Here is a 57,406-nt window from a genome sequence, read left to right on the forward strand (position 1 = left end):
GAACGGCAGGAAGAAGCGGGTGAAGCGGAGACGGCGGAGGCCGTTGACGAAGCGGATGCGGAGAAATAATGGTGCGAGAATGTGCGACCAGACCGTGAAAATGAACGGGACCGCGTTCTTCCGAAAATTCAATAGGTAGAAGCAAGGTGCAAATGAAAGCAATTGATATTGCAACCACAAATCATGTAACAGAAGAAGATATTCTTACTATTTGTAAAGACCTGGGAATAAGCTGTGCCGGGATGGATGCCGAGTTCTCCGAAAGGGACGTTTTCCTGGTGCAGAAAAAAATAGAAGTGATCAAGGAGCAGAGGGCGAAGGCTGCAAGGGAGCTTCTGGAGCGGAAGAACGAACGCAGCGAAAGACCGGGCGCGAAGATCAAACTGAAGCGCAAGGTGACCGTTTCGAAGGAACTCATCAAGGAGAAGCAGGAGAAGGACGAGGAAGCCGCGGCGGCCCCCCCTGCGGTCACGGAGCGGAAAGAAGAAGCCCCGAAAGCCGCTTCCACGCCTCCGCGCGAGGAAAGGCGCGCTCCGGCCGCGGGCAGACCCGCCGCTGGACGCTCAGATCAGCGGCCCGATTCGCGGCCCGCGCCGAGGAGCGATGCCGCCCGCAGGCCCGGCCCAGGCGCACCGGGGGCAAGGCCCTTTGGCGATCGCAGGCCCGGCCCAGGCGCACCGGGGGCAAGGCCCTTCGCCGCCCGCAGGCCCGGTCCCGGCGCACCGCCGCCCAAAGACGCCGGCGCGGCGGACAAGAAGGACGAGGCCATCTCGGCGAAGGAAAAGGAAAAGAGAAAGAAGGCCAAGGAAAAGGAAAAAGAGAAAGAAGGCAAGAAGAGTCTCTACAAGGACAAGGGCAAGAGGACCTTCGAGAAAAGTATATTTTCGCGAAGAAAGAAGGGCGGCCACCACGCCGGAACGCAGGAGCAGGAGCGCGTGGCGGTATCGCCGAAAAACATTGATATCACCGAGAGTGTATCCGTAGGAGATCTGGCGAAGAAGCTTAACGTAAAGGCGAGCGAGGTAATCTCCCGTCTGATGAAGCTCGGCATGATGGCCACGATAAACCAGGTGATCGACGCGGAAACCGCCGAGATCCTCGCCTCGGAGTTCGGCACGGTTGTGCGGGTGGTCTCTCTCTTCGAGGAGACGGTAATCCGCCAAGAGGAGGAGGACCGGGCCGAAGACCGCTCCAGGCGCCCGCCGATCGTTACCGTTATGGGTCATGTCGACCATGGGAAGACCAAACTCCTCGACGCCATCAGGAAGACCAATGTCGTCGACGGGGAGTACGGCGGGATCACCCAGCACATAGGTGCCTATACCGTCAAGGTGCGCGATCAGTTCGTCACCTTCCTCGACACCCCGGGCCACGAGGCCTTCACCACCATGCGCGCGCGGGGCGCGCGCGTTACGGACATCGTTATCCTGGTCGTCGCTGCCAATGACGGTGTGATGCCGCAGACGGTGGAAGCGATCAACCACGCAAAAGCAGCGCACGTTCCCATAATCGTGGCGATCAACAAGATCGATATTCCCGAAACGAACATCACGCGCATACGGCAGGACCTTTCGAATTACGACCTTGCGCCCGAGGAATGGGGGGGCACCACCCTTTATGCCGAAGTCAGCGCCAAGCAGATGATCAATATAGAGGAGCTCCTCGACCTGATTCTCATCCAGGCTGAAATGCTCGAGCTCGACGCCAATCCGGCGCTTTTAAGCCGCGGCGTGGTGATCGAATCGCGCCTCGACCCCGGACGGGGGCCGGTCGCGACCGCACTGGTACAGAACGGCACACTGCATGTGGGGGATCCCTTCGTTGTGGGAATCTATTCCGGCAAGGTGAGGGCGATGTTCAACGACCAGGGCCAGCCGGTGCAGGAGGCCGGCCCCTCCACACCGGTCGAGTTGGTGGGTCTTTCCGGTGTCCCCTCGGCTGGCGACCCGTTCCAGGTGGTCGAATCCGAGAAATATTCCAAACAGATATCGCAGAAGCGCATCGACCTCAGGCGGCTTGAGACCGCGAAAAAGGTCCGTAAGGTGACGCTGGAAGATCTTAACGAGATGATTCGCGAAGGCGAGGTGCAGGAGCTTCGCGTCGTTATAAAGGCCGACGTAGACGGTTCCGTTCAGGCGCTCAAGGAATCGCTGGAAAAGCTCTCCACCGGGGATGTGAGGGTCAAGGTGATCCACGCGGGGACCGGCGGCATCAACGAGTCGGACGTTATGCTTGCGTCCGCGTCAAACGCCATCATTATCGGCTACCACGTTCGGCCTACGGCCAGGGTATCGGAGCTGGCCGAGAAGGAAAGCGTATCCATAAAATTCTTCAACATCATTTTCGAAGTGACCGATTCAATCCGCGCCGCCATGGAGGGAATGCTCTCCCCCGAATACAGGGAAGAGGTCGTTGGAAGCGGCGAGGTGCGACAGATATTCAAAATATCGCGTCTGGGAACCGTCGCCGGCGCCATCGTACTTTCCGGGAAGGTCAACCGAAAAAACAGGGTGCGGATTATCCGCGATGGCGTGGTGGTTTTCGACGGCGAGCTCAAGTCGCTCAAGCGCTTCAAGGACGACGTCTCCGAGGTCGACTCGGGGCAGGAATGCGGTTTCGGCATGGTGAATTACAACGATCTCAAGGAAGGGGACACCTTCGAGGCCTACCGGACGATCGAGATCGCCAAGACGTTAGACGGTTAACCCATGGCAACGCACCGAAGGGAGCGGCTCGAGGAGCTCGTCAAGCGGGTCGTCGCGGATGCGCTGCTTTCCGAGATAAAAGACCCGCGAATCGGCTTTGTTTCGATTGTCCGCGTGAAGCTTGCAAAGGACTACAGCGTGGCCGATATATTCGTCTCGGTGCTCGGCGACGATACGCAGAAGAAAAAATCCATGGCGGGCCTCGAGTCCGCCCGCAACTATATACAGTTCCTCGTCGGCAAGGGAATTCAGCTTCGTTCCACACCGCGACTCGTTTTTCATCTTGACACCTCGGTTGAGGAGGGAGTGCGGCTTGTCGGTGTTATAGAGAAGCTTGACGCGGGCAGCGCCGCGCGCCGCGCTTCGGGGGCCGCCGACACGGACGATGAAAAGGGCGGAGAAAACGGCGGCTGAAAGTGGAGGGTTTCGAGGCGAGGGACGCCGTTCTTCTCCTTGACAAGGAGAAGGGCAGGACTTCCTTTTCGGCGATCGAAGAAGTGCGGAGGCTGTTCGGGGCCGGAAAGGCCGGACATTCCGGAACGATCGACAAGGCGGCGACGGGTCTCCTTGTGGTCTGCACGGGTGCGGTGACGAGGCTCACGCAGTATTTCCTCGAAGGGGACAAGCGGTACACGGGCGTCATTCGCCTGGGCGTTGAAACCGACACCTGCGACGCCGAGGGCGAGGTTACCGCGGTCGGGAGCATCGACGGGATTGATGAGAGCAGGGTACGCGCTATAACAGAGCGTTTCTCCGGTAAAATAAGCCAGATGCCGCCGCTGTATTCAGCCTTGAAAATCAAGGGAAAGAGAGCGTCCGACCTTGTCAGACAGGGGCGGTCGGTTGAACTGGCCGCGCGGAATGTCGTTATAAGAGAGTTGAATATACTCGAAGTGGATATGGGGCGGGGCATGCTGACTGTTGATGTGCTCTGTTCGAAAGGCACCTATATTCGCTCGCTCGCGCGAGATATTGGCGAGTTCCTGGGGACCGGGGCGCATCTTGCGGAGCTTCGGCGCACCGCCTCGGGGCATTTCTCCGTGAGCGATGCGGCGACGATCGGGGAAATGAGAGAATATCTTTCCGGCACGAGGTCCGATCGGCGCTTTCTGCTGACCCCGGAGCAAGCGCTTAAGGATTTCGGGCGGATGGTCGTCAGTGCGACCGCGGTAAAAAGGGTTAGTAATGGAGCATTTTTCGCCAGAGGCGATGTAATGAGCATGGAAGGGGAGTCGCCTTTCATTATACTGGACGGGCATAAAAATTGTATTGCCATTGCGAACGTCGATACTGATAATTGGTCAGTTGTGTACAGGAATGTATTTAGCAGGTAAAAACCCCGGTTAACCCGGACGGAAACACAGCGGCAACACCGGAAAAGCAAACACGATCAATCACATAAGGAATAAGGAGAAAAGCAGCATATGCGTCAGAAGAGCGAGGTCGTCAATCAGTATAAAAGGCATGAGAGCGATACCGGCTCACCGGATGTTCAGATTGCCCTGCTGACGGAAAGGATCAACCACCTGACGGAGCATTTCAAGGTGCATAAAAAGGATTTTCACTCCCGCAGGGGACTTCTGAAACTCGTCGGCCAGCGTCGCAGACTTCTGGATTATCTCAAGAGAATAGATCTCGAGAAGTACCGGAGCCTTATCGAATCGCTCGGCCTGAGAAGATAAGTATTCCTCAACGGTGGACGGCGAACGGCCCGCGCCTGCCGGATTGTGCGATTACGGGCATCAAGGTATTGAAGAGGTAGAATGATGAGTTTTGAATCAGGAGTTGGAATAGGCCGGGATGAGATACGGTTCAGTACGGGAGTTCTCGCGAAACAGGCGGACGGCGCCGTTGTGGTTTCAAGCGGCGAGTCGGTCGTCTTCGCGACCGCAGTCGTTTCGCGGAACGTGACCGAGGGACAGGATTTCTTTCCGCTTACCGTGGATTACAGGGAAAAGTTCTACTCCGCGGGCAAGATCCCGGGGGGGTATATCAAGCGTGAGGGGAGGCCAAGCGACAGGGAGACCCTTACCAGCCGCTTCGCCGACCGGCCGCTAAGGCCACTCTTCCCCGAGGATTTCGTCAACGAGGTGCAGATCATAATTTCTGTGCTCTCCACCGACCAGAAGACGCAGTCGGATGTTCTGGCCATCAACGCGGCTTCCGCCGCGCTTTCAGTTTCGGGGATCCCCTTTAATGGCCCCGCGGGGGCGGTACGTGTCGGCAGGATAAAGGGGGAGTTCATCGTAAATCCCACCTTCGAAGAATCGGGGGCAAGCGATATCGATCTCGTCGTTGCCGGCACCAAAAAGGCCGTCACCATGATAGAAGGCTCGGCGAAAAACGTGAGCGAGGAAGACATGATCAACGCCGTCCTCTTCGCGCACGAACAGATCGCCAGGCTTTGCGACACGCAGGAAGACCTGAAGCGGCAGGTCGCAAAGCCGCAGATGGCGTATACTCCAAGGAAGAGGGACGAAGCGCTCAGGGACGAGATGCGCAAGCGCTTCCACCAGGAGGTGGTCGACCTTGTCAAGTTCAAAGAGAAAAAAGACCGCGAGGACGCGCTCAGAGGCATCGTTGAGCGGGCGGTGGTGGAGCTTAAGGATTCCTTCCCGGATTCGATCGGTCAGGTTGGATCGATAATAGACGATCTCGACTACGAGGTGATGCGCGCGCGTATACTCGATGAGAAGCGGCGTGCGGACGGCAGGGGCCTGACGGAAATCAGGCCCATCGAAAGCATGATTGGCGTGCTGCCAAGGGCGCATGGTTCGGCGGTGTTCACCCGCGGCCAGACGCAGAGCCTCGGAGTAGTGACGCTCGGTACGGAGCGCGACTCCCAAAGGCTTGACGCGATCGAAGGAGAGAGCTTCCGCCGCTTCATGCTGCACTATAATTTCCCGCCCTTTTCGGTGGGAGAGGTCGGCAGATACGGCGGTACAGGGAGGCGCGAAATCGGTCACGGGATGTTAGCCGAGCGATCCCTGCAGTACATACTTCCCGAGGCCGAGCGCTTTCCGTATACCATACGGGTCGTCTCCGAAATACTTGAATCGAACGGCTCATCATCCATGGCGTCCGTCTGTTCCTGTTCGCTTGCGCTCTTCAACGCCGGGGTGCCGGTTAAAGCGGCCGTTGCGGGGATAGCCATGGGCCTCATCCTCGATGGCGATCGGTACGCTATCCTGAGCGACATCATGGGGCTCGAAGACCACCTGGGAGACATGGACTTTAAAGTGTCTGGTACGTCAGAGGGAATCACTGCGTTCCAGCTCGACATCAAGATCGAGGGAATAACGCCACAGATCATGCGCGAGGCGCTTGCGCAGGCGCGCGAGGGAAGGCTTCACATCCTGGGTAAAATGAATGAAGTCATTTCAGAGCCCGCGAAGGATCTATCTCCGAACGCACCGCGGATAATCATGATCAAAATTGACATCGACAAGATCGGCGGCCTGATCGGACCCGGTGGCAAGGTGGTCAAGGCCATCGTGGAAGAGACAGGCGCCGAGATCAATATCGAGGACGATGGAACGGTCACCGTGTCCGCGGTCGACAAGGAATCCATTGACAAGGCGCTGGCCAAGATAAGCGCGATAACCGAGGACGTCGAGATAGGCAGGATTTACAACGGGCGCGTAAAAAAGGTGATGGAGTACGGAGCGTTCGTCGAGATTGCGCCCGGCAGGGAGGGGCTTGTTCACATCTCAAAGCTCGACTTCGAAAAGGTGAATAAAGTAAGCGATATCCTCAAGGAGGGCGACGAAGTGGCGGTCAAGGTTGTAGGCATAGACCGGCAGGGAAGAGTCGACCTTAGCAGAAAGGATGCGCTGAAGCGATAGCGTTCTCGGCCCATGGTTTTTAAATATACACTCGATAACGGAATGATCGTCCTCCTCGAACCCATCGAGGGGGTGGCCTCCGTTTCGGCCGGCCTGTGGGTAAAGACGGGATCGCGAAACGAACAAAACGGCCAGATGGGTTACGCCCATTTTATCGAGCACATGCTCTTCAAGGGGACGTCAAACCATTCCGCGCGGGATATAGCACGCATGGTCGACCGGGTCGGCGGACAGCACAACGCCGCGACCAACCGGGAATATACCTGCTACTACATCAATGTCATCTCCGATTATCTCGAGCTTTCCGTGGATCTTCTCGCGGATATGTACTACCGCTCGCTTTTCGACGCCGACGAAATCTCCAAGGAGAAAAACGTCATCCTTGAGGAGATCAGGATGTACGAGGACACTCCGGACGAGTTGATCCACGATGTGTTTATGGAGTGCATGCTTTCGGACCATCCGCTGGGGCACCCGATCCTCGGAACTCTCGACAGTATAGACGGTATCGACCGAAACCGGCTCCTCGATTTCTTCGCCGGCAACTACTCCACGGAAAACTGCATTTTCGCGGTTGCGGGTAATTTCAACGTGGACGAAACGAAACGGCTTATCGAGCGGGCTTTTTCACCGTCCCTGCTCGCGGCGAACGCGGCGGCCGGCGACGGAAACGCTCTTCCCAGGCGGATATTCAGACGGCATATAACGCGCGACCTCGAGCAGATTCATTTCTGCCTGGGGACGGAAGGACTTGGCCGGAACGATGAAAACCGCTGGACGCTTTTTTCATTGAGCACCATATTGGGCGGCAGCATGTCGTCGAGACTTTTCCAGAACATCCGCGAGAGGGAGGGGCTCTGTTACGCGATTTATTCCTTTCATTCGGCGTATCGTGACAACGGCGTCTTCGGCGTTTACTGTGGGACCTCCCCCGACAATTATGCCCGGGCTCTCGGACTTATCGTGAAGGAGTGTGAATCGCTGCTGGATTATGGGGTTACCGACGAGGAGCTGTGCGACGCCAAAACCTTCATGAAGGGCAACCTGGCCTTGAGCATGGAGAGCACCGAGGTGCGCATGGGCCATCTCGCCAAGAACGAGATGATTTACGGCAGGCATTTCAGTTTCGATGAAATGATTGAAAAGATAGAAGCCATTTCCATGGACGATTTCAGCAGGGTGATTGATACCGTATTCAGAGGGAAGCAGCTTACCCTGGTTTCGATCGGCCGAATCCCCGGGAACACGGGCCCCGCCACGGCCGATCCCATCCTGCTTAACGGCGGCGAACGGCTTCGATACGAATTGCGGTAAAAACTTCTTGAAAATAAACGGAGCTTACCGGCATCATTAACGGATTTCGCCGGGGCGGGAGGCTTTCGCCTCTTCAGATCCGCTTCCGGTTGGGCGATAATTTTCATAGAGGAGACTCGGAATGGCAGGTAAGGGCGATGCTGTGAACAGCACGATCGGCGAAGGATCGATATTCGAGGGTAAGTTCTATATCAGCGGGTCGCTCCGGATAGACGGCAAGTTCGAGGGCGAGATCAAGACCGATGAAGAGCTGGTGGTGGGCGAAACCGGCAAGGTCAAGACGAACATCGACGCCAAGTCGGTCGTGGTGGCGGGAACAGTTATAGGGAATATAAAGGCCGACGAAGAAGTCAAGCTCCTCGAAACGGGAAGGGTGCTCGGAGATATCGTTGCGCCGGCGATCGTGATACAGCGCGGAGTGATCGTGCAGGGTCATGTTACGATTACCGCCGGCCAGCGGAAGGACGTAAAGAAGCTGATCGAAGAATCGTTCAGCAGCGGATCGGACAAGCAGTCCGAGAAGTCGTCCAGGTAGCGGATCGTTCAACTGGAGACGTTGCCGCGAATCCATGGCAATGAAAAGGTTTCGATCAAGAACATTCAGGCTGGGCTCTTACACGGTCACCACAACAATCGATAAAATTATTGTATTGAATGTGGGCGGAGGCCGGGTCCGGTCGTATATAGTTAAAAAGAACCCGTTTTCGGGAATGAAGCGACGTACAATGGCGGCCGTCTGCCTGCCGCTCGCGGCGGTGGTTGTCGTCCTCGTCCTCTCGCATGAACGGCCCGCCGGACGCGAAGGGCTGAGCGACGAGGAAAGGAAGAATATGCTGCTGCTTTCATCCAGTACTGATTTTTCGGTTCCCGTCGAGGAGTCGACCCTTCATATACGCACCCATCGCGTTAAAAGCGGCGAAACCCTCAGCAAGATCGCCCGGGAATACGGCGTGTCGATGGACACAATCTGCGGCAGCAACCGGCTCACTTCCTACGATATGCTGTCGGTCGGGTCCATTCTGAAAATTCCTTCAAGGGACGGCGTGCTTCATTCAATAAAAAAGGGCCAGGATATTCACGCCGTCGCCGCGTATTATCGTGTGCCGGTGGCGAAGATACTGGCCGAGAACCGTATCGGAAATTACGATTTCGTTCAGGAAGGTGCCGCGATCTTCATACCGGATGCCAAGCCGATGGATATGGTGCCTGGTTTTATCTGGCCGACGGTAAGCAGGGCGCTAAGTAGCGGATATGGCTGGAGGCGCGATCCCTTCACCTCCGAGCGCGACTTCCACAAGGGCCTTGATATCCGGGCCAGTTACGAATGGATAAAGGCGACCAAGTACGGAAAGGTCACCTATGCCGGATGGCTCGGCGGATACGGCCTGGCGGTGCTGATCGCTCACCCCGGCGGATACAAGTCGCTCTATGGGCATCTTTCGCGGATAACCGTGCGCGAGGGCCAGTATGTCAGGCAGGGGCAGGTGATCGCGAAGAGCGGGGATACCGGACGCTCGACGGGGCCGCACCTCCACTTCGAACTAATTAAATCGGGCGCCCATCTCAATCCACGCGGACATTTAAAGTAAGGGCCTATCAGTAAAAAGTTCTTGCCTCGCCGGTGGCGCCGCCTGTATCAATGACGAAAGCAATCAACTCTGATCCATCCTGGAGTGCAACATGCTTCAAAACGCAAACTTTCTCTGCGAAATAGGTACCGAGGAAATACCCGCCGCGTACCTGCCGCCCGCGATCGCCTTCATTAAAAAGTTTTTCGGCGAAAGGCTGAAAGACGAGCGCATCGGGTTTGAAGCAATGGTGGTTTATGCCACTCCCAGACGGCTCGCCATACTCGCATCAAACGTCGCCAATGCCCAGAGCGAAGAGGAGGTCGAGTTGAAAGGCCCATCGGTAAAGGCGGCCTATGATACGGAAGGCAAACCGACGAAGGCGCTCAATGGCTTTTTGAAAGGGAACGCAATCGAAGAGGGGCAGGTGATCAGGCGGTCGACCGACAAGGGGGAGTATCTTTTCGCGACAAAGACCCTCGTTTCGAATAAAAGCGGTGAAATACTTCCTGGGATCATTGAGGACATGGTAAAAAACCTTCCTTTCCCGAAGAAGATGAGGTGGAGCGATTTAAAGCTTTCCTTTCCGCGCCCGATCGCGTATTTCTGCGTTTTGTTCAATGATGTCGTGGTGCCGTTCGAGTTGTCAGGCATAGCGTCGTCCAACTTGGTCCGCGGGCACTATATACGATACAACCGAATGGTAGAGGTCAAGAGCATCGCAAGCTACCAGGATCTTTTACGTGAAAACGGCGTCCTTGTCGACCATAATGAGCGGCGGGAACTCATCCGCGATGAACTTGAAAAAACGGCGCGTTCCCTGGGAGGGGATCTGGTCTTCGACGAAGAGCTGCTCGAGACGGTGACCTTCCTCGCCGAAAGCCCGTTCGTACTGGTATGCGATTTCAGGCGCGAGTTCCTTTCCATCCCGGACATTGTGCTCATAACCGAGATGAAGGAGCACCAGAAGTATTTTGCGGTCCGCGGGGCCGACGGCGTTCTCCTGCCGAATTTCCTGGTAGTTTCAAACAACCCGCCTTCGGCATATGTAAAAGTCGGAAACGAGCGGGTGATAACCGCGCGCTTCAACGACGCCCGGTTCTTTTTCGACGAGGACCGGAAATCGAAGCTGGCCGACAAGGTCGACTCGCTGAAAAGCGTGCTCTTCCACAAGGACCTCGGCAGCATTTACGATAAGGTGGAGCGCATGCGCTTCATCTCGGCACACCTGGCCGTCGTCCTCGGGCTGGACGCCAAAACGGCCGAAAGAACAGACCGCGCGGCGTATCTCTGCAAGGCCGATCTCAACACGGCGATGGTCTTCGAGTTTACGTCGCTCCAGGGGAAGATGGGGCGGGTCTACGCGTTGCTCGACGGCGAGGAACAGGAGGTGGCCGATGCGATCGAGGATCATTACCGGCCGCGCTCCCAGGACGACCCGATGCCCAGGGGAGTGGTGAGCAGGGTGCTGTCGCTCGCCGAAAAGCTGGACAACATCCTGGGCTCGTACTCGGTCGGGAACATCCCCAAGGGCTCGCAGGATCCATACGCGCTACGCAGACAGGCCGGGGCCATAGTGGAAATGATGGTGGACGGAGCGATGTCGATCGATATGCGGGCCCTGCTCGAACACTGCGCTTCGAAATACCGCAACGGGGCCGGACTGGTCAAACCCATCCTCGCGTTCATCGGCGCCCGCGCGAACACGCTTTTCGCGGAGCGCGGTTTCCGCTATGACGAAATCGACGCGTGTCTCTCGATCGACTATCACAACTACCTGGAGCAGTTCCGCCGCGCTCACAGCCTGCACGAATTCAGGGGCAGGGAGGGCTTTTCCGAAATGCTTCTTTCGTTCAAGAGAATGAACAACATCGTCGCGGCATTCAGACAGAAGCAGCCCGACTACCGGCTTGCCTTCGACCCCTCGCTTGTAGGAGAGGAGGCCGAGCGGGGGCTCTTCGAGTTTTTCAATTCGCGCAGAGATACGATAAACGAGCTTATCCGCTCGGACAGTTACCGTGAACTGTTCGGGCTTCTCATCGAAGGCAAGGGCGTAATAGACATCTTTTTTGACAAGGTAATGGTGATGTCCGACGACACACGGGTCCGGGACAATCGCCTGGCACTTCTCGAAGCGATCCTGGAGCCGTTCAGGGGTCTCCTCGATTTTACCAAGATCTCGGAATAGGAGGGGCGATGAAACTCTGCGATGGCGTGTACGCCTACATCTGGAGAGGCGTCTTCGAGAACAACTGCAACATGTACTACTTCGGCGAACCGCTCAACCTGCTGTTCGACCCGGGCCTTGCGCGTCACCTCGATCTGAGATTTGAGAATATGCGCTCCGATGGATTGAAGCCCGAGGAAATTAAAAGCGTAATCGCGACGCACTCGCATCCGGACCACTTCGAGGGATGCGCTCATTTTATGAACGGGAAAGCCCCGGTCGGCATGCACAGGGATGAGATAGCCTTTCTGAACGATGTGGGGCCGCAGTTCTTCCAGATGATGGGAATGAAGTTTCCGACTTTCTCGTTCGGCATGGAGCTTGAAGAGGGGCCGCTTGCCATCAACGGCGTGGAGTTAGAGGTCTTTCTGACGCCGGGGCATTCTCCCGGATCGGTCTGCGTGTACTGGAAGGATAAGAAGACGCTCGTCTGTGGCGACCTCATATTCAGGGAGAGCGTCGGGCGCACCGATTTCCCCGGCGGTGATTCGGCGAAGCTCCGGGAGAGTGTAGAGCGCATGGCCGGGCTGGACATAGAATTTCTGCTGCCCGGCCACATGGACTATGTAAGCGGCGGGATCCAGGTAAAGAAGAACTTCGACGTTATACGGCGCTATATTTTCCCCATGCTGTAGGCGCGCCCGTCAGGACCGTTCGGGCATGCGGGCGTCGCGGGTGCGCCGGCCCCAGAAAAAACGGTACCGGAACGGGATACCTTTCGTGGCCGGCGCCGTTTCGAGCAGGGGCAGCCACCCGGCTGACTCCTTTTCCCCCATTGAAAAGCATTCTCCGCTGAACGACGTAAGTTTGGGCTTCGCAGTGCCGGGCGATTTTTTAAACGAGCGGTACAGTTTCTCCTCTCGCTCGATAAAGCCGCGCTCCAGCTCGTCGCGCTTCGGCGCGATTTGCTCTTTCCAGAAAGGATACCTGGTCAATGCCTGTCGGTGCAGTATCTCGTGGCGCCACCAGAATATATCACTTGAGAAATGCTCCGGCGCTTCGGCGTTGAGGAAATCGATCGTTCCATGGCCCAGGTAAAACGGCTTGAATATTCCGGTGCAGGTTCCGGAGCTTCCCGTGGCCCAGTGTACGGGGAGGTCGGCTCTGAGGTGCGAGACGAGCGCAGAGGTGGACTGGCTGGCGCGCAGGGGCCCGAACGACGCGTGCATGCAGACTGTGCCCATGTCGGTGGCGTGCGGCTGAACGGACCGCGAATCGCCGCCGTGGTCGCGCAGAAGTGCCATCATGGTGGAGGGGGTAATTTTGCCCTCGTGCCTTCGCAGCAACTCCATGGTCCGCGATTGACGCACGCGGCATTTGCTGAAATGGGTGATGATGGTGTCGGAAAAGGCGCGACGGAAGCCGAAGGCTGCGCCACGCCTGATGTATCCCTTCCTAAGCGCGTAATCCTCCGCGCCAGTGGAGAGCATGTCGTATTCCTCGTCGATGGTGAGGCCGTTGGATATGCTCCGGACGCCGCGAACCCTGAGCGCAGCCCAGTGCCTGCCGGCCGTCTCGAGGACCCATGCATCTTTTTTGTCGGCGATGATAAACGAGTTGTGATAGTACAGTTTGCCCGTATATCCGCAGTTGCCGCCCTGCCCGTAGCGCGCGATGAGCTCAGTGATGAGTGCCAGCGCGTCCTCTGCCTTCGAGGTCCTTTCGAGCGCAAGGCGCAGCAGGTCCATGCCGGTAAGCCCGGTTTTGGCGTAGGGCTCTTTGGTGAAGACCGCTTCGTTTCCGATGCACAGGCCCGCCGCGTTCGCCCCCATCTCGCATCCCCACATCCATGCCGGGCGCGACAGGAGCACCTCCGCCGTTCGGCTGGCCTGGGGAATTTTCAAAAAGGTGCATTGAAGCTCGCCCGGATTTGCGAAGGAGCGAGCCGTCAAATGATGAAGTAGCTGGACCTCATTGGGCTCGCGGTCGCTGTTTTTGGCGAGGATGACGCTGCCGTCGATGGTCGCTTCGGCGGTGGCTACAACGGTATCACACATGGGCTTTTCTCCGAACGTTGAATAATCCGATAGGTCGAATAATACGTCCTCGGCGTATTATTTTCAAGAAAAATTGCAGGGACGGCAATTGTCGATATCGCGCCGAATGCAAACAATGACGGGTTTTGAATCGTGAAATAAACGGCCGCAGCATCATGTATTTTCTGAAACTTCTCCGATACGCTCGTCCAACCTGTGCCAGCGGGCGCAGTTTAAGCCCTTTGTGTGAAAATAGGGTTGACGCGTCCGGTCCCGCGAATTCTCATTTCCAGATGGTTGGAAGGAGCGGTGCCGCCGCCGAATGGAAGATTATCTCAAATCCTCATGGTTTATCAGGGCCATCTTCATGGTCCGGACCTTCGTCCGCTATCACCTGTTTTTTAAAAAGAAGTTCGCCCGGATGGCCGGCAATCCGTACGTGTGGGGAATCTGGAACATTGAAGTCTTCGGACCCAATATCAGTATCGGCAGGAACGTGGTGATGATCGGGGCGGAGTCGGCGCGTACACGACTCACCACGGTCAAGCTGGGTGGCTACGAGGGAGCTATCGAGATCGGCGACAACGTACTGGTGATGGCCGGAGTGCGCGTATCGAGCGCATCCAGGATAGAAATAGGGGATGATTGCATGCTCGCCAATTACTGTTATCTTACCGACGCCGACTGGCACGGCATCCACGATCGCACCAAGATCGTTGGAAAGACCGCGCCGATCGTTCTCGAGAAGGGCGTGTGGATAGGCGATTCGGCCATCGTCTGCAAGGGCGTGCGAATAGGCGAAAACTCGATCGTCGGCGCCGGATCGGTTGTCAGAGAGAACATTCCGGCGAACGTGGTGGTGGCCGGCAACCCGGCGCGGATACTGCGAAAACTCGACCCGGACAGAGTCGTGACCATGGGCGCTTTGTATGAGAAGATGGGAGGGCCGCCGGTTTGAAAATATGCATGCTGTGTTACAGGGGCAACCCCTATAGCGGTGGACAGGGCATCTATCTGAAGTACGTCGCCGAGGAGCTGGTTCGCCAGGGCCACGAGGTGCATGCCATAGTCGGGCCGCCCTATCCGGCCCTTATGAATGGCGTGAAAGTGCATTACATTCACAATAACGAATATTATGTCAGGAAGGGGCGAAACATCCTCAAAGCAGGCGCGCCCTTCGATATCCTTCGCCCGCTCAACTCGTACGAATACCTCAGCACCAGGCTCGGAGCCTTTTCCGAAATCAGCGCCTTCAGCTTCAGGGCGTTTCTGAAAATACGCGAACTGCAAAAAGAAACGCGCTTCGATGTCATACACGATAATCAGTGCGTCGGCTATGGTCTGCTGCTCATGCAAAGCTTCGGCATTCCGGTGGTGGCGACAATCCACCACCCGCTTTCGGTGGATCTGGAAAACGTGATTGAACGGGCGTCGTCCTTTGCAAACAAGATGAAGGGGGTGATGTTCTACCCCGTCCTGATGCAGCAGATCGTCTCGAAACGGCTGGACCATATAATAACGGTCTCCGAGGACTCAAAGCGCCGCATACACGCCGATTTCGGAGTTCCCCTGGACAGCCAGACGGTGGTGTATAACGGGCTCGACGATTCGATATTCCGACCGCGTCCAGGGGTGGCGAAGAAAAAGGGGAAGATTGTATTCGTGGGGAACGTCGAGGACGGCAAAAAGGGATTCGTTTATCTTCTCAGGGCGCTGACCATGATAAAAAGCGATGTGCGGCTTACGGTGGTTGACGGAGGCTCGCCGCACCGAAAGGTGACGGACGCGTTGATCGACAGGCTGGGACTTGCGGGGAGGATAGAGTTTACCGGGAAGGCGGACACTGACGAGCTCGTGAGGCATTACTGCGAGTCCGAGATGGCGGTTGTGCCGTCGGTATACGAGGGGTTCGGGTTTCCGGCCGCGGAGGCCATGGCGTGCTGCGTTCCGGTCATAGCGAGCGACGGGGGAGCGCTTCCCGAAGTGGTTGGGGACGCGGGGGTCATCGTTCCGGCGCGCGACGAGCGGGCACTTGCCGGGGCGATAGACGCACTCTATGCGGATAAAAAAAGCATGAAGGCTCTCGCCGCCAAGGGGAGAGCCAGGGTGCTCCGGGAGTTCAACTGGGGGAGCGCAGTTAAAAAAATGGTCGCGGTGTTTCGAGCTTTCGGATAACGGATTTACTGCATGTTCACGATCTTCGTGCCCTTGTTCAGGTTGATTTTAAGCATGGTCGCCGCGTCCATCCTTGCATCGTAGCGTATCTCCGAAAAACTGAAGGACAGTCTGCCGCCGCTTTCGGGGGCAAGCATCCTGATTTTGCGGTAAAAAAGGCCCCCTCTCTCCCGGTGTGGCTTTTCGAGATAGAACTCGGTTTTTTTTCTGTTCGATTTAGCGATAAAGAGTATCTTGTCCGGGAGGTCGCCGCTGAAGCTGATGGTCTGGAAATAGTCCCGGTTTTCAAGCACCAGATAGCTCCGAGTACTGTCGTTCTCCGCGACGAGTCCCTGTTTGATTGAATGCCCGTCGAGAATGGGGATATGGCCGGCGGCAAACGGATATATAAGTCCGAAGTCGATGTCGATCGCCGCGTAGTTTTTCAGGTTTATCGTCTCCATACTATCGAGATACAGCGTTTTTTCGGCGGGGAAATAGAACTTGAGAGTAGCGCCGTCCTGGACAAGAATGGTAAGGGGACTTTTAAAGACGATGTCGAAAAATGTATAGCGCGCCATTCTCGGATTTCTGTTGTACAGGGCTTCGCCGATGGAATTGAATTTGCTCTTGCCGAAGACGCCTTCCACGGTGAACTGAGCGGAATAGGAATCGGGAGCCTTTTTATTGATCTCCTGGACAATGCCAAGCAGGCGGCTGGAGCGTTCGGTGTCGGAAACGGTAACGCGTTTCTGCTGTTCGGCCGGCGCGCTCGCGCACGCGGCCATGGATGCCATGGCGATCATGATGGCGCAGATTGATACCGTGCGCGGATGATTGGCCTTGATCATTTTCGTTCACCTTTATTGAGACCGTGATTTTACTTCTTTCAGTTTTTTTTCTACGGCGGGATCCCTCTTCATCTTCAGGGACTTGTCCCAGTATTCGACCGCCTTCTGGGACTTTCCCATCTCGAGGAAAGTGTCGCCAATATGGTCGTACACGACCGGGTCGGGACTGTTTTCCCGTGCGAGCTGTTTTTCGGCCTCGAGCAGGTGTTTAAGCGCGAGATCGAACTGGCTCTTACGGAAATAGGCCCATCCGAGGGAGTCGAGATAAGCCCCGTTGGATGGTTCGTATTCAAGCGCCTTCATAATGAGTTCGATTGATTCGTCAAGGTTCATGTTGTTATCGGCGTAAAGGTAACCGAGAAAGTTATAGGCGCGCGCGCTTTTCGGATTGTATTTAATGGATTTTTTCAACGCCTCGATGGTGTCCGCCAGCCTGCTCTGTTTCTCGAGCACGGTCGCGAGATAAAAATAATAGGTGTCGTTCTCCTCCTGAAGTTCGATCGCCTTCCTGAAATGACGTTCGGCCACGATAAACTTGTCGCGTTGTGAATCTATGAGCCCTTTGAAGAAGTGGGGTTTGGAGTTTTCCGGATCGAGCGTAATCGCCCTGTCCAGGTATTCGGCGGAGCGTGCGAAATCGTTTTTAAGGCTGTATAAATAACCCATGTGGATGAGTATGTCCGGCGTTGGCTTAAGGTCGTGGCATTTTCGGTAATAGACGAGGGCCAGCGACAGGTCCCCTGTCTCCTCGCAGGTCCGTGCCAGGTAAAAATAAATTTCAGGGATGTCGTCCTTTACCGCGAGCGCGCGAAAAAGATTTTCCTTTGCGAGGTCGTAAAGTTTCGCCTGGAACAGCAGCGCACCGGCCGTAAAATATTCGCTGAGCGCAGCCGTCTTATCCCCGCGGCGCAGGGCGATCCGGGCGAGCGCGATATGGGGCGATATGTATCCAGGGTTCTTTTTTAAAATGTCCCCGAGCGCTTTTCCGGCATCCTGATCGTTTTTCATCAGTTCATTATAGAGCGCTGCACCCAGCGCCCCTTCGACCGTGCGGCTGTTCCTTATTTTTTTCAGGTGAGAGATGGCGCGAAGGTCGCCCTTGAGATAGTAGATGCGGCCCATTACCGCGTTCAGTTTGGCGTTGTCGGGAAACTTTTCGAGGTATAGAAGGGAGTACCTTTGCGCCTCCTCCAGCCGGTGCTGGTCCATGTAAATAAGCGCGAGTACGTATACTGCCGAATTATTGTCGGGATTGATTTCAATGCAGCGCTCGAAGCTTTTTATTGCCCGTTCGGCCTGGTTCTTGGAATAATAGATGTGTCCCAGATAATAGTGCGCATGCTCCTGGTAGTAATCTTCCACGGGCTCGGAGGCGGCAAGCTCGATGATGTTTCGCATATACACCGAGGCCCTGTCCCAATTTTTCATCTGGGTGTAATAGAGGTTGCCCAGGGTGTAATGAATATGGACAAGCTCCGGGCGCTCCTCGACAAGCGCTTCGAGACATGCCGCGGCTTTCTCATAGTTTCTCAAATTGGCGTAAAGATTGAACTTCAGCTCGTAAGGACGAATGTACTGCGGGTTTTTGCCGATCGACCGGTCGGCGTAGTTGACCGCGTTCTCATAGTCGTTGATCCGGTAGTAGCATTCGGCAAGCTGGTAGTAGACTTTATCGAGCTCGGTGTCGTACGCGGCGGCGTCCATGAAATTTTCGATGGCGCGCGGAAAATCCCCTGCGGATTTATAATAGAGTCCTCTGCTGAAATAAGCCCAATCCGCCCGTATCTCCTGCGCCTTGCGGTCCGGCGTTTGTGTTGTTTGCATGGCGGCGCAATGTAAGAAAAAGAGCGCCATCAGGGGCGCGAGGGCGAGTCTTTTCATTGACGGAGGTTCCTTGCGGTCATTTTAATCAAAGATATCGGTCTGGCGGAATAATGTCAAATCTAAATGTCGCACGGCAACGGCAGTGCTCACTACGATGTGGACCCTGAACCGGGAAGGAGGAACTTCCCGGCCTTTATCGTTTCCTGCCCCGCCGCGGCGCGGGTTGTGCGCCTGTGGCGGAGGGTGCGTTGCTTTCGATCTCGAATACCGGGATGGTCGCCTGTGGCGGACCGCCCTCGATTTTACCGAAAAAAAGCCCCCTGATGTCCTCGAAGATGTTATAAAGCACGGGTGTCGCGAAAAGCGTTATGAGCGTGCCGAAGGCCAGTCCCCATGCCATGGCGAGGGCCATGGGCTTGAGGAACGGGTCATTGCCGCCGATCCCGTACGCGGTCGGGAGCAGGCCCAGAACGGTGGTAAGCGAACTGAGCAGAATCGGGCGCAAGCGCTTTGCCCCGGCCTCGATGGAGGCGTCAAAGTGGGACCTCCCGCCCGTGCGGGCGAAATTGATGAAGTCGAGATAGACGATGGAGTTGTTGACGACCACGCCGGCGAGGCCCACTATCCCCATCATTGCGAGGAATGAAAATGGCAGGCCATGGGAAAAGAACACCCAGACCACCGCGAGAAAAGACAGCGGGATGATCCCCATGATGGTAACCGGGTGGACCAGCGATTTGAAGATCGCGACGAGAATTATGTAGATGGCGAGGGCCGCAATCAGGAACGAGCGGTTCAGGTTGGCGAACGACTCCTGGGTGTCCTTGAATTCCCCCGCGTAGTCGATCGTGTAGCCCTGGAAGCGCTCCTCGATATCGGCGAAGTGCTTTATGAGCAGCCTGTTAACACTCACCGAGGTGACGTCCTTGGCCTTTTCGTCAATATCCGCGGTAACGGTGATGGTGCGCCTCCAGTCCTTGCGCGTAATGAACGACACGCCCCTGCTCCGCTCCAGTCGTGCAATTGACTGCAGCGGGATGAGATTGCCCATGCGGTTGGCGATCTTGATTCTTCCTATGCTCGCCGGGTCGTTCCGCAGTGGTTTTGGGAAAATTACCCTGATGTCGATTTCTTCGTCCGTCTTTTTTATTTTGGTCGCGATCGTGCCTTCATAGCATGAACGCACCGTGGAGGCGATATCGAAGACGCTTACGCCGGCAAGTGCCGCGGTCTTGTCGTTTATATGGATTCGTATCTCCTCCTTTCCCTCTTCAAAGTTGTCTTTAATGTCTTTAAGCCCCTTTATCGTCGCCAGATAGGCGCTGTATTCGTCCGCGATTTTTTTCAGTATGTCGAATTCGTTACCTTTGATCGTCACCGAAACCGGCATCCCCGTGGGCGGGCCGTTGCGGACATATTTGAACTCGAGCTTATTAAAGCCCTTCAGGTCGCTGCTTTTTTCGCGCACCCAGTCGATGATGGCGTCGGCCTGACGCTTGCGGTTCTCTTCCGGGGTCAGGTAGACGATGATGATTCCGTACTTCGATCCGCGTTTGGTGAAGGGATCGTTGGGGTCCTCCTGTATTATTCCGGCCCGGGAGGTGAAGCTCTCGAGTTCCTCTTTCGGCAGCTGGGCTATTATCTTCTCGATCGAAGCGAGCTTCTCGCTCATTTCCTCGACACGTGTGCCGGTCGGGGCCTCGGCCTTTACCGTGAAACGCTCGATTCCTCCCGCGGGGAAAAGGATGAATTTGACTTTGAAGGCGGCGAAGATGATAGTGAGGATGAAAAACACGGTGATGATACCGACGAAAAGATACCGCCGGGCGATGACCTTCCTGAGCAGGGATAAGTAACCGCTCCGAAGTCGCCGGAACAACGCCCCGCCCTCCTCCTCGGCGAGCGAGACGACCGACTTGCGTCGCTTCTGCATGTCGTGGATCTGGGGCGGAAGGAAAAATATGGACTCGATCCATGAGGCGACCAGCGCGAGGGAGACAACCGCCGGAAGGATCCAAACGAATTTGCCAATAGTACCGGTCATGAACATGAGCGGCGCGAAGGACGCGATGGTGGTGAGAATGGTGGCGGCGATCGGCATCATCACCTCGGAAGCGCCCTTTGACACCGCGTCGCGGAGGCTCGAGCCCTCCTCGAGGTGGCGGTAGATGTTGTCCGACACCACGATGTTGTTGTCCACGAGCATGCCGAGCGCCATGATGAGCCCGAACATGGACATGAGATTGATGCTGACGCCCGCGTACGCCATCCAGATGAAGGTGAGTAGCATCGAAAAGGGGATGGCAAGCGCCGTGAATATCGAGATTCTCCATCCATATGATAGGATGAGCGAGATGATAACCAGGGCGAAGCCCTGGATGCCGTTGCTGACGAGGACATCAAGGCGGCGCTTGACGAAATACGATAGGTCGTTATTGATGATAAGCTCGTACTCTTTCGGAAGGATCTTTTTAAAGCGATCAACCTCGCGGTTTATGGCATCGACGAGCGTGATGATATCCGCGGACTCCTTTTTTAAGATGGTAAGGGTGACCGAGCGGCGGCCGACGGATTTGTTGATTATCTTCGCCTCTTCGAACGAGTCGCGCACCATCGCGACGTCGCCCACGCGCACCCAGTTGCCCATGTCGTTGGCGCGGATCAGAATGTTCGAAATATCGTGGACGCTGGAGACCTCTCCGATGGTACGCACGAGGATCTCCTCGTTGTGCTCCCACACCAGGCCGCCGGGGAAATTCAGGTTTTTCCTTGCGAGCGCCATTACGATGTCGTTCATGGCGACGTGATACTCGTCGAGCAGGCGGGGATCCACTTCCACGATCATCTCACGGTCGCGGTATCCCATACGGTCGACTCGGGCGGTGCCGCTTATTTCGAGAATCCGGTCCTCAAGTATTTTGGCGAACTTTCTGATCTCGAATTCATCGACGTCGTTTTTGATGTCGTCCTTTTTGATTATCGCGATATCGAGCACCGGCTGCTGCGCAGTGGTGAGCTCGGTGACAAGCGGATCCTTCGCGTCTTCGGGAAGGTCTTGCGTGCGGTCGAGCGCGTTTTTAATGTCGTTGATCGTCTTGTCCTTGTGGGCAAGATCAGGGTCGAGCTTGACCACCACAACGGAACGGGCCTCGAGGGAGTTTGAATGGAGTTCCTCGATGCCGTCAATCTCCCGGAGCTGGTCCTCGACCGGAATGGTGACGTGTTTCTCTACGTCTTCCGCCGTGGCGCCGGGATAAATGGTGCTGATTACCAGGTAGTCGAAATCTATCTTCGGGAAGGCCTCGCGGTTGGCGCTGAACATGTACATGAGACCTGCGATGAATATGCCGGCGGCCAGCACGTTTACGAACAGCGAATTATCGATAAAGAATTCGATGATGCGTTTCATCAGACTACCTTCCGAACTTTTACGGAGAGTTACGCTCGAGTCGGCCGCGGTGGGGATTCAAGCCGTAATAAACCCATCCCCGGAAATGCTCAGCACTGAAACCGGCTTAAGTCAAGAAATAAATGTGTGAAGATGAATGCGAAAAATTCTTATTGAAATTTTCAGGGCGCACCTCAAAATAAACCGGCGGCTTGCGGCAATACGGCGAATCGTCGCGGTCTCTGCGGAAACAATGGCGGTTTCACGGGGCCCGGGAATGGAGTTTCCCGCGCCTGCGGAGTGCATGGAGGCATCGATATCAATGGAAGTGGCGGCGGGGAATGAGCCGTAAAGCGATGGCGGGAAATGGCGTTCGCTGAATCCGTCGGCGGAACGGGCAGGCTGAAGGTGCTCGCGCTCGACGACGACGGGCTGGTGCGCAGGGTGCTCGCGGACCTCCTGGCGGAAGAGCACGAATTTCGCGCGGTTGCCACATGCGCCGAATTTAACGAGGTCGTGGTGGGGTTCAACCCGGACGTGCTCCTGCTCGACCTGGTTTTGCCGGATGGAGACGGCTTGGAAATCTGCAGGGAACTCAGGAAAAACGGCCAGTTCGAAAAGCTCTTTATCCTGATGCTGACCGCCTCCCACCAGAAACAGTATATCGAGCAGGGGTACGCTGCCGGCGCCAACGACTATATCCGAAAACCTTTCGTTCCCTTCGAGGTCAAGTCGAAGGTACAGAACTGCAAAAAGATCATCACCTACCAGAGCAAGCTCTATACGGCGTTCAATTATCAGCTTGAGTTTTCAAAGCGTCTTTACCGTCTGAACAGACTCATTCAGTCCAACATCAACGTCGGTGACATCGGCAACCTGATACGCGAATTTGAATCATTCAATGAGATTGTCGATACCGGGTATATCGAGGTCGTACTCATTCAGGAGGGCGCGCCTGCGGTCCTGCTCCGAAAGGAATTCGAAAAAGACCGGGCGTTTCTCGGCTTCGAAAAGATACGCAAAAAGATGAAGCTTTTCGACGAGAAAGATCTTAATATAACCTCGATCAAGATCCGCTCCGGGGACAGGGACCTTTACTGCTGTATCGCGCCGATTGCATGCAACCATTCCGTGTCCGGCTTCCTCGTGCTGCAGCGGGATATCCCGTTAGACGCGGAAGAGCGGAATATGATAACACTGTGTACGGATTTTATGAGCATCATGCTCGAGCGCCTGATCGCGCAGAAGGAGCTCGGACGCCGGTACGAGCTTTACCGTTCGGAAATCGCCAAGGTGCGGACCATACAGGTCTCGTTTCTGCCAGATTTCAAGAAGATCGGGGGGTACGACGTGGCGTCGATCTTTCTGCCGGCGGAGGACATATCGGGCGACTTTTTCGACGGGTTTTTTCTCGACGACGAGGTCTATCAGTTTGTACTGTGCGATGTCTCCGGTCATGGAGTGGCGTCATCGTATATCGGTAACGAAATACGTTCACTTTTCAGGACCTTCTCGCTCCGGAAGTTCTCGCCGGGTTTTATAATCGGGGCGGTAAACGAAATGGTGTTGCGCGATATAGCGGCATTGTACTATTTCGGCACCGTGATCGTCTGCCAGCTCAATGTGCGGACGGGCGAAGTGCTGTTCTCCTCGGGCGGCCATCCTCCGGCGCTATTATGCCGACCTGGTGAGGCGTCGTGTACACTGCTCAATAAAACGGGGCCGCTGGTGGGCTTTTTCGAGAAGGGCGATTTCAAGGACACCGCTTTCGCAATGAAAAGCGGCGACGCGCTGCTTCTCTATACCGACGGCGTTTCCGAAACCTTTTCCGCGGACGGGAAGGAACTTTTCGGAGAGGACCGGCTGGCGCAGGTCTTTCTCGAGAGCGCTTCCCTGTCCTCGCGGGATATCGTGCGAACAATCGCCAGTTCGGTTAATGAGTTCAGCGGATACGGTGTGCAGGAGGACGATATTACGATGATCTGCATTAAAAAGAATTAGGCTGCTTTCTCCGAAAGGCCGAAAGGCGAAAGTCCTCGATAATGGTCTCCGCGGTGTTTTTAACCTCGAAAACCGCCCCATAGCCGGTCAGATTCGAAAAATCCGTCGCCAGTTTCCGTTTATTACGCCCTTCTATGCGGAGCCTGTCGAAGCGGATCGGCGTCTCCCATTCCTGACGGCGCCGCGTCAGCAGCTCATCACAGAAATCGATGATGTCGTGCAGAAGAAAGGCCGATTCCTTGAGGTAATTGTTTTTATCCTTTTCGGCCTCCAGGCCGCCGTTCATGTTTGTGCGCGCGAGCACCATTATATGGTCGAGAATCCGCCGGGAGTGTTTTCTGCCGGTGGGAATCGCGAGAACGGCGAGAGCATCCTCGAGACGGTTGAGGCCGTCGATATGACTCGCTTCATCCAGCAGTACCCGGAGGATGGGCAAACGATGCAGCGCGAAATTCTGCAATGCCCCGTAGAGGTGGACTATCTCGAGGTCGGCGTTTGGATGAAAATAAACGGCCGGGTATTTGCGCACGCGTTCGGCGTTTTGCTCCATGATGTCGTCGACCATCTTCGAGAAGGGCTTTTCGTTTTTCTTTTTTTCGTATTTTTCGCGCGTCTTTTCGAAGTTGGTGATTTCGGCGAGGGCGAAGGCCTCCATGTTCATACCCTTGTCGACGGCCATCGCATGGCGCTGGTTGAAGGCCTCGAGGTTGAACCAGGCCCGGCTGTGTTTTTCGCCGTATTCCCGGTATCTGTCGCGGAGTTTCTTTATCAAAAGCTCGATTTCTTTTGTTGAGAGTGACATTTGACCCGACGGATGAAAAAAAGTGTTTACTCAATTACATGATGCGGATACTTTTCGATTAAAGCAATCATTATATACACCGCCGTCGGCACAACGGCATTCTATGACAGAGGACATGATGGGATTTACCTACAGGGACGCGGGCGTCGACGTCGACGGGGGCAACCGCTTCGTAAGCAGAATAGCGCCGCTGGTGAAGGCGACCTTCAGCGACCGCGTCATCACCGATATCGGCGGATTCGGCGCGCTGTACAGCGGCTCCTTCCCCGGAATGAGTGAGCCGGTGCTGGTTTCCGGAACCGACGGCGTGGGTACCAAGCTCAAGCTCGCCCAGTGGATGAATAAACACGACACGATCGGTATAGATGCGGTGGCGATGTGCGTTAACGATCTTTTAGTCTCGGGCGCCGCGCCGCTTTTCTTTCTGGACTATATCGCCTGCGGCAGGCTCAACGAGGACATTATGGTGCAGGTCGTCGGCGGGATAGCCGAGGGCTGCCGTATCGCCGGTTGCAGCCTGATCGGCGGCGAGACGGCGGAGCATCCCGGGGTTATGCAGCCCGATGATTACGACATCGCGGGATTTGCCGTCGGAGTCGTCGATCGGCCGAAGATCATCGATGGAAAGAAAATTCGGCCCGGCGATGTTATTATCGGGCTTCCCTCCTCGGGCGTTCATTCCAACGGCTTCTCCATGGTGAGAAAGCTCCTCTTCGAGGTAAAAAAATACACCCCCGATTCCAGATTGGCCGACCTCGACGCTCCACTTGGAGAGGCCCTGCTCGAACCCACGCGCATCTACTGCCGCCCCATACTCGACTGTCTCGAACGTGGCGCGAAGATCGTGGGGATGGTGCACATCACCGGGGGCGGTTTTTACGAAAACATCCCGCGCATCCTGCCGGATGGATTCGCCGCGATAATAAACAGGTCGAGTTTTACACCGCCTCCCGTATTCGAGCTGATTCGGCGGGAGGGCCAGGTCGAGGAACGGGAAATGTTCACGACCTTTAACATGGGGATAGGCCTGATGATGATGGCCGGTAAAACCGATGCTGACGGCCTGATCAGAATGTTACGCGACGTAGGTGAAAAGCCCGTGATAATCGGAACGATCGAGAAGCGGACCGGCGGCGCGGTCGTGCTCGTCTGACGGCGCAGGCGGTGGAATGAGGCGTGAGGCGATGGCCCGGAAGGAAATGAACAAAACAACCGCCGTTTCCGGTCCGGCATGCCCGTCTCTCATGAAGGGCGCGGAACCGGTGTTGCGGATGGGCCGGACCGGGCGTGGCGTACTGCTGCTTCACGGCTTCACCGGCACTCCCCACGAGATGAAGTATCTCGGGGCCAGGCTCGCCGACGAGGGATTCACCGTGATGATCCCGCGCCTTCCCGGCCATGGAACGGAACTCGCGGAGATGGTGCGCACCACCGGGCGCGACTGGCTGATCGCCGCGCGCGAGGCCCTGATCGAGCTACGGTCGTACTGCACGGACATCGCCTGTATCGGGCTGTCGATGGGCGGGATTCTCGGCATTTTACTGGCACGCGAGTTTTCCATTAACCGGCTGGTGCTCTTGTCGACTCCGGCCGCTTTACCGGGGCGCGCCGTGTACCTTGCTCCGCTTCTGGCGCCCTTTAAAAAAGTTATCTGGAAAAAGGACGATAAAAAAGGTCTCAACAGCGCCGAGGCGCGCTCGTATCACCTGTGTTATAACGAGGGTATCCCGGTCCGCCAGGCCTGGCACCTGCATCGCCTGATCCGGAAGGCCATGCGCGCGCTGCCTTCCGTGTCCGCCGACGCGCTCATCATCCAGTCGCTTGGCGACGAGTATATTCCTCCGGATTCAATCAACCGCTTGCACGACCGGCTGGGATCGTCGCGCAAGGAAAAGGTCTTCCTCGATATCAGCAACCACGCCGTCACCGTCGATTACGAAAAGGACTATGTCGCCGAGGAGATCATACGCTTTATCGGCTCCTGACCTCTCCGCCGGCGCGCCGGGGTCAAATCTTCCTTAAATTAAGTAAAATAATGTTGACATACATCCACGGATGAAGAATGCTCGGGCTTCCATTTTATTTTTTCCGTGAGGAGACATCTATGTGTAGAAGAACCTGTATCGTACTGCTTGCCGCGCTCATGCTGTTCGCGCTCATCCCGGCCGGCGCGGACGCGAAGGCGCCCTATACCGGAAGGACCTGGGAATACGTAAACGTCACCATGCTTCTTTCCCCCAACTGGGCGTTCATGGTAATGCCGGGCCACCGTTTCGAGTTTTATCGCGGGGCGGACTCGAAATCGAGCGCGAAGGAGACGTTTTTGTGGGAATTTTTCGCAGGTCCCATCTATATCCACAAGTTCGAGAGCTTCACCTTTAAACTGCCGCTGTGGTATTACTATATGGGTTTCCCGGTAGATGGAAATGACGGAAAACCGAAAGTGGCGGGCGAGGATCGGTTCTATTCACATAACATAGAGGTCGTCCCGATTTTCGAATTCAGTGTTGATGCGCTGAAGGTCACCAGCAGAACGATTTTTCACAACAAGGTGTATGCTGATAACAACATCTATGTAACCGAGAACCAGAAAAAGGGATATTCGCTGTTGATCAGGGAGATGATCATGCTCGAATATGCGCTTACTCCGATGTTTTCACTCCTGCTCGGCAATGAGGTATTCGTGGGAGTCAAAGAAGACGGCGGAACAAAGGACCTCGGTCGGATCGGCGAGCCTTTCTACGAGCGGAACGGCTTTTCCGAAAACCGCCTCCACGCGGGCTTCAACGTGAAGTTCAACCCGACGCTGTCGCTCTCACCGCAGTACATATACAATACGACCTACAAACCCGAGTCGGGATACCGGCTGACATCCAGAAATCACTATATAATGCTCACCCTGAACTATGTGCTGAAGCTGTATTAGAGCGTTTTCCCCGCGGGCGCGTTCAATGCGCCCGCGTTTCCCTCCCGCCATATCGCACTTGACATATCCTCCCGGCGCGCGTAGAAATCACACCATGCTCTGTCGTAGCGTTTACGCCGTATTCCGCGAGTGGCACAAGGACGGCCGCATACATGGCTCAGAAAAGCGACGAAATAAAAAAGCTGGAGCGCAGGGCCAAGGCCATGCTCCTCGACAAGGACATCCCTCCCGCGAAGATGGACATCGTGCGTTCGCTCCTCAATAACACTGAAATCGCGTCCTGGGAACGCTACAACACCATCATCTCGCTCATACAAACCTGTCCCGACAAGGCCCCGCCGAAACAGCGCGCGGAGAGGGTGGAGCTCAAACCCCGCAGGCCCCTCAAAAGAACGCAGACCGTGGAGGATGCCGCCGAGAGGCGAAGGGTCGTGGCGCTGGAGCCCGGGGGTGCCTTCGTCAACGCGCTCTTCGGAAAGTATAAAAGCCTCAAGCTGTTCAGGAAACGGTATCTGATCCACGCGCCGAACAAGCTGGGGATAGGTATACGAAAGAGGTTGATCCCTTCCAGGCGCCTGCTGACGGTATTGGGGAGCGTTATAGCGGCGCAGGAGACCATCCTGTCACGACTGCCAACGCTCATGCAGTCCATGCTCGATGATCCGGCGGTCGACGAGCCGATCGTCTTCAATTACCTGCGGCGATTCAGGGACTGGATGATCGCAACACCGCTGGTGCAATATTCGTACGATTCGATAAAATGGATGGACCGGGGCGCCTTCGAGGACGAGCTGAAGGATTTCGTCGTGCCCTTCTTTTCATTTCTCAAACTCCCGGCCGAGACGCGCGAGATGATAATCCTTCAGCTTGAGAACAGGCTGCGGATGACCGACGATCTCCGCAAGGAGGAGACCGCTACGAACGAGTCCGATGCCGCGCGCCGCGAGAAGGAAAAACGCAATCTGGAAAGGGAAAAGCAGATTTACGAATACATGATGCTCTTGAGGTCGTTTTTGCCGGGCGCCGCGCGCTCCGACTCTGCCCTTTCCCAGCAGCTGAGGCAGAGATACGGACTGCAGTCGTACCCGCAGCTGCTTCTGGCGCTGATGGAGGCGCTCGTGTTTCGCCGCGAAATCGATTATCGCGATCTCGACGCCTATTACGGCGTCCGTCCGCCGGTAGTGAGCGCGATCGAGTGGGACTACAGCCTCGACGCGGTGAAAAAGGCGGGGAAGGACCCGGAGTCGAGGAAGCGCCGTCATATAGACTCGCTGAGGCAGCGGCTTGTGCCTTATGAGGTGTTGTATGACCTGCTAAATTTGAAAATAGACGGCCGCGACCTGCTGCTTCGGGCCTTCGAGGAGCAGTGGAGAATGGTGGATCGCCGCCAGCGTGATTTCGAGAATATCCACGATGAGGATTTTATCTCTTTTCTCGACGGATGCGTGAACTACTTCAATAACTGTTTTGTTCCCGTCATCGATGGTTCTGTTATCAGATTTGAAGACCGGACCAGGAACTCCCTCGAAGGGGCCGTGTTCGCTTTGGGGGTTTTCGCCGCCGAGCTTTCGGGACTTTCGCAGGTGCTCAGTGAGATGCATTTTTTTAAGACGAACAATCCGACGCTCGTGCTGGGGAGAGAGGAGGTGCGGCGGATATTCCAGGGGAAGATTCCGTCGATGCAGCACGTCGAGCGCTTCGTAAGCGCCATCGGGCGCCTGTTTTTCGAGATGGGCGTCAGAATGCAGGCCGTTTACGACATGCATCGGCGGTGGGCGGCCGCGGGGGCCGCGGCCGAAATGGATTCGCTCCGTTCGCCGCTCGAGCGGGAAACCCTGGCGGCGGGCGACGACGCCGTCGCTCCGCTGCCTTTTCATGACTGTCGCATAAGCGGCTTCGAAAACGCGCGGGCCCTTTCAAAGACGCTCTCCGGGCGTTATCTGGTCGCCGATTCTCCCGGCGGCGTAATAGAGCACATTGCCGCCTTTTCATACCAGCTTGCCTACGAGTGTCAGAACGAGAATATCCGGGCAGATCTTTCGAGGCGCAAGGAGTTGATGGAGGAGATCCGAGAGCTTGCAGGGAAGGGCTCGTGAGGAGTCTCCGGGTCTTCGCGGTGGTGGTTCTGCTCGCCCTCCCCGCGGTGGCGGCCGGGCCTGTCAAAGTGGCGGTGGTCGCGAGCAGGTACGACAGTGTCGAAAAATGGCTTCAGGCCTGCCGCATACCCTACACCGTCATAAAGTATGCGGACCTGAATGATCCGGACCTTTACATTCGTTACGACGCGTTATTTTTCCCTTCGGGCATGGAACCGCCGCCGGAAACAAGTATAAACATCCTTTCGCGCGGCACCAGTATCCAGGGGGTCACCCTCAGAGAAGGACATTACGAACTTGACCGGAAGGAGCTTGCCCGTAAACTGCGCGCCTTTATCGACGGCGGAGGGAGCGCGTATTTTTCGGGTTATTCGTGGGACATCCTGCACGGCGCCTATGAGGATTTCAGTTTCTTTTACGGCTTCCCCTATATCGGGAGCGCGGGTACGATCGACCTGCGCCTCGAGGACGATCTATTGGGCTTTGTATCCATGCCGCGGTTTTCGGCACATATGCCTTTCTCCGGGTGGGTGGCGGTGAAATCCATCGGCGATGCGGACGTGCTTGCCGGCGGCAGGTTCCAGACCCCCAGGGGGGAGAAGGAGGGGCCGGTTATCGCGCGCCTGAAGCGCAACCGCGGCGAGGCCTACTATACCGGTTATTACGCGGGGGAGATTGGAAACCCGATAATGCGCTTTCTCATAATCCGGGTCGCCTTCAGGCGCCTTCTGACGGCGCTTGAAGCAAGCGCGGGAAGATGGGACCAGACTTCGGGCATTACGCTGGTCGATATGCTTCTACCCGGGGAGACTTCCCGGCGCTATGCGGTCCCGCTCCGGAAGGGCCGTAATACGATTTATTTTGGAAGCGATGCGGGGTTCTTCCAGGCGGATGTCTATTCGGGCGACGAGATTATCGCTTCGCGGCAAACATGGGATAAGGTGTTCTCGCTCGATGTCCGGGCGGCCGGGGAAGGCCCGTACGGCCTGCGGGTCTATCCCGCGGGGAACGGCCGGCACATCCCGTTCGCCATCTCGGTCAAACACGGCCCGCGCCTGATCCCCTATTTCTGGAGGGTGGTCCTTGTCTTTTTGTTCCTTTCGGTGATCACCGCCCTCGTGTTTATCAATCGATTCATGAACCCGCGAAAATATTCGGGGCGGGCGCGATAAAAGAGTTGCATTCATTTTCCACGCGGTTTTTTATACCTGTTCAGCCGTTCGCGATGAAATCAACTCAGGTGAGGCCGTACTTTTTCGGCGGGAAGCTCCCACTCCGGGAGACCGTCCCGGCCGGCCCTACGGATGAAACGGCAGGTTAAGGAAGAAAACCGCATGGGAAGAATTATATCGATTTCCAATCAGAAGGGAGGCGTCGGTAAAACAACCACCACCATCAACCTTTCAGCCTTCCTGGCCGAAAAGGGCAGGCGCGTGCTCATCATCGACATCGACCCCCAGGCGAACGCCGGCTACGGGCTCGGGATAAACGTGGAGGAGGCGGACAACACCCTCTACGAGGTGCTGATCGGCGAGGTGGGAATTCAGCAGGCGATCTACAAGACGGGCATCGAGAACCTGTTCATCATCCCTTCCAATATCCATCTGTCCGGCGCGCAGATGGACCTGCTCGAACTCGAGGGCCGGGAGTATGTATTAAAAAAAGCTGTCGCGCCTATCAAAGACGATTTCGATTTCATCTTCATCGATTGTCCGCCGTCCCTCGGCGTCCTCACGCTCAACAGCCTCATCGCCGCCGATTCGGTGATGATCCCGCTCCAGTGCGAGTATTACGCGCTCGAGGGGCTCAGCCAGCTTTTACGGATCATATCGATGGTGCAGGAAAGCCTGAACCGAAATCTGAAAATAGAGGGCGTGGTGCTCACCATGTACGATTCGCGCACCAACCTCTCGCAGCAGGTGGTATCCGACGTGCGCGAGTTTTTCAAGGATAAGGTGTTCAAGAGCATCGTGCCGCGGAACGTCCGACTCTCCGAGGCCCCATCGTTCGGGAAGCCCATAGGCATGTACGACCGGCATTGCATCGGCAGCGAACGCTACGAGGCTCTGGCGGAAGAGGTGTTGAATAATGCCTAAGAAGGTGCTGGGCAAGGGACTGGGCGCGATCATTTCGAGCTCGCCGACGCCCGTAGATTCGATGGAATTTGCGATAACCGAGGCAAAGGACCGGATAGTGGAGCTCGAGCTCGGCGCCATCCGGCCCAACCCGGACCAGCCCAGGACCCATTTTAACGAAGGGGAGCTCGAAGGCCTCGCCGAATCGATCAGGAACGTGGGGCTGATACAGCCCATCGTCGTGCGGCGCGACGGGGAGAGCTACTACATCGTGGCCGGCGAGCGGCGTCTGCGCGCGTCGAAGCTCGCCGGCCTGCAGAAGATTAAAAGCATCGTAATCCGCGCGAACGAGGAGGAAAACCTCACGCTCGCGCTCATCGAGAACATCCAGCGCACGGACCTCGACCCGATTGAGGAGGCGAAGGCCTACCGCCTGCTCATCACCCGCTTCCGCCTCAAACAGCAGGACGTCGCCCAGCGCGTGGGCAAGGACCGCGCCACCGTCGCCAACCTCATGCGCCTTCTCTACCTGCCCGAGCAGATACAGCGCGCGGTCTCCGAGGGAAGAATAAGCGTGGGCCACGCGAAGGTGCTCCTGGCGCTTCCTCCGGAACGGCAGAACGCTCTCTTCAACGAGATCCTCGACAAGGGCTGTTCGGTGCGAATGCTCGAGAAGATGGTGGAGTCCGGGAAAGACGAGGATGGAATGGCCGGGAAAGGGGGCGCCGCGAAAAAGTCCGGATCGAGGGACACCGCCCATATTCGGAAGATGGAAGAGATGCTCGTTTCCTTTCTCGGCACCAAGGTCGAGATACGTCATTCGGGCGGAAAGGGGCGTATCGAAATAAGCTACTATTCCCTGGACGATTTCGAACGGATCATCGAAATTTTGCGCAAAGGGCGCTCCTAAAACGCAGCACTGTGCCCGTCAGTCGACCTCTATCTTTATCTTTTCAACCCTGTCTGTTTCCGTGTCCAGCACCGACACCGTCCGCTCGTCCTCGCGGTAAATCGAACCGGGATTGATGACGCGCGTTTTATTCGAAACGTAGTTCTCGAATATATGGGTATGCCCCTTGATTATGTAATCGTAGGCGCCCGAGGACACCGCTTTACGGAAGGAGGGGATGTCGTTTCCGTGACAGAGCAGTATGCGTTTGTCGCCCGCGGTGAAGTCGCAGCAGTCATTCACGCAGCCAAAGCCCAGATTGCGCGCCTTGTCGTTGATGGCCTCGGCGTCGAGGTCGCAGTTGCCAAGCACGAACCGGCAGGGAACATCCTTGAAGAGCTCCATTATTTTGGGCGAGGTGAGGTCACCCGCGTGTACCACGAGGTCGACTCCGCGGGCCTTGAAAACGGTGACGGCCTTTTCGACCATGGCGACGTCGTTGTGGGTGTCGGAGATGATGCCGATTTTCACGACAGCTTCGCCCCGACGGGGATGTCGCCGCTCACCTCGACCAGGACGGGCCGGTCTTTTTTGTCCTTTCTGGCGGCAAGAAGCATTCCGTGCGAGGTTCGCTTGAAAAGACTGGCCGGCTTGAGGTTGGCGACGAGTAGAATCTTTTTTCCCACAAGATATTCCGGTTTGTAATGCAGCGCCAGTCCGGCGATGATGGTACGCGTATCGGCCCCTGAATCCACGCGCAGCTCCAGGAGTTTATCCGATCCCTCGACAACCGAGGCCTCGATGATTTGGGCTACGCGGATGTCCACCTTCGCGAACTCGCTTATGTCGATCAGCCCGTCGCCGGAGGCCGCTTCGGCGGAGGGCTTCGGAGAGGGCTGTCCGGCATTCGGCTTTTCCTTTTCGATGCGCGGGTAGAGCACGCCCATCTCCCCGAGAGGCGTTCCGGTCGCGAGCGCATCGAGCGAGGATATGCGGTCCAGACCGGTGTTGCCCGGAAGGCCGAGCGCCGTAAGTATCACCGGCGCCGTGCGGTTGAGCACGGGCGAAAGTACCACGGCGACGCCCGCGATAGATTCGAGAAGGTTGCGCATCGTCGAAGAAAGTTCCGCCGTTTTGTTTTCCTTCGCGAGCTGCCAGGGCTTGTGTTCGTCGATATACCTGTTGAGACAGCGGATGAACTCCCAGAGCTTTTCGATCGCCACGCTGAACTGGAAGGAGTCGACATGCGCAGTATAGGCGGCGACGGCCTCGTTGAATTTCGTAAGGAGCGCCTCGCGTCCGGCGCTTCGGGCCGTATCGAGAGCGGGAATGTTGCCGTTGAAGAATTTCCGGACCATGTCGAACGAGCGCTTGACGAGGTTCCCCAGATCGTTGGCAAGATCGTAGTTGATACGGTTGACGATGGCCTCCTCGCTGAAGCGCGCGTCGGAGCCGAAGTTCATCTCGCGCAGGAAAAAGTAGCGGATCTGGTCGTTGCCGAAACGGTCGATGAGCTCGAGCGGGCGAACGACATTGCCGAGGCTCTTGGACATCTTGGCATCCTCCATGTTCCAGTAGCCGTGAACGTTCAGGTGGAGGAACGGCTCGATGCCCGCGGCCTTCAGCATGGTGGGCCAGAAGATGCCGTGGGGCTTGACGATGTCCTTGGCGATGAGGTGGTGCGCGACGGGCCAGTAGCGCCTGAACTTCGCGTCGTCGGGAAAGCCGATCGCGCTGATATAATTGATGAGCGCGTCGAACCAGACATAGGTAACGAACTTGTCGTCGAACGGGAGGGTTATCCCCCACTGAAGCCGCGTTTTCGGTCGGGAGATACAGAGGTCCTCGAGCGCCTCCCCTTCGAGCATTGCGAGCACCTCATTACGATAGCGCTCGGGACGGATGAAATCGGGATGCGATTTGATATAATCGACAAGCCATCCCTGGTATTTGCTCATCTTGAAAAAATAATTGCTCTCCTCGATGTATTCAAGCGGCTTGTTGTGGTCCGGACATCTGCCGTCGACCATGTCCTTCCCGGTGAAGAAGCGCTCGCAGCCGTAGCAGTAGTGGCCGCCATAGCTGGCGAAATAGATGTCGCCGGCATCGTACACCTTTTGCAGAACGGCCTGAACCACTTTCCGGTGCCGCTCCTCGGTGGTGCGGATGAAGTCGTCGAAGCCGAGGTCCATCTTTTGCCAGGTGTCGCGGAAAAGCGAGCTGATGCGGTCGGAGTATTCCTTCGGTTGTGCTCCGGCCTCGGCGGCGGCCTTGACGATCTTGTCGCCGTGCTCGTCGGTGCCGGTAAGGAAGTAGGACTCGTATCCCATCAGTGTATAGTGCCGTTTGAGAAAGTCGGCGAGGATGGTGGTGTAGGCGTGGCCCATGTGCGGTTCGGCATTGACATAGTAGATGGGGGTCGTAACGTAGAATCGCTTGTCCATCGAATCCTCTTAAACCGGTTCTTTCTCGAGAACTTCGTCGAGCACCGCGGTGATGCGCTCCATCACCTCCTGGGTGATGTGGTAGCGGTTACCCGTAGCCTGGATGTCCTCCCGTTTAACCGTCACAACGTGATCGGCGCAGCGCAGTCGCACCGTCTCCTTTAGCGGATCGGCGAACTCCACGGTGTAGTCCTTGGGGCCTATTTTAATGGTGGCGCCGTGCCTCGGCATGAGCTCGTTCATCTCCTTGTAGACGTTGTACTCATAACCGAGGCAGCAGAGCAGCCTGCCGCACATTCCCGATATCTTGAGCGAATTCAGGTTGAGGTTCTGCTCCTTGGCCATCTTGATCGAGACCGGGTCAAACTCTTCCTTGAGGTTGACGCAGCAGAGTTCCTTGCCGCAGGGACCGAAGCCGCCCATGATCCGCGCCTCATCGCGCACCCCTATCTGGCGCATCTCGATCCGAGTGCGGAATACGGTGGCGAGGTCGCGCACCAACTCCCTGAAGTCGATGCGGTTTTCGGCCACGAAGTAGAAGATGATCTTGGTGCGGTCGAAGAGGCATTTGACCGACACCAGCTTCATGTCGAGCTTCTTTCCCTTCGCCTTTTCCCTGCAGACGGCGAAGGCCTTTTTCTCGATGGTCTCGATCTCGGGAAGCGCGCCCAGGTCTTCGAGGGTGACCTTTCTCAAAAGTCTTCCCTTTACCTCGGAGGTTTTTCGCCTCAGGTGCGTGGGGCACTTGAAAACACGGCCCATGTCGACCCCGTGTTCGGTCTCGACGATGCACAGCGCATTACGTTTGACGAAAAGCCCGTTGGTGTTAACGTAATATATCTGAAAGCTGTTGCGAAGTTTCACGCCGGTATGTTCCATGATGCGCATCCTTGTTCTTATGTGGAGATCCCGGGCCCGGAGGCATGGTCGTCTCCGGGATACAGTGAGTATAGCATCCCCTTTAGTCCGATTCTAAGATTCAGATTATGGGACTGGCCTTTTTTCAATGCAAGTAGTATTTTAACCAGGCCGAAAAGCCTCCCGGCATCGGAGAGCGCGAGGCCGTCGAATTCCGCGGGGGGGGCTGCACCGGACTCGAGCAAAACGAGGTTCCATCGGAAGAAATTGACGAGCGCGTCGAGCACCATGTCGGCTCCAGCGGCCTTTACGGCCTTTTCGATCTGCGGGTCGAAGGCGTCGCCGTCCCTGATGTAGCGCGCTACCTCGCCGCATAATGCGGTCACCTCCCCGCGCCTGGAGTCGTCGGCGAGCGTTACGGCGAGGGCGAATGATCCGCCCGTGAAAGGTGCGATCAGTCGTGAAGCGGCCGCATCGACGCCCCGTTCGGCGAGAAAGGCGCACACCGCCTCCTCGTGCGGCGCGTGGAATTTCATGACCAGGCACCGCGACAGGATTGTGGGCAGTATGCGGGAGCTGTTCGAGGCGGTCAGTATGATGCGCGCCGAGGGAGGCGGCTCCTCTATCGTTTTAAGCAGGGCGTTCTGCCCTTCCTCGAGTATGCGGTCGACGCTGTCCACGAGGACGGCGGTGAGTCCGCTTACGGAGCGGCGGGAAAGGCGCTCGATTAGCCGGCGCACGGTCCCCTCTTCGCGTTTCTCCTCGTCGCCGATCGGAATGATGCCGCGCTCGTTGGGGCCCAGCCCGATAAAATCAGGGTGAGTGCCCCGTTCGATCGCCGAGCAGGCGGGGCAGGCGAGGCAGGGTTTATGGATCGCGGTGCAAAAAAGCGAAGCGAGCAATCGCCGCGCGAGGAGGCGCTTGCCGATGCCGTCCGTGCCCGCAAAAAGCATGGTCTGCGGCAGGCGATTGCGCTCCATCATGCGTTCGAGAAGCTCGATCTGCCGTTGGTGGCCCAGTATTCCCGTGGCATTCATACCCCCATGCGGATACGGACGCTGTGTTTTGACAAGTAAAATATGACGGGGCGGTTTCGCGGACAAGGGGCTGGAGAACAAGGGATTACAACCCCTTGCTCTGTCACGGAGCGTACCCCTTGTGGTACGTCTTATGCCGACGGTTCCCCGACGATCGGAATCTCGAAGATAAACTCGGCCCACCTGCCGTGCTCGGACTCGGCCCGTATCTTCCCGCCGTGGGCCTGGATGGCTTTCCACGATAGATAGAGGCCTATTCCGGAGCCCTTCCGTCCCCTGAGCTCGGGCGTCTGAAGACGGGAAAATTTCTTGAATAAATTCTTCTTATCGCTTTCCAGAAAGCCGGGGCCCTCATTCCACACCGAAACACGGACCGCGTTTGCGGTCGTCGCCGCGTTTATCCGAACGCGTCCCTTCACGTTGCCGTACTTTACGGCGTTGCCGATCAGATTGACCGCGACGATTTTGATGAGCTCGGTATCGAACTCCGCGAAAAGGGGCGTCGTTTCGTAATTCCTTTCCAGCGTGACCGCATTGGCCTGGATCTGTGGCGCGACGATTTCAAGTGCGGGCTCGAGCGCGTCGGCGATAATGTCTCCGCGCTTTCTGTCGACGCGTGCGCTGCCGCTCTCGAAGCGTGAGAGGTTCAGGTATTCGTTCGAGAGGCTGATGAGATATTCGGCCTTTCGTAAAATGCGCTCGAGCATCTCGCGGTGTTTCGGCTCCATCGCGCCGAAGTAGCCGTCGGCAAGCGAACGGCCGAGCTGGATGATGGAGGAAAGCGGGCTCTTGAGTTCGTGCGTCACAAAGCCCAGCATCTCCATATAGGCGCTCATGGCCGCGGAAAGCTCCTCGATGCGATAGGCCTTCTCCGCGGCCTGGGACAGTCGCTCGGCGACGGCCATGTGCAGCGCGGCCTCGCGCTTGCCGTAAGCGTTCGGCTCGCGAGAACTTCTGAAGAGAAGACCCACGCGCCTGCCGTCCACCTCGAGCGGGCAGGTCATGCTGGAGCGCACGCCTTCTTTCAGGAGGAGCCGGGTCGATTCGCTGTCGGGGTGTTCGGCGAAGTAGCGCGCGAGGTCGTTAATCAAGCGCGGCCGTCCAGACTCGAATATCGGTGCAAGCGAGCTTCCCCGGATGTCGGCGGCGTAGCCGTGGTCCAGATACAGCGGTTCGTACGCCGCCCGGACGTAGTAGAGAGAAAGGCGGCTTCCCGACTCCTCGATAAAACCGATGCCGATGCGGTCGCAGGGCATGATGCGCCGCGTTTCATCGAAAAGAAAATCGATGACGGAGGCGAGCGTCTCTCCGGAGGCGATACGCCGGTTGATGCGTTCGAGCGTTTCGATCTCCTCCGGGGAAAAGGAGACGCCGTCCGTAGCGCCTGGAACATAGGAAATGATTTCGGGTGAGCCCTCGCCCATCCGTTAAAACCGTACCTGGTTTCGCCCGCCGTTTTTTGCTTCGTAGAGCCGTACGTCGGCGAGGTACAAGATCTTTTCGTAGTTCTTCCGGCTCATGTCGTCGGTGACGCCGAAGCTGATGGTAACCGACAGCCCCTGGGCGATTGAAGACCAGTCGTGGTCTTCCACGGTCTTGCGGATGCGCTCGCAGACCATGACTGCCTCGGCGATGTCGGTTTCGGGAAGGATCAGAACAAATTCTTCGCCGCCGTAGCGGGCGATTATGTCGAAAGAGCGTATGCTCTGATTGAAGAGCTTCGCGATTACCCGGAGCACCTCGTCGCCCACCTGATGCGAAAAGGTGTCGTTGATGATCTTAAAATGGTCAATGTCGGCCATGGCAACGCTGAGCTTCAGCTTGTAGCGGCTGGCGCGGGCGAACTCCTGCGACAGGAGGATCTCGAGGTAGCGCCGGTTGAAGAGGCCGGTGAGGAAGTCCTCTTTGGACTGGCGGGCGAGGATCTCCTTCTGGTTGTCGATTATCTTGCGGTTGATGAAGTCCCTGATGTATTGAATGTAAAATATGCGCGAGAGCACCCACGCGATCACGGCGATCGATCCTATATTGATGAAGTATCCCTTTAAGCGGTGCGGGTCGGTCTGCAGGTAGTCGAGCGCGCACAAAAGGAGGATGCACGGCGCCAGGAAGATCACCAGGGCGAGCCGGGCTCTCATGAGATAGGCGGAGGCGACCGCAAAAATTCCTACGATGAACGCGGTGATGTCCCTGTGGATGAGCTGATCGGCCACGGAGACGGCGGCGCTCCAGGCAAGAATAAACATCGCGAAGGCGGCCGCGAGCACATGGTGGTATGAAGAGACATCGGCCGGGCTGTTGATCTTGTGCAACCGCGTGGCAAGCAGAAAAAGCAACATGGCGGCGATGGCGATGATGTGAAGATAGCAGAGGTATCGGTAGCCCGGCATCGAGCTCCAGTACGCGGTTTCCCAGTTGTAATAGTCGACGTATAAAAGCGGCAGGTTGATGACGATCATCATCCCGGCGAAAATCTTTTCCCGGTTGATGTTTGTGAATGTTGCGTCTTTTGGAAAGACCTCGCGGTACTCCCGCGGGAGCCGGCCGAAATCAAACCGACGGATGCTGTCTTGGAGCATCTTTATCATTACAGAACACGCCTTCTCTCTCTATCTGGTGCGGTGACGAGATGGTCCGCTATCCGTTTTATTTTTTAAAGGACTTTTTGTCGAGCATACAGTTTTTTTCGCTATCTCCGGTCGGTTCGCCAGCATGGCCGGTTTTTAATTTGACTTGTCGTCTCGATATGATAGCCATTGGGGAGGGCGGGCATGGACATAATCGAAACAACACCAACATCGGCGCAGAGCAGCCTCAGCCGGTTCAGGCTGCAGGACGAACGCCTTGTCTCGGACGACAGGGTAAAGGAGGAGATCGGCGCCGCGTTCGCCGAAAACCGCTGCTTTTTTTTCACCGCCGATCCGGCCCTCGTCGCCCGAATCAGAGAGGGGGGCCCGGCCGCCCTCTACCGCGAAGACATGATCGCGATGAAAAACGCGGTCTTCGACGTCGCGTCGGGCGATGACCAGACAATTAAAAACCGGTTCTTGAGCGACACGCGACTGTCCTCGCGTCTGGTCTCGGCCGTCATGTTCGTCCACATGGCACTGGCGGAAGAGGGTCTCTCCTCGCTCGCCGGACGGCGCTTTGTCATTGTCCGCGAGCGCCCCGGCGTGCCGACGCTGCTGCATGTTTCCAATGAGACCACAGTGATCTCCCACGTCGGCCAGGGCCCGGTATGGGAGGAGATCCCCTCTCTTTACCTCGGGATGAATATCTTCGATACGCTCTCGTACGAGACGAAGCGAGGCGAGCGCGTTTATTTCGATGCGTTCGTAAGGCTCCTTGCAATCGAAGCGAGAGCGATAGAGACCGGCTATGCGCACGTCGAAGTTTTTCCGGTGGAGTATTCCCGCTCCCTCAACTCGCTGGTCGACGAGGTTATCCGCGTTTCGACGATCGCCGCCCTGGAGTTTCGGGAGGTCGCGCCGAAAAAAACGGTGCGCCCCTTCAGCCCCGCGGACAGGCGGCGCCTTCTGAAGCAGCTTGACGCGCGGGTGGCCGGCAGCGAGATGAATTTCGACGCCGACGCGAACCTGAGGGGCCTCTCGTCGATCGAGCGCCTGGCTCGTTCCTACAAGCAGGCCGGCGACGAGGCCTCGCTTCGCGGGGCGGTGCGCCTGCTCGTCGCCGCCTCGGGGCACGATGTGCACGAGGTGCGCGACAGGGCGAACATCCTCCTGGAAAGGATATTCTCGCCCAAGGAGTTCGACGCGCCGCTGGCGACGGTTTTCACCACGATGCCGGTGGGATCGCTTCACCGCTTCGAGTTCGACCTGCCCTTCCGGGGCGCGCGCTATTTCGTCCGCCTGTACCGCCAGGGCCGGTCGGGTCAGTTCACCATGCGGCGCGACATCGACATGCTCGATATCGACCTCGGGTACGACGCCATGTCGGGCCGGTTCACGGCGTCGCATGTGTTCGGGGAATACGGCCACTTCGACTATGTGGTTTTTCGAAAAAAGAAGAAGAGCGAATGGGTTCACCATTCGGACACCAGCGGAAGGATCAACATCATTCCCGACGTGCGGGGCGAGATAATCCTCGAAATATTCACGGACATCCACGGCCATACACGGATATACTGGATGGACGGCTCGGGGCATCCCGGGCTGGTGTACAACGAGCACGGGGAGGTCGTCAGGCTGGGGCGTTTTTCCGACATAACCATGCACCTGGACGACCTTAAAAAACGCTACTCTATCACCGCGCTCTATCTCCTCGGCGTGCAGAAACGGGGCTCCAACCGCGAGGACTGGGCCCCCGAGGCGTCATCGCCCTCGCCTTTTTCACCGATGAGTCTGATCGAAATAGAGCCGTCGCTTGGCGGGGAGGATGAGTTCCGCGAGCTGGTCGACGCAGCTCACCGCGCGGGCGTCCGGGTGATCGTCGATATCGTTCCGCATCTCAACAGGCGCAGCACCGAGGTTCCCGAGGACTGCGTGGTGCGGTGTTATGACGGAGAGGGTCGTCTGGTTGAGCGCGCCTCTACCGACGGAAGGTACGGCAGCTGGAACGACGGCAAGCTTTTCAACTATCGAAAGATAGAGGTGTGGGAGTGGCTGGCGCGTTCGATCACCACGCTCATCGAGCGGTTCGACATCGACGGCATTCGCTTCGATTCGGCGCATGCCGTCCCGATCATGATGAAAAAGAACAACTATCCCTCGGTCTACGGTGTCCCGCGCACCGCCGAGGAGGGCCTGGAGGGCGGCATCATCGTCAACGAACGTGAGGACGGCCACTTCGTCACCACGGGTTATTATGATTCGGCCTGCCGCGACGTCATCGCAATTCCCCTGCACTACTATCTCATGCTGGCGGTCGAGCGGAAACTGCGCGAACTTGGCCGGGACTTCTTCATCAACATAGCTGAATGCTACTGGGGACACGAACGGTTCCTGACGCGCGTGGGTATCATTCCCTACAACTCCGCGCTTTTCAAAATCTGCGAAAACATCATCCACGGGACCGCCGATGTCCGCGAGATCTATCACATCTATGATAATTATTTCCCGTCGGTGATGCCGAAGGGCACGGAGCTCCTCGGCATACTGGGAAACCACGACGAACGGAGGGCGCTTAACACCTTCGGTCACAGGGGGCTGCGAGCGGCGGTCGGTGTGACCACGTTCATGAACAATATCATCATGGACTACGAGGGGAGCGCCGAGGGCGAGGGATGGAAGGTTTACCTGGACAACATTTTCGTCAACTGGAACAGTTTCGAGTATGCGGCCCACCGGAGCGTTGAGCGATTTTACAGCGAGTGGTACGAGTTTCACCGCAGGGAAAAGGGCAGAGGCTACCTGGTATGGGCGAACAACACGAACGTCGCCGCCTCGGTCAAGTTCACCGATAGCGGTATCTGGATAGGCGCCTTCAACTTCGCGGACTCCAGCCAGGCGGCCTCGATCCAGTTCGATAATCCGGCTCTTCCCCTGGAGGATGAAACGCTCTACCGCGTGGTTGACCCGGTATATTCGCCGATAACCCGCCATTACGCCTTTTACACCGGGCGCGAACTCAAGACCTCGCGCATCGACACGGTGGTTTCGTTCACAGACAGGGTAAAGCTCCTCAAGCTCGAGGAAGTGACGGACATAGACGGTCTCTACCGTGATTTCCTGCGGGATTCGTTTTTGCGAATGTGCCTGATTTCAAACATCGCTCACTTCGAATCCAATTTCGCCTTCCGCGAGATTGCCGCCAACTGCGCATCCTTCGACACCTTCTCCGAGTATGTCTCCGCCCATTTAATTCCAATGTTCTGGGACAACAATCGCCACCATCTCGAACTGGGACTCAAAAGGGCGCTATTTCATTCCGTCCGCACCGGAGCGCTCGAGGCGCGACGATCGGTCTCCTTTTTCAAAAAAATGCAGTCAACGGCCGACGGCCGCATCCGTTCGCTCGGCGAGGCCCTGGAGTCCCACAACCGCGGCGATTCCATGGTGTTCATGTCGGCCGAGGCCGACCCCTTCTCGAAGAGCGGGGGACTGGCCAACGTGGTGTACGAGCTTCCAAGGGAGCTCGTCGCGCTCGGCGAGACCGTGTACGTCATCACGGGCCTCTGGCGCGGCGGGGACGAAATGGCCGGGGCCAGGATGCGTTCGGCCGTGGAGCGGTACGACGTGCGCTATACCGGAAAGAACGTGCGTCTCAAGATAATGAATGCCGAATACGAGGTGGGCGTATACCGCGGCGTGGTCGACGGCGTAACGTTTTTTCTGCTGGACCACCACGAGTTTTTCGACGGCCTCTACTGGGGCATAACATCCGAGGAAAAGCTCCGTCGCCGTATCGCCTTCGCGCGCGCGAGCGCCGAGGTCATCGTCACCTTCGGCCTTCGGCCTCTTTTTACCTTTACCAACGACGCGTATACGGGCCTTTTCAACGGCATCGTTCGGAGCGACCACGTTTACGCTTCGAACCCCAATTTCTCGCGCACGACCTTTCTGCACATCGTCCACAACGGCGGCTGGCAGTATTTCGACGCCTACCACCGCCATGAGCGGGGATTCGACCTGTTCCAGCTCTTAAACCTGCCGCCATGGAAGGCGGTCGATTTCGTCGATCCGGTGTATAGCGACCGCCTCAACTGCATGGCTTCGGGAATCAGGTTTGCCGACAGGGTGATTACGGTAAGCCCGAGCTACGCCCGCCAGATTGAGTACGCCTGCGACGGCCTGGAACATCTCCTCTCCAATGTCATCGGGATCAGCAATGCCGTCGGCAGGGACTTCGCCCGGAGGCTGTCGGACGCCTTCAGGGATTCCGGTTTCGTTAATAAACAGTATCCGCGACTCATCGAGGCCCTGCACGGAGACGCCACCCTCATGAAAAATGTCTTGGCCCGCTGGCCCGAAATGACGGTCGGCATGGATGCCGTGGAGAAAATCACCGGAGATTCGCGGCGCTTCGCGGCCGTCCGCGCGCGGAACAAGATGATGCTGCAACTCGAGCGGGGTCTCGCGGTCGATCCGGACGCGGTGCTCTTCTGCATGATACACCGCATAACCGAGCAGAAAGGATTTCAGCTGGTACTGGACGCGTCGGAGGGGCTCTTCGCCCACCTGGGCTACCAGGCGGTTCTCGGCGGGTCCGTTTCGTCCGGGGACCGCCGCGGCGAGGAGATCGCCCACGGGATGTATCTGCTTGCCGGGTATTATCCCGGCAATGTCAGCGTGTCCTTCGGCTTTCAGGACATCGCTGTGCCTCTTTTTTCCTCGGACATCTTCTGCATGCCGTCGATGAGCGAGCCAGGGGGGATATCGCAGCTTGAGGCACTCGCGGCGGGATGTCTGGTGGTGGCGCGCGCGACGGGAGGGCTTCGCGATACGGTGTTTCCGGTGCGCTCGAAAGACGGCGTCCTCGAGGGCAATGGCTTCCTTTTTACCGACTTCAATGCGACCGCTTTTTACGATGCCATGGAACGGGCCCATCAGTTTGTCCGTTCAGGCGACGATGCCACGCTGTATCGCGCAGGGAAAAACGCGATGTCGTCGATATATAACTGGGACCGTCCGGCCAGGCGGTATATAGAATCGGTGTATGCGGTGAAGGAGATTATCCGGATTGTCGAATAAAAAAAAGACGGGATAGTGGATATCCCGTTTGCCACGTAAAGTCTTCTCGGTTATGCCTGTACGGCGAGCGGGAAGACCGTTGAGTGTTAAATGATCTGTGGTTACTATCGTCAAGAACCGATGCGGACTTTAACGAAAACCGGACGCGGTTCCGGAAAAATTAACGGGTGGGAGGCAGGTCTCACCCTTTTAGCGCTGCTGTCCGTGTGCGCGTGCGCTTCCGCGGGCGACAGCGTCGGCGTTTCCGTGGGGAAGGTGGTGAAAAGCATGACCGGCGAACCCGTGATCCCGAGGGAAGCGAACCGGATACTCGTGTACGACTTTCGGGGCGCCCCGGGCGACCGGACGCTCCGAACCAGGCTTGGCATCCGGGTGCGGGAATTACTTGCGGCCGACGGCAGGCTGGCCGTTGTGGCCGACGAGGACCAGGCCGACCTTGCGCTCGAGGGTGTCGTGACGGGCCACGAGACGCGGCCGCTGCGTTACAGCGAGATGGGCCGGGCCGTAAGCAAGCGGATGCGGATTACGGCGTCGGTGCGCCTGTTCGACCGCAATAAAAACAGGGAGATCTTTTTCGAGCGGGAGATCCAGGCGTTCGAGGAGTTTTCGGACATCGAGCCGCCGGTTGTCCCCGAGGCGGCGGCGCTCGATCGCGTTATCGACGCCCTCGCGAAGCGGATAGCGCAGCAGACCATGCGGGGCAGTTATGCCGGGCTTCTCACGCCGGTTGAAAAAGGCAGGCAGTGATATGGATAAAAAGCGGTTTCCGATCGCCCGGGAGCTCTACGCGGAACTTGACAAAAAACGCGTTGCGCGCGCGTACCTCTTTCTCGGCGAGGACGAGGGCGAAAAGGACAAGGCCGTGCGGCGCATCGCCGCTCTCGTTCTGAGTGGCCCCGGGGCGGAGCATTCGCTGGGGCGCTTCCACTGCGAGATGGGCGAACTCATGCAGGCGGCCGATTTTACGCTTAACAGGTCCATGTTCTCCGACGCGCGGATATGCGTGCTGCTGAACATTGATGCAATTCCGGCGGGCGCGGCAAACACCGCGCTTCTGGCCGAGGTCTTCGGTTCGCTTTCGGATTCCACGGTGCTGGTGATGACGACCCGGGCCAACAGCCCCCCCGGGCGAATAGGGGCGAGCGCCATACCCGGAATGAAGGTGTACCACTTCTGGCCGCCTTTCGAAAACGACCTCGTCGCCTATATCGTGCGCGCTCTCGAGCCGGAGGGGATATCCATCGACGCCCGCCCGGCGCGTGCGCTCGTCGATCTCCTCGGAAGGGACGTGCGCGCGGTTGACGGCGCGCTTGAAAAGCTCAGAAATGCGGGGGTCGCCAGGGTAACCGAGGAGACCGTGCGCTCGCTCATCGGTGGGGAAAAGGACTATTCGCTCTTCGAGTTTGTGGACGCGCTGTATCGCGGCGACAGGTCTTCACCCGGGCTGCTGAAAAATTTAATTGAAAACAACTGCCCGGAGCTTCTAATCTTGAACCAGATGGCGCGGCAGGCCGATTCCATCGAGCGATATCATCTCGCGGTGCGCGCCGGCGATGGCGAGGATGAGGCGCTTCAAAAGGCGTCCGTGCCGCCGCGTGCGGGGAAAGCGTTCCTTGAACTGGCGCGCAGAAACCCGATTATTAAAATAAAACGGATATACCCGCTGCTCCACAAAGCGGATTTCGCCCTTAAAAGCTACAGGGTCTCGAAAAGCGTCGTGGCCGGTCCGTTGTTTGACCTGTCGCGCGAGATGCTTGCGCTCGAGGCCGCGCCAGCGGCGGTATAACCGGACAGTGGATGCCATGGATTTTCTTCAGACAATCGATACTAATAAAACCAGGTTCCAGCGCTACAATGATATCAAGTTCCAGCGATTTCAGCAGCTGATACCGAACCCCAATATCAAGCGGGTAATCAACTCCATTCCATTCCTTCTCGGCACGAATGACAAGCGCCTGCCTGGCTATGTCGAGGGCGACGTTCCGGGCGGCGTATGGCGCTATGTGATCGACGACGAGACCAGGCGGTATATCAAGGGGCGTTTCCCAACGGTGAAGACCGATATAACGAGGCGAAACCCGTTCGTTGAGATGCTGGCCATCATGGGGAGCGTCGGTACGGTCGCCTATAACAAGAAATCAGATTTCGACTACTGGGTATGCGTTAACAGAAGCTCGGTGACCGATGAGCAGTTCGCCCTCTTCAAAAAGAAGGTGGAGGCCATCCAGCGGTGGGTCTCGAAGGAAATAGAGCTTCCGGTGCACCTTTTCATCAACGATATAGAGGGCGTCAAGCAGAACATCTTCGCCGAGGACGATGAAGAGGCCTTCGGTACCACGGTGGGGGCCGTTCTCAAGGACGAATTTTTCAGAAGCTCGATACTGGTGGCCGGGAAAATACCCTTCTGGTGGGTGGTCCCGAAGTTCGCCAGGGACGACGAGTACGACAAGCTGTACTGGCGCCTGCCGGATAACATGAAGGAAGAGTTTGTGGACCTTGGCAACCTTTACGAGATATCGAGGGAGGATTTTCTGGGGGCCGCGCTCTTTCAGATCATCAAATCACTCGGCAATCCTTTTAAATCTATTATCAAGATCGGGGTGCTCGAAAAATATATCTTCGGCACGGGGGACTCGCCGCTCCTGAGCCAGAAGATAAAGGTAAATATCCTCCGCGAAAACCTGGACAACTCGGTGGTCGATTCGTACCTCCTCATGTTCAACGAGGTCTTCGAGTATTACAGTTCGACGCTCGACGACAAGGAGCTCGTCGACATTCTCAGGCGCAACCTCTACCTGAAGGTCGATCCGCAGATATCGAAATACGTCGGCATCAAGGACAAGAAGAACATTCCTTACAAGGTGGCGGTGATGTCGCAGTATGTGAGGGCCTGGGGCTGGGACATCAACATCATCCGCGACCTCGACAATTTCGAGGAATGGGACTTCAACATGGTGATGGCCTTCTGGGACGCGGTGAAGCGCTTTATGCTGTTAAGCTATCAGAAGATCGCCACACAGCTGCCGTCGCTCAAGCTCGAAAAGAAGATTTCCGAAACCGATTTCATGCTGCTGAGCAGGAAAATTAAAACCCATTTCGCACGCGAGCACGACAAGATCGACAACTTCATCACCTTCAAGGACACGCCATCGGAGGCCATCCTGTATATCGAGCCGGTGAGCCAGAGCATCCACGAGGCTGAGTGGAGGCTGTATAAAAGAAATAAAAGCGAAAAGGACACCTTTCTTTCAACGACCCTCAGGGTCGAGAAAAGCCTGCTTCGCCTGCTCATGTGGATGGCGGTCAACGGCGTGTACGACCCGGTTTTTTCCCGGATCAACATCCAGTCGGGCTACACGAGGGTCAATCCGACGGCCGTTACCGAGCTCCTCAACCAGGTCACCGCGCTCTTCGCCGGCGACGGCATACGGATCAGGAACCATTATTTTCTGGAACCCGCGTTCGGCCTCGTGAACGCCGTCATCCTCAATTTTAACAGGGAGAACGCCGAAGCCATACAGACCGTCCACCACCTCTACTACACGAGCTGGGGCGAGTCATATATCAAGGAGTATTCATCGGAAGAAGATATAGCGCGCATACTGGGTCTGATCGTTCGCGACGGGATCCACCAGAAAAGGCATTTCGATGCGTATTGTGTGGTACACTCGCCCGAACCATTTAAAAAGCTCTATAAGCGGATCAGTGCAATGTTCAAGGAGGCCTACTCGTTTATCATAGAGGGGGCCGAGGGAATGGACATGCGCTTCGTGGCCCGGATAAAGGACAGGTTCGTGCTGATCTCCCGCGAGGGGAATAAAGTGACGGGGTTCATCTATCCGGGACTGGTGAAACTTCTGACGGCGCTCACGCTGAAGGCATCTCGCGCCGTCCGTTACCGCTTTTACGGGGATGATGGCCCCCTGGTCGCTTTGGACGCCGTTTATCAGCTTTTCAGTTCCTCGGGCATTAGCGTGGTCTACGAAGAGAAGGAAGACCACGTGGTGATTCACGTAATCAACGAATCGGGCGACTTTTTCACCTTCATTAAAAGCCGCTCGATTCGCGACGCCGCGCTCTCTGCGATGTTCGATTTCTGCCGCAATTTGGAAAAGCGGCTCTCGCTCGATGGCGCACAAACACCCGCAGTCGGACCTACGCGCTTCTTTCTCCTGAAAGTGGACAGGGTGGGAAAACTCACTCTTTCGGACGACACCCGGGACGTGGAACAGCTGTTTCTCACCGGGTATAAAAATTCGCATGCGCTTACCGCGAACGTCGCGCGCCACATGGGCGAAGAGACATTTTACGACATCCAGTTCCCCGACAACGTATCATCCGGTTTCATGACGTCGAGGGAGCTGTACAGCGCGAGGGAAAAGGTAAATGAAATCAAGGTTAAGGGCTTCGGGACGAACACACTGCTGCGCGATGTCGTCTTTGCCGACCTTACGCCGGAGGAAGCCGCCTGGGGCAGCACTCCGTATCTGCTCGAGAAATACAGGATCGAATTGCTGATGGAAGGTAAAAAATAGAAAACGTAGAGATCAGTATTCCCCGCCCGGAAAGTTGTCCTTGAAGAATTTCACCTTGCGCTTTTCCTTGTCGGCATCGCCCCTGGCGAGCGTGCCTTTCTCAAGCGCGATATCGAGGAGCTTTATCGATTCGTCGGACGGTTTTTCGTCGTCATCGTCATCCGGGCGCAGAAGTTCCCTGATCGGTACGTCGTCCGACACCTTCTGGATGCTGTCAATTTTCCGGTCGATGAGGTCCTGCGTCATGAGCGGGACATCGTCGGGGTCGATGTCGTCCGGCCAGTCCCTTCTCTTCGCCGGCTTCTGACGGGGCTTCGCGACGGCCGCCTTTCTCTTCCCGGCCGCGGGCCTGGCAGGCTCCTCTTCCACCGCTTCGGGTTTTTTACCCTCGATCTCCTCAACCATGTATTCCGGCGGGTTATCGATCTTCAGTTCGAGCATTTTGATCCGTTCGCCAAGAAGGATGTTGATCTGCTTTTCGATGGAGAGATAGATGGGAGTGGTGAACGACTTGTTGCGCTGGAGCGATTTTTCCATCTTGCGAAGTTCTTTTATATCGCCGTCGATGAGTTCGATCTTTTTAAGGACGTGGACAACTTTCATGGTTCCGCTCCCCGTACGGTGCTTGGCAAATGATTCTCCGCTTGACCGGCACGGCCTGTGGCCGTGTTTTCCTGGTCACGCGGAGCGACCGCTTTTTCTGTAATAAGATAACCGGACGCGCGGTAAAGTCAATAATCTTATTTTATCAGCCCGTAAAATTAAAAGATGACCGTCTGGTCCTTTTCGACGGAGAATTCCACGCGGCAGTGCGGACACTGGTAGGTTCCGCTTCTTCTGACGCGGACGAGCCCGCCGCATTCGGCGCATTCGACCACAAGCGCCTTGTCGAAACCGTCAACGGCCCTTACGGAAGGCTCCGGAGAGTCATCCGGTATGGCAGGCGCTTCGGCGCGATCCCGTTTTTCCGGCTGGTCCGGTCCGGGCTGTCGTTCGGGGGGTGGGACCGCACCGGACCCTTTTCCAGCCCTGCGATCGGCGATGACGTTTTTCGCCTCCTCGACCGTGTCCGCGACATCGATCGCCCTGTCGAACCCGATAAGCCTGAAAAGGGAAAGCATCTCGCCGGGGAGATTGCAGACGACAAGCGACCCGTTCCGGGAGGCGATCGAGCGATGAACATGGAGGATCATCCCGATGCCCGCGGAGCTCGCGTATTCCAAACCGGACGCGTCGAGAATGATGAACGGCGCCGCGTCGCGAACGAGGCCCTCAATCGCGTTCTCGAGGGCGGGTGCCGTAGCCGAAGTGAGCGGTCCCCTCGGCGTTACGACGGTCGTTTCTCCCGAGTTCAGTTCGGCGTAGTCGATCAGAAGCATGGGTACCTCTCACTTGATTATGGGAATGGCGTCCCGGATTGCGCCGCCGGTCGCATGTGCGGTAGCATCCCCGGGCGCCACCCCTGATGCCGCGGGCCGTGCCGGTACTCTGCCGCCGCGAAACGCCCCTTCGCGGGGGCCGGAGTCGGCGCCCGCGAAGGCCATGGCGGGCACGCGCTGCGCGCGCAGAAACACCATCAACGAAACGATCAGCGATGCCAAAAGTGATCCCAGAAGCAGCAGCGTGAGGAGCTTCCGTGCGCCGGCGGCGGTGTTTGTAATAACCGAATATACCCTGTCTTTCGATATGATGAAGTTAATGGTGCCCACGGGCTTGCCGCGGTGATAGACGGCGCGGGTCGCCAGCCAGCCGGTGCTGCCGATGGCGGGATAGAAAAACCTTTTAATGAACTCGCGCTGTCGGCGGTCGAACGGGACCGAACGCGCGATGATATTGTATTCGAGAAAATGGACCTCATTCGCCTTCCCCGCCAGGGGAAGGAATATCTGGTCGCGGTTGTAGGCGAACTCGTCCCCGGCGATATTCCCGGCAACGGCTTTCTCGTCCTCGGGGCTGGAATGGGCCTTGATCGAGCCGTCGGCAAGCGTGAAGAACGCCACCATCCCGTTGTTCCCCTTTATCTTTTCTCGCAGAAGCAGCCTGAGGCTGCCATAGCTTTTTCCTGCGTAGCTGAGCTCGGCCACGCTTCCCAGCGCCTCGATGAGTTCGGTCGAGTGCTTCCGCGTGGCGTCCACGGTATCGCGGATGGCGCCGGTACAGGTATAATAAAAATAACCGGCTGACGCCGCTATGGAAAGCGCCGCGAGCAGCAAAAGCATTACGAAAAGAACGCCCAGGGGAAAGCCGCGTTGTGTGTCGGTCACATGCATTTCAGGAGATCACCCGCCGCGGGCTTCCACCCGCCGAATTTGTCCGCCGGCCACATCATGGTATTATTTTCGGAAAATAGCGCCCATTTGTACAGCACAGTTTTTTCATTGCGGCCTCGCCCGGATGCCGGCAGGATGATCGCAAGCGTGAGCCGGGGCGGCGGAATGTTGCGGTGCGATAAGGCCTTGGTCCGGAGCGGAAGCCGTCAGGGTCAGTGGAGCGCGGTGGTCGAAATAATTCGGGGGGCGGTAATAAGTGAGCATAGAGGGTTTCGTACGGGGGGATGAGGCGCTTGAGGAATGGGACTGGATGTCGGCGAATCCGACCGGAAGGGTGGTGATGCGCGCACGCGCACACCGCGATGGAGTGCCTCACGAGGGCGTGCATCTGTGGATCGTGCGCACCGCGACCGGTACTCCCGAGGTGCTGTTTCAGCAGCGCTCGAAACACAAGGACCAGTATCCCGACTGCCTGGATATCACTGTTGGAGGGCATGTGCTTTTCGGGCACAACAAGGGTAAAATACAGAAGGAATCTTCGGAGGAGATAGGAATATCCCCCGCAGGTGAAGAGCTCACCGATCTGGGATATTACCGGTACGAGGAGCGTGCGCCGACGTTCTTTCACCGCGAGTTTCAGCGCGTCTATCTCCTTCTCGACAACAGGCCCCTGTCCGCGTATCGCTTTATGGACGGAGAAGTGACGGGCATCTACGCCGTACCGCTGGAGTGCCTGGAACGGCTTTTTTACGATGATTATTTGTTCGATATCGAAGGTTTCGACGGGTACGGGACATCGAGGCGCCGTGTGGGGAAGGTGGACTTCCATCCGCTCCTTTTCGCGCCGTCCATGGCCGTTTACATGGAAGTCCTGCTCCGCGCGATCCATGAGCTGGTCGCCGGCGGGAACGTGTCGGCCGGAATGCCGTCGACGGCCGGGTGAACATGCGCGAGATTTCCAGCGAGGAGGCGCGCTCGCTCCAGGCGGCGTTGTGCCGTACGCCTACAGCCCGGGGCGCGCGAGTTTCATCACCGTGGTGGAGGCCGAGGACGTGGACGCAAGGCGCGCCAACGGGATTGCGCTAAATCGGATATAAATTTTCAAAATTATACTTTACAGCCCGTGTATTTCGGTATAGATCGAGGGGATTATCGGGCGCGGTGTTTAGCCGCGAAAGCGACCGGTTGACGGTTGATACACGGGGAATTACGGGGCTATGTCGGAGCCGCAAGCAGCGGCAGGCCTGTGGTGCGGGTAATGGCGGCGTGCCGAATGCACCGGGAACTCAGAGGTTTTTCCGCGTCGGGGATGACGGGTGTTTTCAGGGTTGAACAATTATGAAGAAAATAATTACAAGGAGCGTGCTGTTATGAAACAATATGCAATTCTTTGCGTTGTGCTTGTATTCACGCTGATTTCATGCGGGGGAGGGACGCAGTACAGGGATGCCAAAGAGGACAAGGGTTCGCGCGAGTGGGGTCCCCGGGAGATCAAGGCAACCGTAAATACCATGGTGACCTCCATGTATGCGTTTTTAAAAGATGAATATAAGAAACCGGCCTTCATCGAAGTCCGGAATTTCCGCAACAAGACATCCGAGCACATCGACACCAAGATGATAACCGATGAAATCTCCACAAACCTCATCAAGAGGCGCATACGGTTTATCGACCAGTCGCTCACCGCCGACGCCATGGCCGAGATGGAGAGGGGCATGACAGGGATGATCGATCCCGACGCTGCCATCCCGGTAGGGATGCTAAAGTCGCCGAACTTCTACCTTGCCGGCGACATCCGCGACAATGTGCGCACGGTCGGCGGGAAGTCGCTCCAGTATGTGGTCGTCACCATGCAGCTCATCGATTTAAGGACCAACGTCGTGGAATGGCAGGACCGCCAGGAGTTTCTCAAGGCGAGTGCGAAGACCAAGATTTCCTTTTAATCTCGGCTAAGGGACGGTAGACATGAATATCAGGATTCGAGCGGTCGCGACAGCCACCCTCCTCCTGTTTTCCTTCGGATGTGCCGGAAACTATGTCCAGGTGATGAAGGATTCGGAGAAGATGTTCTATCACGGCCAGTACGAGGAGGCGGCGCGTAAGCTTCTTCCCGCCGTCAACAAGTCGGGGAAGGACCAGCTTCTGTTCATGATGGAGGCGGGGTTGATGCTCCACGCCGCGGGCGATTTCCAGAACAGCAACAAGGTGCTTCTCGAGGCCGCCGGGCTCGCCGATCGCATCGCCCTCAGCGTGAGCAAGGAGGCCGCCTCGCTCTTTCTGAACGAGACCGTCACCAACTACCGCGGCGAGGATTTCGAGCGCGTGCTGATACACCTGTACCTTGGCATCAACTTCCTGATGCTCAAGGACACGGACTCGGCCAGGGTTGAATTCAAGAAGGTGAACGACCTCCTGCGCGACATCAACGTATCGGGCGGAAAAGCCTACAAGCAGAACCTTATGGCCAAGTACCTGACCGCGATAGCCTTCGAGATAAGCGCCGACAAGGACAACGACTTCAACGACCGCGAATTCGCGTACATCGAGTACAAACAGATATACGAGTTGGACCCGCGCCTGGCGATGGTGTATCGTGACCTTCAGCGACTCGCGAAGAAGCTTAATGACACCGAGGATTACAACAAGTGGGTGGGAATGTTCGGCCGGCGCGACGAAATCCCGGCAAACGCCGGCGAGCTCGTAATGATTTTCCAGGCGGGGCAGGGGGCGATCAAGCTCTCGCGTGGGCCGCTTCTGTCCGATAAGACGATGGAGTCGGGAATCAGGGCGTCGCTCAACGGGATACCGCTAAAAGAGGGGGTGACCATCGGTGGCGTTCTTGTGGCGCTTCGGATCGCCGAAAATCCCATCCCGAAATTCCAGAAACGCTCGAACCGGGTGGATCATGTCATGATCAACATCAACGGAGCCGATATGGCCAGAACAGTACTGCTTGAGGACATCGAGACGACCGCAGTAAAGAACCTGGAGGACGATTACAACCGGCTGTACATGAAGGTTGCCGCCGGGATCGCGGTGAAGGCCGCGACGGCGGTCGCCGCCGGGATTGCGGCCAAAAAGATCGCGGAGCAATCAAAACAAATGGGCGGCTACGCAGGCCTCATCGGCACACTGGTCGGAGCCGGGGTGGGAGCGGGGCTCGTTTCGCAGATCAAGCCCGACCTGCGCTGCTGGCACACACTGCCTGCCAACCTTCAGCTTGCGAGGATATTCCTTGCGCCGGGAGAGTACGCGGTGAACGTCAAGTTTCGCGACTCGGCGGGCAATCAGGTCAGCCCCCCGGTGGAGAACAGGATTAAAATAACAAAGGGCGAAAAGACGTTTTTCAACTATCGCACGTTGTTCTGATCCCGGGAGAAAACATGGGTTATCCCAAGGCCCCGCAGAATCGCTCCGCGGGGCCTTGTTTTTTGGCTGACCGAGATGGGAGGCCCGGGGACATGCGGCTCTTTCTACGGGGTTGATGTACAGGCCGGCGACACCTGCTCCCGAAGTGATCCTCCTGCGCCGGATGGTGAAAAAAAGTAAATTAATGGTTTACATTGTGGACCGCTCCCGTCGGTATATCACTTTAATTGCACGCGGGGCCGAAATAAGCTGTCGAACCCCGACAAATGGCTGATGAACGACCGTAATACAATCGCAGGGAAGGATGCAGGGGCGGTTCTTTCCGCCGATACATCCTTCGCCGTCTTCGATTCGTTGAGCCACCCGGTTTGCGTGATCGGGCTCCGTGGCGATATTATCTATGCCAACGGCCGGTTCTCGAACTTTTTTGAGAGCGCAGGCGGCTCGATGAGCATCGACCTTTCCCACCCCTTTTCTCCCGAATACCGTAAGAGCGTCGCGCTTGCCTATACAAAAGCCCTCAAGGGCGCTGACCGCAGGTGTTTTGCGGTGATGAAAACTCCCGACGGCAGGCGGCTTGCGGTGGAGATTTTTCTTTATCCGATGTTCCACGACGAGGCGGTCGTTTCCATCCTGGCCTTTCTGAAGCCCGTATCCGACGATCGCATCATCTCGTTCGGCAGAAATACGGCCATGATGGCGTCCGACGAAGAGCCCCTGGCCAATTCGGGCATATTCGACTTCGCGCCGTTCCCGATCGTCCGGTTCGACCGCGAGGGGTCGATCGTCAGCGGGAGCGCCTCCGTGGAGAGCTTCTTCGGTCATGCGCTCGCGGATTTGCAGAACAACAGAAACCTGCTCTTTCGCTCGGTGTCACTGTATGATTTCGAGAGGCTCAGGAAGGCCGTATCGGACGTCTTCGACGGCCGTGCCGGTTTCAGGAGGCTGGGCGAGATCAGGATACTCTCCAAATCCAGGGAAGAGAAGTGGGCCAACGCAATCATCTATCCGCTCGTCATCAACAGGGAGATTTTCGCCGTCGAGGCCATCCTCGAGGACATCACCAGGATTAAGTCGCTCGAGTCCAGAATGAGTCTTATGAACAGGGTGCAGATCATCGGGGACCTCACCAAGGGGCTGCTCCACTCCTTCAACAACATCATCAATATCATCCTCAGCCGCACCCAACTGCTTCTGCAGGTGACCGAGAAGGACACCGTATTAGAGGGACTCAGGGTGATTGAGAAAACGGCGGGCCAGGGCGTGCGGCAGGTCAGGCGCATTCAGGATTTTATAGGCGAGGGCGATACACTGCGCGAAAGCGAGTCGGAGGACCTGATCGATGTGATCGAGGATGCCATAGAGTTCGCGAGCATTCATTTTAAGGTCGAAATAAAGGAAAAGAGGCGGCATATCAAGGTGGAGCGCCGCTATTTCTGCCTGGTCAACGTTAAAACCGACACGAGGTTGCTCCGGGAGATCCTCATCTCGATGATCTTCAAGGCCGCCTCATTCCTGCGTCGCAGCGGCACCATCAACGTGATGTTAAAGGACGAGGACGTTCCGGCTCTCACAGTGATGGTTAAAAAAGAGGGGCCTGAATCCGAGCAGGCGTCGGATGCGGCCGGCGAATCGCTCGACACCATCATTTTCTCCGCCATCGATATACGGCGTGTGGTGGAACGTCTCAACATTAAAATCATAGAGGAAGAATCGGCGACCTCGTATTCTATCAGGGCGGTCCTCCCCGCTTCCATCGTGGCCAGAAAGGGCCGGAAGGAATCGGATCCCACCGAATACCGTGTGCGCGACAGGGACATTATCATCGTCGAAGACGAGAAGGCGCTCAGGGAGATACTGTTCGAACTCTTCGACTTGATGGGTAACCGTGTATATGTTTTCGAAAGCGGAGACGAGGCCCTCGCCGAGTTCAAGAAGGGCAAGGCGAACCTTGTCATCAGCGATTACGGCACGAAGGGTATGACGGGGATAGAGCTTCTAACCAGAGTGAAGGAACTCGACGAAAACGCGGTGACGGTGCTGTTGTCGGGCTGGATGATAAAGGACCTGAAGGCATACCGGAACGTCGTCGACCTGTACCTTCCCAAGCCCTTCAAACTCGACGTGCTGATAAAGGAAATTTCCAGGGTTTTTAAAAGCTCAACCAAATAATTACAACTCGCTATCCATGCGCTCAAGGTCGTCTTTCTTCCCCGGCATCACCAGGATACCGGTTTCGTCGATCTTCTCCTGGGGCATCGGATTGAAGATCATCTCTCCGCCCGTCTTCCCGATCGACCCGATGATGACGCAGTAATCCCTTCGCAGGTTGCTCTTGACGAGGGTTTTCGCGGCAAGCGGCGGTTCGGTATTCCTCCATCAAGAGCCCCGGATGGCGGTCCATGAGTGCGATGCCGGCGAAGTCGACGACCGCGGGAACGATGCCGCGCGCATACATGATGCCGGCCTTCAGAAGCGCGTCCTCGTTGGTTGCGTCCATGGCGAGATAGAACACCCTGTCGCGCTCGAGCTCCTCGAACGACCGGGGATTGTTCTGGATAACGAAAAAGTGTATGACCCAGGAGGCGAGCTCCCCGCAGATG

At 56.9% G+C, this 57,406-nt stretch carries 43 protein-coding genes; 28 read left to right on the forward strand and 15 right to left on the reverse strand.

Annotated elements, in window-relative coordinates; translation table 11 throughout:
* Positions 1–152 precede the first annotated feature (152 nt).
* The 10 genes from infB (at position 153) to VLM75_13905 (ending at position 12,294) form a co-directional block, all read left to right on the forward strand.
* On the forward strand, positions 153–2,705 hold the full coding sequence (gene infB, locus VLM75_13860) for a translation initiation factor IF-2 (protein HSV98001.1): 2,553 nt from the start codon (positions 153–155) through the stop codon (positions 2,703–2,705).
* Between the two features lie 3 nt (positions 2,706–2,708).
* A complete protein-coding gene (gene rbfA, locus VLM75_13865) occupies positions 2,709–3,119 on the forward strand; it encodes a 30S ribosome-binding factor RbfA (GenBank protein HSV98002.1) in 411 nt (136 codons plus the stop codon).
* Between the two features lie 2 nt (positions 3,120–3,121).
* Positions 3,122–4,039, forward strand: coding sequence for a tRNA pseudouridine(55) synthase TruB (gene truB / locus VLM75_13870; GenBank protein ID HSV98003.1), 918 nt, complete (start codon positions 3,122–3,124; stop codon positions 4,037–4,039).
* Positions 4,040–4,129: 90 nt separating this feature from the next.
* The gene (gene rpsO, locus VLM75_13875) at positions 4,130–4,387 is read left to right on the forward strand and encodes a 30S ribosomal protein S15 (protein HSV98004.1); all 258 of its coding nucleotides are present in this window, start codon (positions 4,130–4,132) and stop codon (positions 4,385–4,387) included.
* 84 nt (positions 4,388–4,471) lie between these two features.
* Complete coding sequence (pnp, locus tag VLM75_13880) at positions 4,472–6,550, forward strand: polyribonucleotide nucleotidyltransferase (protein HSV98005.1); 2,079 nt, start codon at positions 4,472–4,474, stop codon at positions 6,548–6,550.
* Between the two features lie 42 nt (positions 6,551–6,592).
* Positions 6,593–7,864, forward strand: a complete 1,272-nt coding sequence (locus VLM75_13885) for a pitrilysin family protein (protein HSV98006.1) — start codon at positions 6,593–6,595, stop codon at positions 7,862–7,864.
* Between the two features lie 121 nt (positions 7,865–7,985).
* Positions 7,986–8,399, forward strand: coding sequence for a polymer-forming cytoskeletal protein (locus VLM75_13890; protein HSV98007.1), 414 nt, complete (start codon positions 7,986–7,988; stop codon positions 8,397–8,399).
* Positions 8,400–8,433: 34 nt separating this feature from the next.
* Complete coding sequence (locus tag VLM75_13895) at positions 8,434–9,453, forward strand: M23 family metallopeptidase (protein ID HSV98008.1); 1,020 nt, start codon at positions 8,434–8,436, stop codon at positions 9,451–9,453.
* A gap of 91 nt (positions 9,454–9,544) precedes the next feature.
* On the forward strand, positions 9,545–11,620 hold the full coding sequence (gene glyS / locus VLM75_13900) for a glycine--tRNA ligase subunit beta (protein HSV98009.1): 2,076 nt from the start codon (positions 9,545–9,547) through the stop codon (positions 11,618–11,620).
* Between the two features lie 8 nt (positions 11,621–11,628).
* The gene (locus tag VLM75_13905) at positions 11,629–12,294 is read left to right on the forward strand and encodes an MBL fold metallo-hydrolase (GenBank protein HSV98010.1); all 666 of its coding nucleotides are present in this window, start codon (positions 11,629–11,631) and stop codon (positions 12,292–12,294) included.
* Positions 12,295–12,303: 9 nt separating this feature from the next.
* Here the strand turns inward: VLM75_13905 and VLM75_13910 are convergent, their stop codons facing one another.
* Entirely contained in the window at positions 12,304–13,656 is a 1,353-nt protein-coding gene (locus tag VLM75_13910) for a C69 family dipeptidase (protein ID HSV98011.1), read from the reverse strand.
* A 301-nt stretch (positions 13,657–13,957) separates the two neighbouring features.
* On the opposite strand from VLM75_13910, the gene VLM75_13915 reads away from it, so the two are divergent.
* Positions 13,958–14,593 carry an acyltransferase gene (locus VLM75_13915; protein ID HSV98012.1) on the forward strand — a complete coding sequence of 212 codons (636 nt, stop codon included), beginning with the start codon at positions 13,958–13,960 and terminating at the stop codon, positions 14,591–14,593.
* Entirely contained in the window at positions 14,590–15,810 is a 1,221-nt protein-coding gene (locus tag VLM75_13920) for a glycosyltransferase family 4 protein (protein HSV98013.1), read from the forward strand. The genes VLM75_13915 and VLM75_13920 overlap by 4 nt, the downstream gene beginning before the upstream one ends.
* A 5-nt stretch (positions 15,811–15,815) precedes the next feature.
* Here VLM75_13920 and VLM75_13925 read toward each other — a convergent pair whose 3' ends face one another.
* From VLM75_13925 to VLM75_13935, 3 genes are all read right to left on the reverse strand, one after another.
* The gene (locus VLM75_13925; protein HSV98014.1) at positions 15,816–16,640 is read right to left on the reverse strand and encodes a hypothetical protein; all 825 of its coding nucleotides are present in this window, start codon (positions 16,638–16,640) and stop codon (positions 15,816–15,818) included.
* 12 nt (positions 16,641–16,652) lie between these two features.
* Complete coding sequence (locus tag VLM75_13930) at positions 16,653–18,521, reverse strand: tetratricopeptide repeat protein (protein ID HSV98015.1); 1,869 nt, start codon at positions 18,519–18,521, stop codon at positions 16,653–16,655.
* 136 nt (positions 18,522–18,657) lie between these two features.
* A complete protein-coding gene (locus tag VLM75_13935; GenBank protein HSV98016.1) occupies positions 18,658–21,873 on the reverse strand; it encodes an efflux RND transporter permease subunit in 3,216 nt (1,071 codons plus the stop codon).
* Between the two features lie 345 nt (positions 21,874–22,218).
* On the opposite strand from VLM75_13935, the gene VLM75_13940 reads away from it, so the two are divergent.
* Complete coding sequence (locus VLM75_13940; GenBank protein HSV98017.1) at positions 22,219–23,853, forward strand: SpoIIE family protein phosphatase; 1,635 nt, start codon at positions 22,219–22,221, stop codon at positions 23,851–23,853.
* On the opposite strand, the gene VLM75_13945 is transcribed toward VLM75_13940, so the two are convergent.
* On the reverse strand, positions 23,840–24,655 hold the full coding sequence (locus tag VLM75_13945) for a hypothetical protein (protein HSV98018.1): 816 nt from the start codon (positions 24,653–24,655) through the stop codon (positions 23,840–23,842). The genes VLM75_13940 and VLM75_13945 overlap by 14 nt on opposite strands.
* Positions 24,656–24,773: 118 nt before the next feature.
* Here VLM75_13945 and purM point away from each other — a divergent pair, with 118 nt between their 5' ends.
* The 7 genes from purM (at position 24,774) to VLM75_13980 (ending at position 32,662) form a co-directional block, all read left to right on the forward strand.
* Complete coding sequence (gene purM / locus VLM75_13950; protein HSV98019.1) at positions 24,774–25,808, forward strand: phosphoribosylformylglycinamidine cyclo-ligase; 1,035 nt, start codon at positions 24,774–24,776, stop codon at positions 25,806–25,808.
* Between the two features lie 46 nt (positions 25,809–25,854).
* Positions 25,855–26,640, forward strand: a complete 786-nt coding sequence (locus tag VLM75_13955) for an alpha/beta fold hydrolase (GenBank protein HSV98020.1) — start codon at positions 25,855–25,857, stop codon at positions 26,638–26,640.
* Between the two features lie 119 nt (positions 26,641–26,759).
* Positions 26,760–27,581, forward strand: a complete 822-nt coding sequence (locus VLM75_13960; GenBank protein HSV98021.1) for a DUF2490 domain-containing protein — start codon at positions 26,760–26,762, stop codon at positions 27,579–27,581.
* Between the two features lie 152 nt (positions 27,582–27,733).
* Positions 27,734–29,677, forward strand: a complete 1,944-nt coding sequence (locus VLM75_13965) for a hypothetical protein (GenBank protein HSV98022.1) — start codon at positions 27,734–27,736, stop codon at positions 29,675–29,677.
* On the forward strand, positions 29,674–30,849 hold the full coding sequence (locus VLM75_13970) for a hypothetical protein (protein HSV98023.1): 1,176 nt from the start codon (positions 29,674–29,676) through the stop codon (positions 30,847–30,849). The genes VLM75_13965 and VLM75_13970 overlap by 4 nt, the downstream gene beginning before the upstream one ends.
* A gap of 162 nt (positions 30,850–31,011) precedes the next feature.
* Positions 31,012–31,773, forward strand: coding sequence for an AAA family ATPase (locus VLM75_13975; protein ID HSV98024.1), 762 nt, complete (start codon positions 31,012–31,014; stop codon positions 31,771–31,773).
* A complete protein-coding gene (locus VLM75_13980; GenBank protein ID HSV98025.1) occupies positions 31,766–32,662 on the forward strand; it encodes a ParB/RepB/Spo0J family partition protein in 897 nt (298 codons plus the stop codon). The genes VLM75_13975 and VLM75_13980 overlap by 8 nt, the downstream gene beginning before the upstream one ends.
* Positions 32,663–32,680: 18 nt before the next feature.
* Here the strand turns inward: VLM75_13980 and VLM75_13985 are convergent, their stop codons facing one another.
* The 6 genes from VLM75_13985 to VLM75_14010 all read right to left on the reverse strand — a co-directional run bounded on the left by VLM75_13985 (position 32,681) and on the right by VLM75_14010 (position 39,568).
* Complete coding sequence (locus VLM75_13985) at positions 32,681–33,172, reverse strand: YfcE family phosphodiesterase (GenBank protein HSV98026.1); 492 nt, start codon at positions 33,170–33,172, stop codon at positions 32,681–32,683.
* Positions 33,169–35,085, reverse strand: coding sequence for a methionine--tRNA ligase (gene metG / locus VLM75_13990; GenBank protein HSV98027.1), 1,917 nt, complete (start codon positions 35,083–35,085; stop codon positions 33,169–33,171). The genes VLM75_13985 and metG overlap by 4 nt, the downstream gene beginning before the upstream one ends.
* Before the next feature lie 9 nt (positions 35,086–35,094).
* A complete protein-coding gene (gene ricT / locus VLM75_13995) occupies positions 35,095–35,964 on the reverse strand; it encodes a regulatory iron-sulfur-containing complex subunit RicT (GenBank protein HSV98028.1) in 870 nt (289 codons plus the stop codon).
* Positions 35,965–35,981: 17 nt separating this feature from the next.
* Entirely contained in the window at positions 35,982–36,980 is a 999-nt protein-coding gene (locus VLM75_14000; GenBank protein HSV98029.1) for an AAA family ATPase, read from the reverse strand.
* A gap of 131 nt (positions 36,981–37,111) precedes the next feature.
* A complete protein-coding gene (locus VLM75_14005) occupies positions 37,112–38,404 on the reverse strand; it encodes a GAF domain-containing sensor histidine kinase (GenBank protein HSV98030.1) in 1,293 nt (430 codons plus the stop codon).
* A 3-nt stretch (positions 38,405–38,407) separates the two neighbouring features.
* Positions 38,408–39,568 (reverse strand): GGDEF domain-containing protein, encoded by a 1,161-nt coding sequence (locus tag VLM75_14010; protein ID HSV98031.1) that lies wholly within the window; start codon positions 39,566–39,568, stop codon positions 38,408–38,410.
* Positions 39,569–39,751: 183 nt separating this feature from the next.
* On the opposite strand from VLM75_14010, the gene VLM75_14015 reads away from it, so the two are divergent.
* The 4 genes from VLM75_14015 to VLM75_14030 all read left to right on the forward strand — a co-directional run bounded on the left by VLM75_14015 (position 39,752) and on the right by VLM75_14030 (position 49,164).
* Entirely contained in the window at positions 39,752–44,629 is a 4,878-nt protein-coding gene (locus tag VLM75_14015; GenBank protein ID HSV98032.1) for a glycogen/starch synthase, read from the forward strand.
* Positions 44,630–44,896: 267 nt separating this feature from the next.
* Complete coding sequence (lptE, locus tag VLM75_14020) at positions 44,897–45,376, forward strand: LPS assembly lipoprotein LptE (GenBank protein HSV98033.1); 480 nt, start codon at positions 44,897–44,899, stop codon at positions 45,374–45,376.
* A 1-nt stretch (position 45,377) separates the two neighbouring features.
* Positions 45,378–46,415 (forward strand): DNA polymerase III subunit delta, encoded by a 1,038-nt coding sequence (gene holA, locus VLM75_14025; GenBank protein ID HSV98034.1) that lies wholly within the window; start codon positions 45,378–45,380, stop codon positions 46,413–46,415.
* A 16-nt stretch (positions 46,416–46,431) separates the two neighbouring features.
* Positions 46,432–49,164 carry a class I adenylate cyclase gene (locus VLM75_14030; protein HSV98035.1) on the forward strand — a complete coding sequence of 911 codons (2,733 nt, stop codon included), beginning with the start codon at positions 46,432–46,434 and terminating at the stop codon, positions 49,162–49,164.
* 12 nt (positions 49,165–49,176) lie between these two features.
* Here VLM75_14030 and VLM75_14035 read toward each other — a convergent pair whose 3' ends face one another.
* From VLM75_14035 to VLM75_14045, 3 genes are all read right to left on the reverse strand, one after another.
* Entirely contained in the window at positions 49,177–49,767 is a 591-nt protein-coding gene (locus VLM75_14035) for a hypothetical protein (protein ID HSV98036.1), read from the reverse strand.
* A 158-nt stretch (positions 49,768–49,925) separates the two neighbouring features.
* Entirely contained in the window at positions 49,926–50,543 is a 618-nt protein-coding gene (locus VLM75_14040) for an STAS domain-containing protein (protein HSV98037.1), read from the reverse strand.
* Positions 50,544–50,552: 9 nt separating this feature from the next.
* A complete protein-coding gene (locus VLM75_14045; protein ID HSV98038.1) occupies positions 50,553–51,434 on the reverse strand; it encodes a hypothetical protein in 882 nt (293 codons plus the stop codon).
* Positions 51,435–51,690: 256 nt separating this feature from the next.
* Between VLM75_14045 and VLM75_14050 the strand changes: the two genes are divergently transcribed.
* The 4 genes from VLM75_14050 (at position 51,691) to VLM75_14065 (ending at position 56,975) form a co-directional block, all read left to right on the forward strand.
* Positions 51,691–52,377, forward strand: coding sequence for a hypothetical protein (locus VLM75_14050; GenBank protein HSV98039.1), 687 nt, complete (start codon positions 51,691–51,693; stop codon positions 52,375–52,377).
* Positions 52,378–52,804: 427 nt separating this feature from the next.
* Positions 52,805–53,377, forward strand: coding sequence for a hypothetical protein (locus VLM75_14055; GenBank protein ID HSV98040.1), 573 nt, complete (start codon positions 52,805–52,807; stop codon positions 53,375–53,377).
* A 22-nt stretch (positions 53,378–53,399) separates the two neighbouring features.
* Complete coding sequence (locus VLM75_14060; protein ID HSV98041.1) at positions 53,400–54,803, forward strand: hypothetical protein; 1,404 nt, start codon at positions 53,400–53,402, stop codon at positions 54,801–54,803.
* Positions 54,804–55,076: 273 nt separating this feature from the next.
* The gene (locus tag VLM75_14065; GenBank protein ID HSV98042.1) at positions 55,077–56,975 is read left to right on the forward strand and encodes a response regulator; all 1,899 of its coding nucleotides are present in this window, start codon (positions 55,077–55,079) and stop codon (positions 56,973–56,975) included.
* A 22-nt stretch (positions 56,976–56,997) separates the two neighbouring features.
* On the opposite strand, the gene VLM75_14070 is transcribed toward VLM75_14065, so the two are convergent.
* A partial coding sequence (locus VLM75_14070; GenBank protein HSV98043.1) for an NAD-binding protein occupies positions 56,998–57,406 on the reverse strand: 409 nt, incomplete at its 5' end.

The sequence above is a fragment of the Spirochaetota bacterium genome, from assembly GCA_035477215.1.
GTDB lineage: Bacteria > Spirochaetota > UBA4802 > UBA4802 > UBA5368 > MVZN01.

Bases quoted from the DNA above. Each gene is read 5' to 3' on its own strand.
- infB (HSV98001.1), top strand. From the start codon at position 153: ATGAAAGCAATTGATATTGCAACCACAAATCATGTAACAGAAGAAGAT.
- VLM75_13965 (HSV98022.1), top strand. From the start codon at position 27,734: ATGGCTCAGAAAAGCGACGAAATAAAAAAGCTGGAGCGCAGGGCCAAG.
- purM (HSV98019.1), top strand. From the start codon at position 24,774: ATGGGATTTACCTACAGGGACGCGGGCGTCGACGTCGACGGGGGCAAC.
- VLM75_14060 (HSV98041.1), top strand. From the start codon at position 53,400: ATGAATATCAGGATTCGAGCGGTCGCGACAGCCACCCTCCTCCTGTTT.
- VLM75_14065 (HSV98042.1), top strand. From the start codon at position 55,077: ATGAACGACCGTAATACAATCGCAGGGAAGGATGCAGGGGCGGTTCTT.
- VLM75_14040 (HSV98037.1), bottom strand. From the start codon at position 50,543: ATGCTTCTGATCGACTACGCCGAACTGAACTCGGGAGAAACGACCGTC.
- ricT (HSV98028.1), bottom strand. From the start codon at position 35,964: ATGGAACATACCGGCGTGAAACTTCGCAACAGCTTTCAGATATATTAC.
- VLM75_14000 (HSV98029.1), bottom strand. From the start codon at position 36,980: ATGAATGCCACGGGAATACTGGGCCACCAACGGCAGATCGAGCTTCTC.
- VLM75_13895 (HSV98008.1), top strand. From the start codon at position 8,434: ATGGCAATGAAAAGGTTTCGATCAAGAACATTCAGGCTGGGCTCTTAC.
- VLM75_14045 (HSV98038.1), bottom strand. From the start codon at position 51,434: ATGCATGTGACCGACACACAACGCGGCTTTCCCCTGGGCGTTCTTTTC.
- VLM75_13915 (HSV98012.1), top strand. From the start codon at position 13,958: ATGGAAGATTATCTCAAATCCTCATGGTTTATCAGGGCCATCTTCATG.
- VLM75_13925 (HSV98014.1), bottom strand. From the start codon at position 16,640: ATGATCAAGGCCAATCATCCGCGCACGGTATCAATCTGCGCCATCATG.
- VLM75_13935 (HSV98016.1), bottom strand. From the start codon at position 21,873: ATGAAACGCATCATCGAATTCTTTATCGATAATTCGCTGTTCGTAAAC.
- VLM75_13945 (HSV98018.1), bottom strand. From the start codon at position 24,655: ATGTCACTCTCAACAAAAGAAATCGAGCTTTTGATAAAGAAACTCCGC.
- VLM75_14015 (HSV98032.1), top strand. From the start codon at position 39,752: ATGGACATAATCGAAACAACACCAACATCGGCGCAGAGCAGCCTCAGC.
- VLM75_14010 (HSV98031.1), bottom strand. From the start codon at position 39,568: ATGATAAAGATGCTCCAAGACAGCATCCGTCGGTTTGATTTCGGCCGG.
- VLM75_13890 (HSV98007.1), top strand. From the start codon at position 7,986: ATGGCAGGTAAGGGCGATGCTGTGAACAGCACGATCGGCGAAGGATCG.
- rbfA (HSV98002.1), top strand. From the start codon at position 2,709: ATGGCAACGCACCGAAGGGAGCGGCTCGAGGAGCTCGTCAAGCGGGTC.
- VLM75_13980 (HSV98025.1), top strand. From the start codon at position 31,766: ATGCCTAAGAAGGTGCTGGGCAAGGGACTGGGCGCGATCATTTCGAGC.
- metG (HSV98027.1), bottom strand. From the start codon at position 35,085: ATGGACAAGCGATTCTACGTTACGACCCCCATCTACTATGTCAATGCC.
- VLM75_14035 (HSV98036.1), bottom strand. From the start codon at position 49,767: ATGAAAGTTGTCCACGTCCTTAAAAAGATCGAACTCATCGACGGCGAT.
- VLM75_14005 (HSV98030.1), bottom strand. From the start codon at position 38,404: ATGGGCGAGGGCTCACCCGAAATCATTTCCTATGTTCCAGGCGCTACG.
- VLM75_13905 (HSV98010.1), top strand. From the start codon at position 11,629: ATGAAACTCTGCGATGGCGTGTACGCCTACATCTGGAGAGGCGTCTTC.
- VLM75_13940 (HSV98017.1), top strand. From the start codon at position 22,219: ATGGCGTTCGCTGAATCCGTCGGCGGAACGGGCAGGCTGAAGGTGCTC.
- VLM75_13955 (HSV98020.1), top strand. From the start codon at position 25,855: ATGAACAAAACAACCGCCGTTTCCGGTCCGGCATGCCCGTCTCTCATG.
- VLM75_13885 (HSV98006.1), top strand. From the start codon at position 6,593: ATGATCGTCCTCCTCGAACCCATCGAGGGGGTGGCCTCCGTTTCGGCC.
- glyS (HSV98009.1), top strand. From the start codon at position 9,545: ATGCTTCAAAACGCAAACTTTCTCTGCGAAATAGGTACCGAGGAAATA.
- rpsO (HSV98004.1), top strand. From the start codon at position 4,130: ATGCGTCAGAAGAGCGAGGTCGTCAATCAGTATAAAAGGCATGAGAGC.
- VLM75_13910 (HSV98011.1), bottom strand. From the start codon at position 13,656: ATGTGTGATACCGTTGTAGCCACCGCCGAAGCGACCATCGACGGCAGC.
- holA (HSV98034.1), top strand. From the start codon at position 45,378: ATGGATAAAAAGCGGTTTCCGATCGCCCGGGAGCTCTACGCGGAACTT.
- VLM75_13975 (HSV98024.1), top strand. From the start codon at position 31,012: ATGGGAAGAATTATATCGATTTCCAATCAGAAGGGAGGCGTCGGTAAA.
- lptE (HSV98033.1), top strand. From the start codon at position 44,897: ATGACCGGCGAACCCGTGATCCCGAGGGAAGCGAACCGGATACTCGTG.
- pnp (HSV98005.1), top strand. From the start codon at position 4,472: ATGAGTTTTGAATCAGGAGTTGGAATAGGCCGGGATGAGATACGGTTC.
- VLM75_13960 (HSV98021.1), top strand. From the start codon at position 26,760: ATGTGTAGAAGAACCTGTATCGTACTGCTTGCCGCGCTCATGCTGTTC.
- VLM75_13930 (HSV98015.1), bottom strand. From the start codon at position 18,521: ATGAAAAGACTCGCCCTCGCGCCCCTGATGGCGCTCTTTTTCTTACAT.
- VLM75_14055 (HSV98040.1), top strand. From the start codon at position 52,805: ATGAAACAATATGCAATTCTTTGCGTTGTGCTTGTATTCACGCTGATT.
- VLM75_14030 (HSV98035.1), top strand. From the start codon at position 46,432: ATGGATTTTCTTCAGACAATCGATACTAATAAAACCAGGTTCCAGCGC.